Genomic DNA, 56551 nt, shown 5'->3' on the forward strand with positions numbered 1-56551 from the left:
CATAGCGAGAGCAAAACACCCGGCTCCATTCCGAACCCGGCCGTTAAGTGCCTCCGCGCCGATGGTACTGCGTCTCAAGACGTGGGAGAGTAGGTCGCCGCCAAACCTAGTAAAAACCAAAACTCTCTATACAAAAAACACCAGAACGCCCCGACTGATCCTATCAGCCGGGTCGTTCTTGCATCCAAAATCCAAAAAATTCCCGAAAAAAACTGCCAGGCCAGGGCAACCCGGCCCCGACGCCTGCCCCAACGCCGTCAGCCACAGCGCTGAAAATGAACGCCCGGGACATGCGTCGTGACCTGCTCCCGTAGCGTCCGCGTTTATCGGTCGGCTCTGTTCGCTTTGTGTTCTTCTTTCAGCCATGGCTGAGAGGCCCACGAAGACACGCGCCCGAGGCCCCCGTGCGGGCACTGGCGGGGGCGCTTTCTCCGAGGCGGTCCTTCCGACTGGGATACGGGCCAAGCCTGTCGCGCCGGATATTCTTTGCTTGGCGTCGCGGGGGGGCGGAGGTAGGCTTTGGCCATATCCACGGTCAGGGGAATATTGTCATGCGTCTGCTTTTCGCAGCCCTTGTGCTGTCCGCAGGTGTCACCCTGTGGGCGGGCGGCGCCGTGGCCCAGGCTCCGGCGGAATTCGATCCGGCCGATTTCGGCAAGATCATCATCCAGCCGCGCCAGAGCGCGGGCAGCACCGGTCTGGTGTTCGAGCAGGCCATCGGGGACTATCAGAACGAACCGATCATCACCTACGGCGAGAACAGCCCCATTGTGCGGCTGGGCAAGCCCATCGGGCGGCTCGACATGCTGTTCGAGGGCGACAAGACCGGCTTTTGCACCGCCTTCATCGTCGATGACCAGCACATCGTGACCAACCACCACTGCATTCCCGGCATGGGTGGCGATCCCTCGGGTGCCGTCTCCGGCGTGCTGGCGGCGCAGTTCGTCGCCGGTTTCATCAAGCCCGGGAATTCCCAGGGCGTGGACCGTTTCACGGTCAGCCCGCAGATCGTCGAGACCAGCCGCGAGCTGGATTACACCGTGCTGCGGGTCTTCGGGAACCCCTCGACCAAATACGGCAAGCTGGAACTGGCCGCCGCCGACCCCGAGGACAGCGAGTTCCTGTGGATCATCGGCCATCCGCAGGGCCAGTCGCAGCACATCAGCCGCGAGGGCTGTGCCGCCGCGATCCCGGCGATCAGCGCCGAGGGCAAGCTTATGCACTCCTGCGACACGTTGGGCGGCAACTCGGGCTCTCCGGTGATCCGGCTCAGCGACAAGCGGGTGATCGGGCTGCACCATGCGGGTGACAGCCGCACCGGTTTCAACATGGCGATCCCGATGACGCGGATTCTTGCGCAAAGCCGGGTGCTGCGCGATGCCTCGGGCGATCAGCCCGCCGCGCGTCCGGTGGCGCAACAGCAGGCATCGCGTGCGGTCGGGCAGGCGCCGGGACCGGCGGCGGTTGCGCCCGCGACCGGCGACAGCTGCTTGGCGCTGTGGACCGAGGCCAAGATCATCGGCTGCGCGGGTTACGAGACCTATGTCGCGGAATGCGGCGATCACACCTTCGCCTCCATGGCGCAGCGGGTGATCCAGCGCGAATGCTCTGTCCCGAGCCGCGCGCCGGTCGAATCCGACATGCGGGCGCTGACGGTCAAGGCCGGGAGCGGCGGCGATTACAGCTCTGTCCAGGCGGCCATTGCCGCGGCCCAGCCGGGCATGCGGATCGAGGTCTACCCGGGCACCTATACCGAGGGCCTCGACGTGACCAAGCCGGTCGAGATCGTCGGAATCGGCAACCGCGCCGACATCGTGATCAAGGCGGCAGAAGACAACGCCGTGCGCTGGACCGCCGAATCCGGGCGGATCGCCAATATGACGATGATCCAGGACGGCGGGACGTATTTCGGCTTTCACATCGCGGCCGGGTCGGTGATCGTCGAGGACAACGACATCACCTCGAAAGGCCTGGCGGTCATGGCGGTGCGTGCCAACGAGGGCGCCACGATCCGGCGCAACGTGATCCATGACGGCGCGCAGGGCGGCATCTTCCTGTTCGAAGAGGGCAAGGCCCTGATCGAGGACAACGCGCTGTTCGGCCATTCTCTCGGCGCCATAGAGGTCAAGGAAGGCGCGGATCCCATCGTGCGCGGAAACACCATGCGGGACGGCGGCGGCTCGGGCCTTTTCGTGAACCTGGGCGGCAAGGGCCGGTACGAAGGCAACACCATCTTCAACAATGCGCTTGCCAATATCGAGGTGAAGGCCGCGAACGATCCTTTGATCACCGGCAACATCGTGCGCAACAGCCAGCAGGGCGGCATCATGGTATCCGATGGCGCCACCGCGCGGATCGAGAACAACACCGTCTACGCCAATACCTTCAGCGGGCTCGAGATCACAACCGGGGCCAACCCGACGGTTCGGAACAACGAGTTCCGTGACGGCGCGCAGTCGGCGATCTACATCCACTCCGGGGGCAAGGGGGTCATCGAGAACAACGATATCCACCACAACGCCTTTTACGGCATTTCGGTGAAGGGCGACTCGGCGCCCATCGTGCGCGCCAACAGGATCCACGGCAATTCCTACGAGGCGATCCGGGTGCGCGAAGGCGGGGGCGGCACCTACGAGGACAACGACCTGTCAGCCAATGCCGCCGGTGCCTTCCGGATCGAAGAGGGGGCGGGCAGCGTGATCCGCCGCGGCAACAAGGAGTAAGGGCCGCCCGATGGGCTGGCAGGGGGCCGCGCCGGGCGACTGGGGCGGTTCATTTCTGTCTGGGGGCTTGCATTTCCCGCGCCGATCGGGTTCCAAGCGCCCAATGCCAGCCAGAGGGAAAGGGACGGCCATGAAGGTACGCGTGCATGTGATGCTGAAGGACGGCGTTCTCGACCCCCAGGGCGAGGCGGTGCGCCATGCGCTTGGATCGCTGGGCTTTTCCGGGGTCGACGCGGTGCGTCAGGGCAAGGTGATCGAACTGGATCTGGAGGACGGAACCAGCGACGCGACGATTGCCGAGATGTGCGAGAAGCTGCTCGCCAACACGGTGATCGAAAGCTACCGATTCGAGACGATCTGACCGGACTTTCTTCAAATCTCGGCGAAAAGGCGGGGCCGCGTTAATCGGTCCTTTGCTGAAATTCGCGATCACCGGCCCCAAGGTTCTGCAGCTTGGGGCGCGCGTGATGAAACGGTTCGGAAATTCCTTGAAAGCGGTGCTGGGACTTGGGTTCTCGGCGCTGCTTTTCTGTGTCTGCCTTGGACTGGCGGCCATGTTCCTCTTGGAGGCAGTCGCGGCGGCACGGGAGACGGCGCAGCAGCGCCAGAACCAGTCGCTGCGGATCCTGATCGACCGCTTCGAACGGGCGTTTCCCGGGATCGCGTTCGAGACGGACACCGCCGGGACCGTTGCAGGGCTGCGCTGGGACGCTGTGCCGGATTTCGCCGGGCATGACCTGATCGATTCGGTCGGGCGCATCTCGGGCGAAACGGCGACGCTATTCGGCTGGGTGCCGGAAGAGGGCGATTTCCTCCGCCTGACCACCAATATCGTCAAGCCCGACGGCAGCCGCGCGGTGGGTACATGGCTTGGCCGCGAGAGCCCCGTGCATGCCACGATGATGGCGGGACAGGCCTTCCGGGGCGAGGCGGTGATCCTCGGCAGGCCCTACTATACGCTGTATCAGCCGATCATGGGCGCCGACGGGCGGCCCGTCGGGATCTTTTACGTCGGCGTTGATCGCACGGTGGTTGATGCGCAGGTCTCAGGCCTGATGCGCAAGACGATCCTCGTCACGGTGACGGCGGCGGTACTGGGGGTGGGCCTCGTGCTGGCGCTGCTGTCCGTGGCGCTGCGCCCGATGACGCGTATTTCGGACCGGTTGCAGGCGATGAGCATGGGCGATCTGGACAGCCCGGTGCCGGAAACCGATCGCCCGGACGCCCTGGGCCAGACGGCGCGCGTGGTCGACGGCTTCCGCAGTCAGCTGATCGAGGCGCAAACGGTGGAGGCACAGACCGCGCTGCGCAGGCAGGAACAGGAGCGGGTTGTCGCAGCCCTGCGCGGGGGGCTGGCGCGGCTGGCCGAGCGCGATCTCTCTGCCCGGATCGAGGGCGCGGCCTTCCCGGCAGAGTATCAGGGCCTGCGCGACGATTTCGATCACGGCGTCGAAAGCCTTGCACGGGCCCTCGACGAAGCCGACGGCGTTGCCCTGACGGTGCGCAACAGCGCTGCCGAGATCAGCGCGACCACCGATGAGATCGCCCGCCGCGTCGAGGGGCAGGCCGCGACCCTGATCGAAAGCGCCGAGGCCCTGAACCGGCTGGCAGGTTCTTCCCGGGAGATTGCCGGAAACGTCGATGACGCCGACACGCTGGCGGGTGCCAGCCGCACCCTTGCCAACGAAAGCGGCGCGGTGGTGCGCAGTGCCATCGAGGCGATCAACCGGGTCGAGGCAAGCTCGGAGAAGATCGGCCAGATCATTACGGCCATCGACGACATCGCCTTCCAGACCAACCTGCTGGCCCTGAACGCTGGGGTCGAGGCGGCGCGGGCCGGGGCGGCGGGCAAGGGCTTTGCCGTCGTCGCCTCGGAGGTGCGCAGCCTTGCGCAGACCGCGGCCCTGTCGGCGCAGGAGATCAAGACGTTGATCACCTCGTCGGGTGAAGAGGTCCGGCAGGGCAGCGAACTGGTGCAGCGCACCGGCAGCTCGCTGACGGAGGTTCAGGAACAGATCGAGAAGCTGGGCACGCTGATGAGCGGTGTCGCCGCGGCGGTCCGGCAGCAGACCACCAGCATGGGCGAGATCAACGACAGCGTGCAGACCCTCGAAGGCACGACCCAGCAGAACGCCGCCATTGTCGAAGAGATGAGCGCGGCGGGGCAGGGGCTGAACATCGAGGCAGAGCGCCTTGCCCTGACGCTGGGCCGGTTCCAGACCGGCAGCGCCCGGGGGGAACCGGCGCAGTCCGGCGGCTGGCGCGAGGCCGTGGTGGCCGCCAGCCCCAGCCGCAGGGACAGCCCGCAGGACATGCCGGGGACCGTCGCGGCGGCGGGGCGTGCATCGGCCCGGCCTGCGGTGCCTGCCGAGGTCGCGCCGGGCGACTGGGACGAATTCTGAGCAGAAAGCCCCACCGTGGGCCACAACGCCCCCTGTTGCGACGCGGGCGACGCTTCCCTTGCGCGCCTCTTGTGCTAGAAGCCGCGACAGAGCGCCGAATCCGGCGATCCCTTCCGTCCTGCCGTTCCAGCCGAGGAGCCTGCCCATGAAAGCCGCCGTCATCGTCTTCCCCGGGTCCAATTGCGACCGCGACATGGCCACGGCCTTTCGCAACGCCGGACTGGATGTGCAGATGGTCTGGCACAAGGATACGGCGCTGCCCTCGGGTGTGGACATCGTCGGCGTTCCGGGTGGCTTCTCTTTCGGGGATTACCTGCGCTGCGGCGCCATCGCCGCCAATGCGCCCATCGTCGGCGCCGTCAAGGCGCATGCGGAGCGCGGCGGCTTTGTCCTTGGCATCTGCAACGGCTTCCAGGTGCTGACCGAAACCGGGCTTCTGCCGGGGGCGCTGCTGCGCAATGCCGGGCTGAAATACATCTGCCGCACGGTGGGCCTGCGCTCCGAGGGCAACAGCGTCTATACCGATGGCTACGGCGCCGGGGCAGAGATCGCCCTGCCGATCGCGCATCACGACGGCAACTATTTCGCGGACGGGGCGACACTGGACCGGCTGGAGGGCGAGGGGCTGGTGGCCTTCCGCTACACCGACAACCCCAATGGCTCGGCGCGTGACATCGCGGGCGTCCTGTCAGAGAACCGCCGCGTGCTGGGGATGATGCCGCATCCCGAACGGGCGGCGGAAAGCGCCCATGGCAACGAGGATGGTGCGCGCCTTTTCGCCCATCTGACAGAGGCGCTGGCGGGCGCCTGACTTGAGAGTGGGGCCGGTCAAGCCTATTCTGCCCGGCATGTCTGACCCCACGCCAGCCCCCCAGACCCGCCGCCCGCGCCGGTCCGGCCCTTTTTCGGGCCGGGCGCAGACCGCGCTGGTCGCGCTGTTGCTGACGGCGGTCGCGACGATCTGGGTCACCAACTGGATGCTGACCGAGCGTTTCACCGAGACGACGCGCAATCGCGCGGAACTGCGGCTGGCGCTCTATTCCGGCAACCTGATCTCTGAATTGCGCCGCAACGCCATCGTGCCGCAGCTTCTGGCGCGCGACGCGGCCCTGATCGCGGCCCTGAACGCGCAGGACTACAGCCAGTCCTCGCAGCGGCTGATCTCTTTCGTGGACGAGATCGGCGCGGCCTCGCTGATGCTGCTGGACAAGGATGGCCGCACCGTGGCCGCCACCGACCGCAACCGGCTGGGCGAGAACCACCGCGAGACGCCCTATTTCGTCGACGCCCTGCGCGCCAATACCACCGTCTTCACCGCCATCGCGCGCGAGACCGGCAACTACAGCTTCACCTATGCGCGCCGGATGGAAAGCACCGGCGAGACGGTCGGCGTGATCGTGGTCGAGGTCGACCTGGCCAAGTTCGAACGCGCCTGGGCGGGGATCTCGGACGCGGTCATGGTCACCGACAGCGCCGGCACCATCATCCTTGCGACGGAACCGCGCTGGCGCGGGCTGACCCCGCAGGAGGCGCTGGAACGCCAGCCCGCCGACGGCGCCATCGAACGCGCCATCCGCGCCACCGCCGACTGGACCGCGCAGGAGGCCGACGCCTACCTGCGGGGCGAGGCGGTGATGCGCATCGACGGGCGCATTCCCTTCCGCGGCTGGACGCTGACGACCTTCACCACCTATGCCTCGGTGCGCGAGCGGGTGAACGCCGTGCTGGCGCTGGAAATCATGGGCTTCGCCATCCTGACCGCGCTGGTCTTCTACGCGCTGTCGCGCAAGACCGCGCTGCGGATGGCGTTGTTCCAGCGCGAATCCACCGAATTGCGCGCCCTGAACGCCCGGCTTCAGCGCGAGATCGCAGAGCGCGAGCGCGTGCAGAAGAACCTGACCGTGGCCGAGCAGAGCCTCGAGCAATCCTCGAAGCTGGCGGCCCTGGGCGAGATGTCGGCGGCGGTCAGCCACGAGCTCAACCAGCCGCTGGCGGCGATGAAGACCTATCTTGCGGGCGCGCGCCTTCTGGTGAACCGCAACCGCCCCGACGAGGCGCTGAGCGCCTTCCACCGCATCGACGACCTGATCGAACGCATGGGCGCCATCACCCGGCAGCTGAAGTCCTACGCCCGCAAGGGGCAGGCGGTCTTCACCCCCGTCGACATGGCGGGCGCGCTGGCCTCTGCCCTGTCGATGATGGAACCACAGCTGAAGTCCCGCCGGGTCCGGATCTCGAAAATCCTTCCGGACCAACCTGTTATGGTCATGGGTGACAGCATGCGCATCGAGCAGGTTCTGGTGAACCTCTTGCGCAATGCGCTGGATGCCACCAAGTCTGTGGATGACCCGGAGGTGGAAATCATCCTCGCGGCGGGGGAAACCGCCACGCTCAGCGTGCGCGACAACGGGCACGGGATCGCCGATCTCGAGTCGCTGTTCGAGCCATTCTACACGACCAAGCAGCCCGGCGACGGGGTGGGTCTGGGACTGGCGATTTCCTCGGGCATCGTGTCCGAACTGGGCGGTCGCCTGACCGCGCGCAATGGCGAGGACGGGGGCGCTGTGTTCGAAATGCAGCTGCCCGTTCTGAATGAAAAGACGGAAGCTGCGGAGTAAAGACAGCAGTATGGCAAATGCAATGAAAATCGCCATCGTGGACGATGAGACGGATATGCGGCAGTCGATCAGCCAGTGGCTGGCGCTGTCGGGCTATGACACCGAGACCTTCGCCAGTGCCGAAGAGGCGCTTGGCGCGCTGGGACCGGATTACCCGGGGATCGTGATCTCGGACATCAAGATGCCGGGCATGGACGGCATCCAGTTCCTGAAGAAGCTGATGGGCTCGGACAGTTCGCTGCCGGTGATCATGATCACCGGGCACGGCGATGTGCCGATGGCGGTCGAGGCGATGCGCATCGGCGCGTTCGACTTCCTCGAGAAGCCCTTCAACCCCGACCGCATGTCCGAGCTGGCGAAGAAGGCCACCAACGCGCGGCGCCTGACGCTGGACACCCGGCAGCTGCGGCGTGAGCTGGGCGAGGGCGGCCAGATCATGAAGAAGCTGATCGGCGCCAGCCCGGCGATGGAGCGGCTGCGCGAGGATATCCTCGACCTTGGGCAGGCGGACGGCCACGTCCTGATCGAGGGCGAGACCGGCACCGGCAAGACCCTTGTGGCGCATGCGCTGCACGCGGTCGGCACAAGGGCCGGCAAGAAATTCACCCTGATCGCCTGCAGCGCCATGGACGAAGACGCGCTGATGCAGCGGCTCTTCGGCCCGATGCAGCCGGACGACACCCGCCTGCCCGCCATCGAAGAGGCGCGCGGCGGCACGCTGGTGCTGGAGGATATCGAGGTTCTCTCCGATGCGGCGCAGGCGCGGCTGCTGTCGGTGATCAACGATCAGGGCACGCCGCCCGAGACGCGCATCGTTGCGATTTCCAACCTTCAGGAAGAGGGTCGCACCTGCGAGCAGGCCCTGCGCCCGGACCTGTATTACCGGCTGGCCTCGCTGAAGATCACCGTGCCGCCGCTGCGCGCGCGCGGCGAGGATATCCTGACGCTGTTCACGCGCCTGTCCGAGCAGTTCGCCGACGAATACGGCTGCGAGTCGCCCAAGGTTTCCGCACAGGAGGCGGCGCAGCTCTTGCAGGCGCCCTGGCCCGGGAACGTGCGGCAGCTGATCAACCTCGCGGAACGCGCGGTGCTGCAATCGCGGCGCGGGCAGGGGACCATCGCGTCTCTGCTGATGAGCGATCACGACCAGATGCAGCCGGTGATGACCACCGAGGGCAAACCGCTGAAAGAATATGTCGAGGCCTTCGAACGCATGCTGATCGACAACACCATGCGGCGCCACAAGGGGTCGATCTCCGCGGTCATGGACGAGCTGTGCCTGCCGCGCCGGACCCTGAACGAGAAGATGGCGAAATACAGCCTCGTGCGCGCCGACTACCTCTAGAGCCCACGACCTATGGACCGGGCTACAGGGCCCGGTCCCAGACCGCGAAATCCTCGGCGCATTTGCGGCGCAGCTTTTCCTCGGTCTCCGGGGAAAGCTCTGTCGCGCGCCGGGGAGAGACGTTTTCGCGCGGCAGGTCGACCTTCATCGACAGCCGGTCTTCGAGGAAATCCAGCAGGCCGGACTGGTTCTCGTATTTGTACAGATGCGTGATGGCGACGCCGTTGGGGCGCGGCTCGACGAACTTCGCCTGACTGCCGACATTGGCAAAGGGCGGCCGGTCGCCCCTGGCATAGGCCTGGCAGAATTCGTCGAATGTCATGCCCCTGGTCGAGGTCTTGCGCCCGTCGAGGAAATCGCGCTGGCGGTATCTGTACCACGACCCCAGCCAGGAAATCGGCTCGCGCACCACGGCAAGCAGTTCCAGATCCGCGCCGCCGACCCGTTCGAACATCGGGCGGAAGAAGCGGTTGTAGCGGTAGACGGGCGCGTGCTTCAGTTCCGGCGGATCGTTGACCACCATCGAGGCATGGTGCCCAAGCGCCGCCTCATAGGCGGAGGTGCCCGTCTTGGGCACCATCAGCATCACCAGCCGCTGCTTCCAGAACACCAGCATCCAACAATCTCCACAGCCGTCAACATTCCTTTAACCATCGTGGCGCAGTCTGGGGAAGGGAAGTTTCGACTTGAAGTGTTCTCATTTTGTCCACATATTGCTTTGGAACAAGTGGCGAACAAAGCAGCGATTGCCGCGCCCGGGTGCGTGTGAAATAAGGAGCCAAACATGGCAACGGCAGATCTTCTGAGCATGGACAACAAGCGCAACGCGGACAAGAAAAAGGCACTGGACAGCGCCCTGGCCCAGATCGAACGGCAGTTCGGCAAGGGCTCCATCATGAAGATGGGCGGCGACAATGCCATGAAGGACATCGAGGCGACCTCGACCGGGTCGCTGGGTCTGGATATCGCACTGGGGATCGGCGGCCTGCCCAAGGGCCGGATCATCGAGATCTACGGACCGGAAAGCTCTGGCAAGACGACCCTGACCCTGCATGCCATTGCAGAGGAACAGAAGAAGGGCGGCGTCTGCGCCTTTGTCGACGCCGAACACGCGCTGGACCCGCAATATGCCAAGAAGCTGGGCGTCGATCTGGACGAGCTGCTGATCTCGCAGCCCGACACCGGCGAACAGGCGCTGGAGATCACCGATACGCTGGTGCGGTCCGGCGCCGTCAGCCTGGTCGTGGTCGACTCGGTTGCCGCACTGACGCCGAAAAGCGAGCTTGAAGGCGACATGGGCGATTCCTCGGTCGGCGTGCATGCCCGCCTGATGAGTCAGGCCATGCGCAAGCTGACCGGCTCGATCAACCGCTCGGGCTGCATGGTGATCTTCATCAACCAGATCCGCATGAAGATCGGCGTCATGTTCGGCTCGCCCGAGACGACGACCGGCGGCAACGCGCTGAAGTTCTACTCCTCGGTGCGTCTGGACATCCGCCGCATCGGCTCGATCAAGGATCGGGACGAGGTGGTCGGCAACGCGACCCGCGTGAAGGTGGTGAAGAACAAGGTGGCGCCGCCGTTCAAGCAGGTCGAGTTCGACATCATGTATGGCGAAGGCATCTCGAAGATGGGCGAGTTGCTGGATCTGGGCGTGAAGGCCGGTGTCGTGGACAAGTCGGGCTCTTGGTACAGCTATGGCGACGAGCGGATCGGGCAGGGGCGCGAGAACGCCAAGAACTACCTGCGCGAGAATTCCCGCGTGGCGCTGGAGGTCGAGGACAAGATCCGCGCCGCCCATGGGTTGGATTTCAACATGCGCGACGACGACTCGGACATGGTCGACGACGAGGATTGATCCTCGGCGGATCGGATGACGGGGGGCGCCTTTGCGGGCGCCCTTTTGCTTTCGCGGTTTCGGGCGCTGGCGCGCCCGACCGTCCGGGGAGGCTTTGTGTCCCGCTCGCCCTTCTAGGTATTTGAAGACCAGAGAAGCAGGGGGAGGCGCGCTTGGGCAGGGTGGCGTGCCGTATGGATATGGAACGGCGTGGACAGTCCCTGCGGTGGCGGATACATCTGGCCAGACCCGAGACACGCCCGAGAAGAGGCCCCCGACCATGGCAAGCCTGAACGACATCCGTTCGACCTTTCTGACCTATTTCGAGAAGCAGGGGCATCAGATCGTGCCGTCGAGCCCGCTGGTGCCGCGCAACGACCCGACGCTGATGTTCGTCAACTCGGGCATGGTGCAGTTCAAGAACCGCTTCACCGGCGTCGAGAAGGGCGATTACCAGCGCGCGACCACGGCGCAGAAATGTGTGCGCGCGGGCGGCAAGCACAACGATCTGGACAATGTCGGCTATACGGCGCGGCATCATACCTTCTTCGAGATGCTGGGGAATTTCTCCTTCGGCGATTACTTCAAGCCCGAGGCCATCCCCTTCGCCTACGAGCTGATCACCAAGGGTTTCGACATTCCGTCGGAGCGGCTTTACACCACGGTCTACCACACCGACGACGAGGCCTTCGAGCTTTGGAAGAAGGTGGGCATTCCCGAAAGCCGGATCATCCGGATCGCGACATCGGACAACTTCTGGCAGATGGGGCCGACTGGTCCCTGCGGCCCCTGCACCGAGATCTTCTTCGACCACGGGCCCGAGGTCTGGGGCGGCCCCCCGGGATCGCCCGAGGAGGACGGCGACCGCTTCATCGAGATCTGGAACGTCGTCTTCATGCAGAACGAGCAGTTCGAGGACGGCTCGATGAAGGCGCTGGACATGCAGTCGATCGACACCGGCATGGGGCTGGAGCGGATCGGCGCGTTGTTGCAGGGCAAGCATGACAACTATGACACCGACCTGATGCGCTCGTTGATCGAGGCCTCGGCGGATGCCACCAGCAGCGACCCGGACGGGCCGGGCAAGATGCACCACCGGGTGATTGCGGACCACCTGCGGTCGACCTCTTTCCTGATCGCCGACGGGGTGATGCCCTCGAACGACGGGCGCGGCTACGTGCTGCGGCGGATCATGCGGCGCGCCATGCGCCATGCGCATCTGCTGGGTGCGCAGGATCCGGTGATGCACCGGCTGGTGCCCGCGCTGGTGCGCCAGATGGGCGCTGCCTATCCCGAGCTGGGGCAGGCCAAGGCGCTGATCGAAGAGACGCTTCTGGGCGAAGAGACCCGCTTCAAGCAGACGCTGGACCGGGGTCTGAAGCTGCTGGATGACGAGCTGGCGGGGCTGGCGGAGGATGCCGCGCTGCCCGGCGCGGCCGCCTTCAAGCTGTACGACACCTATGGTTTCCCGCTCGACCTGACGCAGGACGCCCTGCGCGAGAAGGGCCGCAGCGTCGACACCGAGGGTTTCGATGCCGCCATGGCCGAGCAGAAGGCCAAGGCGCGCGCCGCCTGGTCCGGCTCGGGCGAGGCGGCGGATGGCGCGGTCTGGTTCGACCTTGCCGAGACCCATGGCGCAACCGAGTTCCTGGGCTATGACACCGAAGCCGCCGAGGGGCAGGTTCTGGCGCTTGTCCGCGACGGCGCCGTGGTGGACGCGCTGAAGGCCGGCGAGACCGGCTGGGTGGTGACCAACCAGACGCCCTTCTACGGCGAGAGCGGCGGGCAGGTCGGCGATACCGGCTGGCTGCGGCGGCTTGAAAACGAGGATGAGCGGGCGACGGTGACCGACACCCAGAAGATGGGCGGCGGGCGCGTCTTCGCGCATCACGTCACGGTCGACAAGGGTACCCTGTCGCGCGGCGATGCGGTCGGACTGGAGGTCGATCACGCGCGGCGCGGGACCATCCGCGCCAACCACTCGGCCACGCACCTGCTTCACGAGGCCCTGCGCGAGGCGCTTGGCGATCACGTGGCGCAGCGCGGGTCGTTGAACGCGCCCGACCGTCTGCGGTTCGACTTCAGCCACGGCAAGGCGCTGACGGCGGAGGAGATCGCGCAGGTCGAACGGGACGTGAATGCCTACATCCGCCAGAACGCCCCGGTCTCGACGCGGATCATGACTCCGGACGATGCGCGCGAGATCGGCGCGCAGGCGCTCTTTGGCGAGAAATACGGCGACGAGGTGCGTGTGGTCTCCATGGGCCGCAAGAGCGGTTCGGGCAAGGGCACGGACGGCGCGACCTATTCGCTGGAGCTCTGCGGCGGCACGCATGTGAAGCAGACCGGCGACATTGGCGTCTTTGCCCTGACCTCGGAAAGCGCCTCGTCCTCCGGTGTGCGCCGGATCGAGGCGGTGACCGGGCAGGCGGCGATGGACCTGCTGCGCGGGCGCGACAGGGTTCTGTCGGGCATCGAAGGTCTGCTGAAAGCCAGCGGCGCGTCGACGGTCGAGCGCGTTCAGGCGCTGATGGACGAGCGGCGCAAGCTGGAAAACGAGGTCGCCAGCCTGCGGCGCGAGCTTGCCATGGGCGGCGGTGGTGCGCAGTCTGGCGAAGACGCGCGTGAAATCAACGGTGTGCGCTTCGTTGCTCAGGTGCTCACCGGGGTGACCGGAAAGGACCTGCCGCCGCTGATCGACGAGCACAAGGCGCGGATCGGGTCCGGCGCGGTGCTGCTGATCGCCGATGCGGGCGGCAAGGCGGCGGTGGCCGCCGGGGTGACCGAGGACCGCACCGGCGCCGTTTCCGCCGTCGATCTCGTCAGGGCCGCGGTGGCGGAACTGGGCGGCAAGGGCGGCGGCGGCCGTCCCGACATGGCGCAGGGCGGCGGCAAGGATGTGACAAATGCCGAGGCGGCCATCAAGGCAGCCGAGGCCGTGATCGGAGGATAGGATATGCCAGCATTGTGGATTGCCCACGTCACCGTGACGGATGCGGAGGCCTACGGGAAGTATGCCGAGCTCGCCGGACCGGCGATCGCCGCCCATGGCGGCACCTTCATCGCGCGGGGTGGCAAGTTCGTGCAACTGGAGGGCAAGGAACGGCCGCGCAACGTCGTGGCGCGCTTTCCCTCGGTCGAGGCGGCGGTCGAGTGCTACAATTCCGACGCCTACCAGGAGGCGCTGAACCATGCGCGCGGCGCCTCTGAGCGCGAGCTGATGGTGGTCGAGACCTCCGAGTGATGCGGGGGCTGGCGCTGCTGCGCCAGTCCTTTCCGGGCCGGGGTCTGGCGGTATCGATGACGCCGGGCATTCCGGCCGATTGATCGGCCAGTTTCCGCGCGTCGCGCGTCAAGGCATCGGCGGGCGCTTGCGCAGCCGCTGCGCGCCCCTTGGGCGCATCACTGATTCGTGTCTTAATGGGATGAGTGACGCGCGCGCGCCGCAAATTTTTCGATGTCAGGAATTGTTCCCGCTATCGAAAACCTGATGGCCCGGACCCGGTCCCCGATGCGCTGCAAATCTATGGCACCCGGGGCACGGAAACCACATTTTCTGGTGAAAATGCGGAGTTAGGCGACGTTTTGCGCGGACAAGTCCGGAATTCCTGTCGCGCTCTCACGAAATTGTTGGCTACAGTTTGAGGACCATCAATTTTTCTTGGGAGAAAGATCATGAAAAAAGTCCTTGCCGGTGCGGCACTTGCCATTGCTTCCTTCGCAGCGCCCGCCTTCGCCTGGGAGGGCCAGGTCGTGGCCTGCTACGACAAGGTCTGGGTCCCGGCGACCTACACCTACTCCAAAAAGCTGATCATGGCGGCGCACACCGAGTGGGAGTACAAGCACGGTCAGATGATCAAGGTGCATTACCCGGCGGTTTACAAAGAGATGAAGCATCTCTCGAAGGCCGGTCACTACGTGGCCCGCAAGGCGGCCTGCAAGAGCTAGGCTGCGGCTTCCGCAAAAGAGAAAGGCGCAGGGACTGCCACCCTGCGCCTTTTTTCATGGGGTTACGGGCCGTGGCTGAGGCACGGCCCGAAGACCGTCGCGACCCGTGTCAGGCGCCGCGCGCGGCGCGCTTGCGCTCGTGCGGGTCAAGGTGGCGCTTGCGCAGGCGGATCGCATTCGGCGTGACCTCGACCAGCTCGTCGTCGTTGATATAGGCAATCGCCTCTTCAAGGCTCAGGGTCATCGGCGTGGTCAGGCGCACCGCATCGTCGGTGCCCGAGGCCCGCACGTTGGTCAGCTTCTTGCCCTTCAGTGGGTTCACTTCCAGGTCGTTGTCGCGCGAGTGCTCGCCGATGATCATGCCTTGATAAACCGGGGCTTGCGCGCCGATCATCATCTTGCCGCGATCCTCGAGGTTCCACAGCGCATAGGCCACGGCCTCACCCGATTCCATCGAGATCAGCACACCCTGACGACGGCCCGGGATCTCGCCCTTGTGCGGGGTCCAGCCGTGGAACACGCGGTTCAGCACGCCGGTGCCGCGCGTGTCGGTCAGGAATTCGCCGTGATAGCCGATCAGCCCGCGCGAGGGCACATGCGCGATGATCCGGGTCTTGCCGGCGCCGGCGGGGCGCATCTCGACCAGCTCGCCCTTGCGGGTGCCGGTGATCTTCTCGATGACCGCGCCCGAGTATTCGTCGTCGACGTCGATGGTGGCTTCTTCGACGGGTTCCTGCATGATGCCGTCGATTTCCTTCATGATCACCTGCGGGCGCGAAATCGACAGCTCGAAGCCTTCGCGGCGCATGTTCTCGATCAGGACGCCCATCTGCAGTTCGCCACGGCCCGAAACCTCGAAGGCCTCGCCGCCGGGGGTGTCCTTGATGCGAATGGCGACGTTGGTCTCGGCCTCTTTGTAAAGGCGGTCGCGGATCACGCGGGACTGCACCTTCTTGCCGTCACGACCGGCCAGCGGGCTGTCGTTGATGCCGAAGGTCACCGTGATGGTCGGCGGGTCGATGGGCTGCGCTTCCAGCGGCTCGTCCACCGCCAGCGCGCAAAGCGTGTCGGCCACGGTGGTCTTGGTCATGCCCGCGATGGACACGATGTCGCCGGCAAAGGCCTCGTCGATGTCCTGCTGCTGCAGGCCGCGGAAGGCCTGGATCTTGGTGACGCGGAACTGCTCGATCTTCTGGCCGATGCGGCTGATCGACTGGATGGTCTGACCGACCTTGAGGTGGCCGGATTCGATACGGCCGGTCAGCAGGCGCCCGACGAAGGGGTCGGCGCCCAGCGTCACCGCCAGCATGCGGAAATCGTCGTCGACCTTCTTGACCTGCTTGGGGGCGGGGACGTGATCGACGATCAGGCGGAACAGCGCGTCGAGGTTCTTGCGCGGGCCGTCCAGTTCCGCATCGCACCAGCCCGAACGTCCCGAGGCATAGAGATGCGGGAAATCCAGCTGGTCCTCGTCGGCGTCGAGGTTCGAGAACAGGTCAAAAACCTCGTCCAGCGCGCGATCCGGTTCGCCGTCGGGCTTGTCGACCTTGTTGACCACAACGATGGGGCGCAGACCCAGCGCCAGCGCCTTGGAGGTCACGAACTTGGTTTGCGGCATCGGGCCTTCGGCAGCGTCGACCAGCAGCACCACGCCATCGACCATGCTCAGGATGCGTTCCACCTCGGCGCCGAAATCGGCGTGCCCGGGGGTGTCGACGATATTGATGCGCGTGCCCTTCCACTCGACGCTTGTCGCCTTGGCAAGGATGGTGATGCCGCGTTCTCGTTCGAGGTCGTTGCTGTCCATGACCCGCTCGGCGACGGACTGGTTGGCGCGGAAGGCGCCGGATTGCTTGAGAAGTTCGTCCACAAGCGTCGTTTTGCCGTGGTCAACGTGGGCGATGATCGCGACGTTGCGCAAATCCATTGATCGATCCTTTGTTCGGAGTTGGCGTCCGCCTAGCGGCCTTCTGCGAAAAAATCCAGACCCAATGCGCGCTCCGCGTCATTGTTGCGTCGATGTGACGGTCGCGCGCATCCGGAAAAGCAGGCGGAACAAGCGGGGAGTTGCGCGTGAACCCGCAGGTTTCGGCATCTTTTGGCCGGTTCCGGCGGGGCTGCAAATCCGCGTGGAACACAGAGCGGTGAGCGCCGTTGAAGCGGGCAGAAGGGTCGTTAAATGCGCCCTACACACGCCGCCACAGCAGAACGCAGGCGGCACTCACGGAAAGGACAATGACATGAAATCGAGCATTCTTGCACTCGCCGCCCTCGCCACCGGTCTGGGTTCCACCGCCGCTTTCGCGGGCAGCCTTGACCAAGGGTATGTCGAGCCGGTTCCGGTGGCTCCGGCCCCGGCACCTGTCGCGGTCGTTCCGGACAGCGACTGGACCGGCGGTTACGTGGGTCTGAGCTATGGCAACCTCGACTCGCAGATTGGCGGATCCTCGGACAACGGCGGCATCTACGGCATCCACGGCGGTTACGACTATGACTTCGGCAATGTCGTGCTGGGTGGTGAACTGGAATACCTCGGCACCGGTGACGACTACAGCGTCGGCGGCGTCGACGTGGACAGCATGACCCGCGCCAAGGCGCGCCTGGGCTACGACTTCGGCAACACGCTGGTCTACGCAACCGCCGGTGCGGCCAATATCGACACCTCGGCGGGCAGCGATACCGGTGCCGTGGGCGGTGTCGGTCTGGACTACAAGGTGACCGACAACTTCACCATCGGCGGCGAAGCCCTTGCGCATAGCTTCAACGATGTGGGCGGTTCGGATCTGGACGCGCAGACCTTCTCGCTGCGCGGTGCCTTCCGCTTCTGATCGGCCTTGCCGGACAAGAAACGGCCCCCGGGTTTCGCGACCCGGGGGCTTTTTTGTTTTCAGCGATCTTGGGGCAGCGGCGACCGGGCCGGGGCGCCGCGTGCTCTCGGAGCGGCGTTTTCAGTGCGGCGTTGCCGTCGAAAACAGGTGAATCACGAAGATGCCGCCAAGGATCATCGCCATGCCGAGGACGGCGGGCCAGTCGAGCTTCTGACCGAAGACCGCAAAGCCGATCACGGCGATGAAGACGATGCCCAGCCCGGACCACATGGCATAGGCGATGCCCACCGGAAAGAACCGCAGCACCCAGGCCAGCAGGTAGAAGGCGGCCGCATAGGCGACGACGGTCAGAAGACTTGGCCAGAGCCGGGTGAATTGCTGGCTGGCCTGCAGGGCGGTCGTGCCGATGGTTTCGGCAAAAACGGCAAGGGCAAGAACGAGGTAGGGCATGGCATCTCCGGGGCTGCCGGACCTGTCTGCCCCCGGTCGCGGGAACATGCAAGACGGGCGTGCCTCCTGCGCCAGGGGGGAGGGCCGCCGACAATCGAGGCGGGTCTTCTGGGGTTGGACGGCGGCAAGAGCCTTTTCAGCGGCACGGGACAAACAGTACCGGAGGCCGCGTCCATGCACCCGCGGCCCCTGCGCGCGGTCCTTGCGCCGATGTCCGCTGCCGCCGTCGCCGCAGAGCGGCTGCAGGCCGGCCCGCAAGGCCATATCGGGGAGGGGCCATGGCGACCCCGCCGACCCCGCCGCGCCGTCAGCCGCGTCTGCGGCGCCTGCGTCCGCCGTCCTCTCCGCTGCCGGTGTTGAAGCTGACCTGCGGCAGGGTCACCTCCTTCGACAGTTCGGGGAAGGGATCGGTGGCATGCGGGATCGCGTTGGCGGCGACGAAATGCTCCTGAAAGCGCGGCTCGATGGCGGTTTCGACCTTGGTGATCTCGCGCACCGTGCGCTCGATCTCGCGCCGGGCGGCAAGGTTGCACAGCGCGATGCGCGCGCCGGTGCCCGCGGCATTGCCCGCCGAGGTGACCCGGTCCAGCGGCACATCGGGGATCATGCCGAGGATCATCGCGTGTTTCGGGCTGATGTGTGCGCCGAAGGCCCCGGCAAGGACAACCCGGGCCACGCGGTCGACGCCGCGCTCGTCCATCAGCAGGCGCGCGCCTGCGTAAAGCGCCGACTTGGCCAGCTGGATCGCCCGGATATCGCCCTGGGTTACGGTGATGCGCGGACCGCCCTCGGCGCCGCCGTCGTGGATCAGGTAGGCGTGGGTCCGGCCCTCGGGCACAGAGCGGTCGGTGCCCGTCTGCGCGGCAGAGCCGATCAGCCCCGAGGCATCCAGCAGGCCCGCCGCGCGCATCTCGGCGACCGCCTCGATGATGCCGGATCCGCAGATGCCGGTGACGCCGGTGGTGGCCGTGGCCTCGGCAAAGCCCGGCTCGTCCGACCAGAGATCGCAGCCGATCACCCGAAAGCGGGGCGCCTTCGTCTCGGGGTCGATGCGGATCGCCTCGATGGCGCCGGGCGCGGCGCGCTGGCCGCTGGAAATCTGCGCCCCCTCGAAGGCCGGGCCGGTGGGCGAGGAACAGGCCAGCGTGCGGGTGGTGTCTCCCAGCAGGATCTCGGCATTGGTGCCGACGTCGACGATCAGCGTCAGCTCTTCGGCCTTGCCGGGCTGTTCCGACAGCGCCACGGCGGCGGCATCGGCGCCGACATGCCCGGCGATGCAGGGCAGGATGTAGACCCGGGCCGAGGCAGGCTGCACCCGCAGCCCAAGCTCTGCCGCCGAGAGGTTCAGCGCGTCCGAGGTGGCCAGCGCGAAGGGCGCCTGACCCAGTTCCACCGGGTCGATGCCCAGAAGCAGGTGATGCATCACCGGGTTGCAGACAAAGACCGTCTCGAGGATCAGGGCGGGGTCGATCCCGGCCTCGGCGGCGATTTCCGTAGTCAGCCGGTCCAGCGCCTCGCGCACCACGCGGGTCATTTCTGCCGCGCCGCCCGGATTCATCATGGCGTAAGAGACGCGCGACATGAGGTCTTCGCCAAAGCGGATCTGCGGGTTCATGATGCCGGACGAGGCGACGACCGCTCCGGTGTCGAGGTCGGTCAGATGCGCCGCGATGGTGGTCGAGCCGAGATCCACGGCCAGCCCGTAGATCCCGCCCTCGTACAGGCCCGGCCATGCGGCGATCAGCCGGGGCGGGGCGTCCATGTCGGTTTTGTGCAGGGCGACGGTGACGGTCCAGCCGCCCTTGCGCAGGACCGGTTGCAAGCCGGACAGGGTGGAGAAGTCTGTGGATATCTTCGGGATATCCCATTGCGCCGCCAGCGCGCGCTGCAGCCGTTCGAGATCGCCAGTGGGCTCGTGCATGTCAGTGGGCTCGTGCATGTCAGGCTCTGCGACCTCGACGTAGTAAAGCCGCGTGGCGGGGTCCATCTCGATCACCCGGGCAGAGGCCGCCTTGCGCACCACCTGCCGGTGCACCTGGCTTTCGGGCGGGACATCGATGACCACATCGCCCTGCACGGTGGCCTGACAGCCAAGGCGGCGACCCGCGGGCAGCCCGCGCTTGTCGTCGTAGCGCTGTTCGACCGCGTTCCATTTGGACAGGGCGGTTTCGGCCACATGCACGCCGTGCTTGGGGAAGTCGCCGTAGGAGGGCGTGATCTGGCACTTCGAGCAGATGCCGCGCCCGCCACAGACGGAATCGAGGTCGACCCCCAGCTGCCGCGCGGCGGTCAGCACGGGGGTGCCCCGGGCAAAGCGCCCGCGCTTGCCGGAGGGGGTGAAGATCACGAGAGAGTCCTGGGTCATGTCCTGCCTGCCACGTCGCCTGCTGGCGACCTTAGCGCCTGCATGGCCGGGCGAAAGGCCGGAAGACGGCATAAGGCGGTCCCTTTGCGGCGGGGCCGCGCCGGTTTCTTCCAAAGAAACCGGTCCGAAGTCTTTGCAAGACTTCGGCGCCTCAGCCCTGTTCCAGCCAGCGCAGGATCTCGCCGCGGTTGCCGTCGAGATCGGGCGCGGGCCCGCGCGAGGTCGGGTCCGGCGCGTCGCTCATCTTGATCGGGTTGCCCGCCGCCTTGAAGGCCTGCCGCCCGTTCTTGTCGAGCACGTCGACCAGCATGTTGCGGGCCAGGATCTGCGGGTCGCGCATGACCTGATCGACGCTCTGGATCGGCCCGGTCGGGATGCCCGCCGCGGTCAGCCGGGCGATCCAGTAGGCGCGGGTATTGTCCAGTGTCACCGCCTCGATCAGCCGCTTCAGCAGGCGGGCGTGTTTGCAGCGCTCTGCGTTGCTGGCAAAGCGGGCGTCATCCGCCAGCGGCAGGTTCAGCGCGATGCAGAGCTTCTCGAACAGCCGGTCGTTCCCGGCGGCGATCACGAAGAGCCCGTCCGAGGCGTGGAAGGTCTCGAAAGGGGTGATCGAGGGATGGCGCGCGCCCGAGGGCCCCGGCGCCTGCCCGGTGACGGATGTGATGGCGATGGCGTGTTCGAGAATGGCAAGCTGGCTGTCCAGCATCGCCACGTCGATCTTGCGGCCCTTGCCGGTGCGCTCGCGGTCCAGAAGCGCGGCCAGGATGCCCTGGCACAGGAACATGCCCGCCACGATATCCCCGATCGAGGCGCCGGCGCGCACCGGCTCGCGGTCCTTCTCGCCGGTGATCGACATGACGCCGCCGCGCGCCTGCACCACCATGTCGTAGGCCGGGCGTTTCGAATCCGGCCCGCTGTGGCCAAAGCCCGAGACGGCGCCGTAGACCAGATGCGGAAAGGCGGCGTGCAGGTCGTCCCAGCCGTAGCCCAGCCGCTCCATCACGCCGGGGCGGTAGTTCTCGACGATGACATCGGCGCGGGCCAGCAGTTTCTCGAAGGTCTGGCGGTCGCCGTCTTCCTTGAGGTTCAGCGCGATGGATTTCTTGCCGTGGTTGATCGCGGCGAAATAGGCGGACTTGCCGTCCTTGAAGGGCGGGAAGGTCCGGGTGTCGTCGCCGGTCCCGGGCGGTTCGACCTTGATCACCTGCGCGCCCATGTCCGACAGGGTCATGGTGCAGAAGGGGCCGGCCAGAACATGGGTCAGGTCGAGAATGGTATAGCCGTAGAGGGGCGCGGTCATCGGGGCCTCCGGTTCGTCATGCTGCTCTTGCACAACAAGACCGTGACAGGGGCGTGACGGCAAGGGGGCGCTGGCCCCTTGTGCGGGCTGTTGCCGGGATGCCCGCGCGGATCGGGCCGCCGGGCGGCCGGGGCGGGCCGCTGGGGCGGTTACAGGTTGGCGCCGGTTCCCTGCAGCACGCCGTGCTCCATCGCGTAGCGCGTCAGCCCGGCGGTCGACGAGATCCCCAGCTTGCGCTTGATGTTCTTGCGGTGCGTTTCCACCGTGCGGACGGAGATATCCAGCGTCAGCGCCACCTCCTTGTTGGAGCGGCCCTGCGCCAGTTGCAGCAGCACCATCTGCTCGCGGTTCGTCAGCTGTTCGCGCGATTGCACGGCAGGCGACAGCGCGCCCTCGGCGCCGGTACACAGGTAGCGCTCGCCGCGCATCACCGTATCGATGGCGCGCTTGATCTCTTCGGTCGGCACGTCTTTCAGGATGTAGCCCCGGGCGCCGTGGCTCAGCGCGGTCTGGATGTATTCCGGGGTGTCATGCATCGACAGGATCAGGATGCGGGTTTCGGGCGCGCGTTCGAGGATCATCTCGGTCGCCGACAGCCCGCCGAGGCCGGGCATGTTGAGGTCCATCAGGATCACGTCCGGCGCCAGCTCTTCCAGCCGGTCGATCATGGTCTGGCCGTCCGACAGGGTCGCGGCGACAGAGATGTCGTCATAGCTTTCGAGAATGGCCTCGATGCCCTCGGCCACCATGGGGTGATCGTCCACGACGACGACGCGGGTGCAAGTCATGCCTGGGCCTTCGGTTGTTTCAGGGCGGGGGCGTCCTGCGGCGGCAGCAGGTGGCTGAGCGGAACCTGCGCCTCGATAACGGTGCCGCTGCGCGAGGACAACACCCGCAGCGTGCCGCCAAGCTGGTCCATGCGTTCCTGCATGTTGCGCAGGCCGATGCCGTTCGAGGGGGCGCGCTGTTCGCCCAGCCCGATGCCGTTGTCGGAGATGCGCAGGGTTGCCCCGGCGGGGTGGCCGCGCAGGTCGAGGTCGACGCGTGTCGCGCCCGAGTGGCGCTCGACATTGGTCAGCGCCTCCTGCGCGATGCGGTAGAGCGCGATCTTGGCGTCCTGATCCAGCCGGTTGCGGAAGACCACGGTGTCAAAGCGCGCGTCGATCCCGGTGCGGGCGCGGAAATCGTCGGTCAGGGATTTGATCGCCGGGCCAAGTCCCAGATCGTCCAGCACGCCGGGCCTGAGGTCGCGGCTGATGCGGCGCACCTCCTGAATGGCCTGGCCGAGGTTCTCGGCGCCCTTGGCCAGCGTCTTTTCGGCACGGGGATCGCCCTGGGCCACACGGCGGCGGGCGATTTCCAGCGCGTATTTCACTCCGACAAGGATCTGGCTGATGCTGTCGTGCAGCTCGCGGGCCACGCGGCCGCGTTCCTCTTCCTGTGCGTCGAAGACCCGCTGCGTCAGTTGCTTCAGCTTGGCATCCGCCAGCCGCCTTTCGCGGATATTGATGACGAGGCCCGAGACGAAGACCATGAGCAATGCGCTCAGCGTGATCGCCCCGATCTGCCAGAAGGTGCGGTCGACGCGGGCTTTCACCTCGGCGCGGCTGGCGGCGACGGTTTCCAGCACGTCGTCGATGAAGACCCCGGTGCCCACCGCCCACCGCCACGAGGGGAAGGAGGTCGCGTAGGTGATCATCCGGGCCTCTTCCCCGGTCGAGGGCTTGGGCCAGAGGTGTTCCACATAGCCCGCGCCCATGCGCCCGGTCTGAATGAACTCCTGCACGACCTTGGTGCCTTCGCTGTCGGTCAGGTCCCAGAGATTGTGGTTGATCAGTTCGGTTTGGCGCGGCGAGACGAGGTTGGTGCCGTCGTAGTCGTAGACGAAGAAGAACCCTTCCTCGCCGTAGATCATCGCGGCGAGGATCTGCAGGACCTGCCGCTTGGCGTCCTCGTCGTCGGGCGCGGCGGAACCGTAGACGAAGTAGAAGCCGTTGCGGGCCTGTTCGACGTAGTTGCGCAGTTCGCGCTTCTTGGCCTCGATCAGCTCATGCTCCAGCGCGGCGATCTCGCGTTCGGCGGCGCCACGGGATTCCACCGCGACCAGCACCGAGATGGCCGTCGCTGCCAGGATCAGCGGAACGGAGGCGAGCAGAAAGAGCTTCTGCCGGTAGGAAAGGCGCGGGCGGGCGAACAGGGGCATTGCGCACAGAAAAGCACGGGTCGGGGCAGAGGGAAAGAGGAGGCGTCAGCCGGTGGAAACGCCGTCTCGGGTGCCATGCGCCCCATCGCCGGGCTGCGGCGCGGCGATCCGCCGAAATCGGACCGGCGTCCACCCGATCCGGAACCGCAAGACCCTGCTCAGGTCGCGCCGGTTGCCGCCAAATCGCTTGCGCCCCGGGACGGTCCGGCGACGGCGCCGTGGCTGCGTCGCGAGACCGCGAGCGATTGGCGGATCGCGCTACCCCGACGGCGGTGGCGTCACGCCACAGCCTTGGACGGACCGCCCCCCTGCACGGCGATACAGCGCCAGGCGAAGGAGGTCTTTGCGGGAAAATCTTCACGCAAATGCACGTTATGCGTGTTTTCGACGCTGCGTCAGGGCGCAAAAACCCGGGGCCGCTCCGTATCTGTGGGTATTTCTTTGAGCGGAAACCCGCCCTAACCTGCGATCACTTCTTAAAGGCGCCCCACAGGGGAGGGAGGCGCCAAAATTTGATCTGGGAGGATCACAATGGATCGTCGTTCATTTCTTCGGGCATCGACCGTCGGTGCCGGCGCCGCCGCCGCGTCCGGGCTTGCCGCTCCGGCCTACGCACAGGGCGCCCGCACCCTGACCATGGTCACCTCGGTGCCGCATGGCTTTGCCGTCTTCGATGACGCCGCCGTCTATTTCAACGAGGTCGTCAGCGCGATGACCGATGGCCAGATCACCATCGACAAGAAGGCCGCGGGCGAACTGGTCGGCGGCTTCGAGGTCTTCGATGCCGTGTCCTCGGGGCAGGCCGACATGTACCATTCCGCCGATTACTACTTCGGCAACCAGCACCCCGGTTACTACTATTACACCGCCGTGCCTTTCGGTGCCACGGCGGAGGAGCTGTCGACCTGGATGTACCACGGCGGCGGTCAGGAGCTGTACGACGGTCTGGGCCAGATCTTCGGTCTGAAGTCCTTCCACGCGGGCTCGACCGGCATGCAGCCCGGCGGCTGGTTCCGCAAGGAAATCAACTCTGCCGACGACCTCAAGGGCCTGAAGTTCCGCATGCCCGGCATCGGCGGCAAGGCGCTGGGCCTGACCGGCGCCTCGGTGCAGGCGATCCCCGGCGGCGAGATCTACCAGGCGCTGTCCTCGGGTGCCATCGACGGCGCCGAGTGGATCGGCCCCTTCGCGGACGAGCGCCTGGGCTTCCAGGAAGTCTGCGACTACTACTACACCTCGGGCTTCCACGAGCCGGGCTCGGCCCTGTCCGTGGCCTTCAACCTGGATATCTGGGAAAGCCTGACGCCCGCGCAGCAGGCGATCATGGAACAGGCGGCCAAGGCGGCCACCACGCACTCGCTGACGCAGGGCATCGCCAACAACGCCGCCGCGCTGCGCCGCATCCAGAGCCAGGGCATCAAGCTGATGGAATTCGACGACACGGTCTGGGATGCCTTCGGCACCGCCTCGCTGACCGCGATGGACGAGTTCATGGGCGACGACATGTATGCCGAGATCCGCACCAGCTTCGAGGAAAGCATGAGGGCCTCGTCCGACTGGCTGCAGCGCGCTGACCGGGCCTACGTCCAGCAGCGGGATCGCGTCCTGAACCGCGGCTGACCCGCCGGACAACCTGACACGGAATAGGGGGCCTCGCATCCGCGTGGCCCCCGTTCGGCCCGGTCCGGACGGGCGGGCCCAAACCTGGGGGCAGAATGGAAACTACCGAAGCGGCCAGCTTTGGCGACATCATGGGGGCCTTGGGGCAGGGGATCGTCTGGGTCCTTCAGAACCTCGCCCTGTCGTTCTACAATTTCGGATATGCGGTGACCCATCCCGCCAGTTGGCTGGACTGGACCGACAAGACCGCGATCATGCGGGTCGTCTATTACGGCGCCTCGGTCGAGTTCTTCTTCGTCTGCATCATGATCTTCCTGGTGATCTTCGCGATCGGCCTTTGGAAACGCAGGTTCCTCTGGGGCACCGTCGCGGTGCTGGAAGGCTTTGCCAATACCATCGGGCGCGTCTTTGCCTGGGCGGGCCTTCTGATGGTGCTGCAACAGGTGATCATCGTCTTCCTGCAACGGATCTTCGCCCGGCCCGACATCGTGCTGGGCTTTGGCATTCCCATGCAGTTCGACATCTCGTGGTGGTCCGAAGAGCTGAAGCTGTACAACGCCATGGTCGTCTGCCTGTGCCTGACCTACACCTTCGTGCAGCGCGGCCACGTGCGCGTCGACCTTGTCTATGCCGCCGTGTCCTTCCGGACCAAGCGCATCATCGACATGTTCGGGTCGCTGTTCTTCATGATCCCCATGGCGGTCGTGATCTGGATGTATTCGTGGTACTTCATGTGGCGCTCGCTGATCGTGCCGCCGGTGGCGCCGACCGATGCGCTCGACCGGCTGGAGATGAAGGCCCGCGCGCTGCGCTGGAACGTCGAGACCGTGGGCTTCTCGGCCAATGGCTTCACCGGGTATTTCCTGTTCAAGATGCTCATGGTCATCATGGTCGGTCTGATTTTCGTGCAGGCCTGGGCCTTCTTCTACCGCTCGTATCTCGAGTTCGTCGAAGGCCCCGAGGCAGAGGGCAAGCTGCTGGACCTGGACAAGGTCGAAACGGGCGAAGAGCCCTACGACCACGCAGAATTCTGAGGGTAGATCACCATGCTATTCGGACTAGACGGCGTCGAGATCGGCCTGATCATCGTCTTTCTCACGCTCTTCGCCTCGATCCTGTCGGGCTTCCCGGTGGCCTTTGCCATCGGCGGCGCCGGGGTCATCTCCTTCGGGATCATCGCCGCGCTCGACAGCGCGGGCTACCTTATTCACCAGGCCATCGACACCAGTTCAGAGGCCTATGCCGCGCTGCGCGCCTCGGGCGTGCCGGACAGCGCGATCTCGATCTTCCGCTACCCGGACCTGCCGCGCATGGCGACCGAGTCGATCTTTCCGGCGGGCGACTGGGAAACCGCGCTGACCCGCAACGTGGGCTTCATCACCAACCGCATCAATGAACGTGTCATCGCGGGCCAGTCCATCGAGACGCTGTTGGCGGTGCTGATGTTCGTGCTGATGGGCATCGTGCTGGAACGCTCGAAGATCGCCAACGACCTTCTGACCACCATGGCGCGGGTCTTCGGCCCGCTTCCGGGCGGTCTGGCGGTGTCCATCGTGGTTGTCGGCGCCTTCCTCGCCGCCTCGACCGGCATCGTGGGCGCGACGGTGGTGACCATGGGGCTTCTGGCCCTGCCGACCATGCTGCGCAACAACTACTCGCCGGAACTGGCGACCGGGGTGATCGCGGCCTCGGGCACGCTGGGGCAGATCATCCCGCCCTCCATCGTCATCGTCCTGCTGGGCACGCTGGCGGGCGACCTCTATTCCACCGCGCAAGAGACCCGCGCCACCGAGGCGGGCTGCAGCGACGCGCTGACCTTCCTTGGAGAGCCTGCGGTGGTTTCCGTGGGCACGCTGTTCCAGGCGGCGCTGGTGCCGGGCATCCTGCTGGCGGGGCTATATGCGGCCTATGCCTTTGGCTACGCGATGCTCAACCCGTCCAAGGCGCCCGCCGTGGAAATGGGCGCGGCAAACGGTGAACCGGTCACCCGGGGCGAAGCCTTCACCTGGCTCCTGGGCGTGCCGGTGCTGCTGATCGTCGGCACCATGATCCTGAGCCAGATGAACGTCGTCGGCAGCCAGTCGACGCAGGTCGACAGCTTCTCGGACGCCGGTCAGGTCGCTTCGCTGCGCACCAATGTCGGGCCGGAATGCCAGGCCTCGATGATCGCGCTGCACGGGCAAGAGGCCTGGGACGCGGCGGTCGAGGAACAGCGGGTCATCGACGAGGCCGGCGGCGTGCAGGCCAGCGAACGCCTGACACCCGAACAGATGGAGGCCGCCCGCACCAGCCTGATCGCCAATGCCGCGCCCATCGGCACCGGCATCGCGATCCTCGCCGTCATGGCGGGGCTGGTGCTGGCCATGGCGCGGGGCGTTTCGCCCTCGGCCGAGCCGCGTCCGCTGCTGATCGGCATGGGGGGGATCCTGCTGGGCCTCGTCGTGGACTGGCTGCTGATCAAGCCCACCACCTCGGCGGGATTGACAGTGATCCTGATGCTGCTGCCATGGGCGATCACGCTTTACGGCTGCGCCATCGCGATGAAACGCCTTGCGGGTAACGAACTGTTGCGCGTGGTTTTCCCGCCGCTGGTGCTGATCGTCGCGGTTCTGGGGTCGATCCTTGGCGGCATCACCAACCCGACGCCCGCCGCGGCGCTGGGCGCGGCCGGTGCCATCATGCTGGCCGCCTACCGCAAGCTGGGGGACGAGAACCGTTCTCCGCGGATCATCCTGCTGTCGACGCTGGCAGTGATCGTGATGATCCTGATCGGCATCAACTTCGATCTGCGCATCAACACGGAATCCGTATCGGTCGAAAGCTGGATCGCCTTCGTCTTTGCCTATGCGGCCTATCTCTATGCGCTCTTCGGGCTGTTGTTCTCGTGCTGGGTGCTGTTCCGCTCGGGCGTGCTGACCCCGGCGGTGCGGGAGACGGCGAAGGTGACCTCGATGGTCTTTACCATCCTGATCGCCTCGCAACTGCTGAACCTCGTGGTGATCTCCTTTGGCGGCGAACACTACATCCAGCAGTTCCTGAAAAGCTTCGACGACGTGCGGACGGTCTTCCTGATCGTGATGCTGGTGCTCTTCGTGCTGGGCTTCGTGCTCGACTTCCTCGAGATCATCTACATCGTCGTGCCGATCGTCGGGCCGGTGATCTACGGCGCGCATTTCGATCCGAAGTGGGTGACGATCATGATCGCGGTGAACCTGCAGACCTCCTTCCTGACGCCGCCCTTCGGTTTTGCGCTGTTCTACCTGCGCGGCGTGGCCCCCAAGGAGGTCACGACGGGCCACATCTATCGCGGCGTGATCCCCTTCGTGCTGATCCAGGTGGTCGGGCTGGCGCTGCTGGCGAGCTTCCCGAGCATCGTGACCTTCGTGCCGGCCCTGCTGAACTGAGGCAGGCCAGCCATTGAATGCGACGACGCGCGCCGGAGAGATCCGGCGCGCGTTTCGCGTTTCGGCAGAGGGGGCAGGGGTGGTTCAGGGGCGGCGACGCTCTCGTGCAGCCGCGCCGAACGGCACCAGCGCGGACGGGCGGTTCTCCAGGAACCATGCCGGGAGGAAGGCCGAAGGGGGCAGCATGGCCGCCGGGTTGGCGGCCCGGCCCATCGCCAACAGCACCGGGCGGCGGCATCGCCCGCTTGCGGGGGTGGACCGCTGCGGCAGGGCTGGAGACTGTCGGGAATGGGGGGGGCGGGCGGTCAGCCGTGGCCGTCGGGAAAGGTGATATTGGCGACCTGTTCGGCAATCGGGTCCGTCGACAGCGGATGCGTCCCGGTCGAGAAGGCCTCGGGGTTCTGCAGGCTTTCCCAGACGCCCTTGCGGTAGATTTCCAGCCCCGAGAACTGCGCCTTGTAGCCCATCTTGTCGCTGCCCGGCACCCAGTAGCCCAGGTAGACATAGGGCAGACCGGCCTCGCGCGCGATCTGCACGTGGTCGAGGATCATCCATGTCCCAAGCGACCGCGAGGCGAGCTCGGGCTCGTAGAAGGAATAGACCATCGACAGCCCGTCATCGAGCATGTCGGTCAGGCAGACCGCGATCAGGTCGTCGCTTTCGCGGTCGAGGTATTCGATGACCCGGCTGCGGATCGGGGTTTCCTCGATCATGGCCGCGAATTCGAAGACATCCATATCCGCCATGCCGCCATCCGCGTGGCGCCTGTCGAGGTAGCGGCGGAACAGGCTGTATTGTTCCTCCGTGGCCCATGGGCTGGTGGCGCGCCGCTCGAACCGGGCGTTGCGCTTCATGGCGCGGCGCTGCGAGCGTGTGGGGTCGAACCGCGACACGTCGATCCGGGCGGACAGGCAGGCGGCGCAATCGGCGCAGGAGGGCCGGTAAAGCACGTTCTGCGACCGGCGGAAGCCCTGCTTGGAAAGCGAGTCGTTCAGCCTTTGCGCGCCGTCGCCCTGCAGGGCGGTGAAGAGCTTCCGTTCCATCCGGCCCTCGAGGTAGGGACAGGGCTGTGGGGCCGTCACGTAGAACTGCGGGGCAAGAGGCAGCGAATGGCGCATGGGGGAGGGTACTCGCGGGCGATTTAACGAAAAGGTAACAACCTTGCCGCCACCCGCCAAGCCCTCGAATCATGACACCGGCGCCTTGGCGCCGGTTTTCATGGGCTGTGGTGAAGGGATGCCCCGGGTCGGGCGGTCTTGGGTCGGGCGGTCAGGAGGTCGACCTGCGGTTGAGCATCACGGTGCCCAGCACCATGTCCGTCAGGCCCTGACCGCGCTCTGACAGGGCCATGAAGCCCATGGAGACGACCTGCAGGATGAAGACCGACATCGAGAGGTAGTAGCCCAGCACATGCAGGGCCGCCTGGCCGCCGTCCAGTTTCTGGCCCCATGCGTCGCGCAGCTCGATCGACATCAGGCGCATGCCCCATGTGGCAGAGCCCCGCGAGATGGTCAGCCAGCGATACAGGAACCCCACGGCGAGGAGGATCATCGGCATGAAGAAGACGCCGACAATCGAGATCAGCGTGAGGAAGGTGCCGATGGTCCAGACGACCGCGATATCGATGACCCAAGCAACGGCGCGCTTGACGGTCACGCCCGAGTAGAAATCCGCCTGCCGGTCGGGGCAGGGCAGGTGGTCGATGGCGGGGTCGCTGAACATGCGTCGGGTCCTTCGGGTTCGCGGCGGGGGCCGCGGCAATCGGTCTGGCGGTGAATGGCGGGATTTTAGCATCCCGGAGCCTGTCCGGGAAAGCCCCGGCCCTGGCGCCGGCGGGCGCGCGGGCCGGGGACCGCCGCCCCGAGGGGCGGCGGCAGCGGGGTGTCAGGCCTCGGCGGGTTCCGAGACGTCCTTCATCCGCTTTTCGCGGTCGTCCATGAACTGGTCGAACTCGGCCTTGTCCTTGGCTTCGCGCAGGCGCCTGAGGAAGTCCTCGAAGGCGCCCTGTTCTTCCTCGAGGCGGCGCAGGGTTTCGGCCTTGTAGGCGTCGAAGGCCATGTTGCCCGAGGGCTTCATCGCCGCCCAGGCGGCATGGGTGTTGTGGCGCGTTTGGCTGCGGCAGGATTTTCCGAACATGCGTTTGCTCCAGATCATGTAGGCCAGAAGGCCAAGGCCGATCGGCCAGAAGAGGATGAACCCGAGGACCGTGGCCGCGATCCAGGCACCCTTGCCCTTGTGATCCAGCCAAGCCTCGGCCCGGGTCAGCCAGCCGGCATTGGCGGGCAGGTGGGACGTGTAAGCGGCGGTGGTCATGTGTCTCTCTCTCCGTTGAGGCTGGTATGTGAATGCTCTTCACATTACAGGAGATCGGGATTGCCCGGGTGCCTTTCAAGGGTCGATGTGAAGGTTTTTCACATTTTCCGGAAAGGGCGTTTTGCGTCAGGCGTTTGCGCGTCTTTTGGCGGCCTGTGCAGAGGTATTTTTACCAAGAAGAAGCCGCAGGAAGGCGCATGTCGGCGTGGCCTAGAGGGTGAAATCGGCCGGTTTGGCGCCGGTCAGGGCGGGCAGGACGGCGGGATCCAGCGGGAAGACGTGGCGGGGGGTGCCCGCGGCGGCCCAGACCCGGTCGAACTCCAGCAGGCGCGGGTCGAGCCATGCGCGGATCGGGTTCAGGTGGCCGACCGGAGAGACCCCGCCGATGGCAAAGCCGGTCTGGGCGCGGATCAGGTCGGCGTCGGCCTTGCCCAGCGGCTCGCCCGCGAGCGCCGTGGCCTTGTCGGCGCAGACCCTGTTGCCGCCCGCGGTCAGGAAGAGCACCGCGTCGCCGGTGTTCTCGGCGCGGAAGATGATCGACTTGGCGATCTGGTCGAGCTGACAGCCGACGCTGTCGGCGGCCTCCTGCGCGGTGCGGGCCTGGCCGACTTCGCGGATCTCGGCGGGCAGGCTGGCGGTTTCGAGGGCGGCGCGCACGCGCTTGAGGCTTTTGGACATCGGGTCTTTCCTAGCTGAAGTGACGGGTGAGGCGCCGTGAAAGGCGGCTCTCGAAACCTGCGATGCGGGGCTCGGTCGCGGTCTCGGCCCGGTGGAACGCGGCCATGGCAAAGCGGGCGCGTGGGGCGACGGGGCGGATCACGCCCCATTTCAGCGCCTTGTGTACCGGCTGGCGGGCAATGAGGCGGTCGTACCACCAGGGCGCGCCCAGGGTGGTGATCGCCATGACGCGGGTCAGGTTGGTCAGGCGCGGCACCATGGCACCGCCCCCGGGCGCGTGGTCATAGGCCACGCCGGGCAGAAAGCTGCGGTCGATCCAGCCCTTGAGGATCGCGGGCAGGCCGAACCACCATGTCGGGAAGACCAGCACGAGGCCCTCGACCCCGGCCAGCCCGGCGCGATCCTCGAACGGCGCGCCGTAATAGCGCGCGCGCTCACCGGCGGTCAGCACCGGCGCGAAGCCCTCGGCATAGAGGTCCGTCACGGCGAGGTCGTGGCCCATCGCCCTCAGCCGCGCGCCGACATGGCCTGCGAGGCGGGCGTTCAGGCTGTCTTGCAGCGGATGCGCAAGGATCAGGCGGATCTTCATGCCGCTTTGTGGCAGAGCCCTGCGGGCTTGCCAAGCGGGCGGTCGCATGGCCATCTGCGCGCCATGAAACTGACCGATCACATCACCCGCACGCCCTTTGCCTTCGACACCGACCGGGGGGCAGAGGCGCGGGCCGCCGCGCCCTTCGCCTCTGGCCCGCTGGCCGACCTGCTGGAGGGGACGGGCGGCTCCAGCCCCTATCTGCTTGGGTTGATCCAGCGCGAGGCGGATTGGCTGGAAGGCGCGGTCGAGGACATGGACGGCGCGCTTGCGGCGCTGTTCGAGGGGCTGGAGGGTGCCGGCGATCTGCCCGTGGCGCTGCGGCAGGCCAAGCGGCGGGTGGCGCTGCTGACCGCGCTTGGCGACCTTGGCGGCGCCTGGCCGCTGGAGCGGGTGACCGCCACGCTGACGGAGTTCGCCGACGTAGCCGTGGGCCTGGCGCTGCGCGCTGCCGTCGCGCAGGAGGTGAAGCGCGGCAAGCTGCCGGGCGCCGACGACAGCGCAGTGGAGCAGGCCGGGGGCATCGCCGTCTTCGCCATGGGCAAGATGGGCGCGCATGAGCTGAACTACAGCAGCGACATCGACCTGATCTGCCTTTTCGACGAAACCCGCTACGACCGCGACGATTATCACGATGCGCGCGCCAGTCTTGTCCGGGCGACGCGCCGGATGGCCGCCACGCTGAACGACCTGACCGGGGAGGGCTATGTCTTCCGCACCGACCTGCGGCTGCGCCCCGATCCCGCCGTCACGCCGGTCTGCATGGCGATGGAGGCGGCGGAACGCTACTACGAAAGCCTTGGCCGGACCTGGGAGCGGGCGGCCTACATCAAGGCCCGGGTCTGCGCCGGGGATTTCGCCGCCGGAGACCGCTTCCTGCAGGCGCTGCGCCCCTTCGTCTGGCGGCGGCATCTGGACTTCGCCGCCATCCAGGACGCCCATGACATGCGGCTGAAGATCCGCGAGCACAAGGGGCGCCACGGGCGCATCGCCCTGCCGGGCCACAACATGAAGCTGGGCCGCGGCGGCATCCGCGAAATCGAGTTCTTCACCCAGACCCGCCAGCTGATTGCGGGTGGACGCGACCCGGACCTGCGGGCGCGTGGCACCGTCGAGGGGCTGGCGCGGCTGACCGAGAAGGGCTGGCTGCCCGCCGGGGTCTCGGATAAGCTGGCCGAGCATTACCGGGCGCACCGCGAGGTGGAGCACCGGGTGCAGATGGTCAACGACGCGCAGACCCATACGCTGCCCGAGGCGCTCGAGGGCATGGCGCGGCTGGCCTGCCTGATGGGGGTGGAACTGGACCCCTGGCAGAAGGAGCTGCGCGCGCGGCTGACCGAGGTGCATGAGCTGACCGAGGGCTTCTTCGCTCCCGATGCGCGCGGCAGCGTCGAGACGCCCGAGGTCTTCGAGAACAGCGAGTTGCCCTCGCGCTGGCCGACCTATCCCTGTCTGCGTTCGTCGCGCGCGGTGGAGATCTTCAAGCGGCTGAAGCCCGAGATCCTGCGCCGTCTGGCAGAGGCGGCGCGGCCCGAAGAGGCGCTGACCGCCTTCGACGGCTTCCTGTCGCGGCTGCCCGCCGGGGTGCAGGTCTTTTCGCTGCTGGACTCGAACGCGCAGTTGCTGGACCTGCTGGCGGATATCGCCGGGACGTCGCCGGATCTGGCGCATTACCTTGCGCGCAATGCCTCGGTCTTCGATGCGGTGATCGCGGGGGATTTCTTCGCGCCCTGGCCGGGCCGGGTGGCGCTGACGGAGGCGCTGCGCGACAGGCTGGCGCAGGAGACCGATTACGAGACCCGGCTGGACCAGGCGCGGCGCTGGCAGAAGGACTGGCACTTCCGCATCGGCGTGCACCTGCTGCGCGGCCTGATGGAGACCGAGGAGGCGGGCGCCGCCTATGCCGATCTGGCCGAGGCGGTTCTGGCGGCGCTCTGGCCCGTGGTGCAGGAGGAATTCGCGACCAAGCACGGTGCGGCGCCGGGGCGCGGGGCGGTGGTGCTGGGGATGGGGTCGCTGGGCTCTGCCCGGCTGCACGCCCGGTCGGACCTCGACCTGATCGTGATCTACGATCCCGACGGGGTCGAGGCCTCGGAGGGGCGGCGTCCCTTGCCCGCGCGCACCTATTATGCGCGGCTGACGCAGGCGTTGATCACCGCGATGACGGCGCCCATGGCCGAGGGGCGGCTTTACGAGGTCGATATGCGGCTGCGGCCCTCGGGCAACCAGGGGCCGGTCGCGACCTCGCTGGAGGCCTTCACCAGCTACCAGCGCACCGAGGCCTGGGTCTGGGAGCATCTGGCCCTGACGCGGGCCCGGGTACTGGCGGGACCGCCGGCGCTTGGCGAGGAGGTCGAGGCCTTCCGGCGCGAGATCCTGGGCCAGCCTCGGGACCGGATCGAGATCTTGACGGCGCTGGCCGGGATGCGGCGGCGGATCGCCGCGGCGAAGGGCAAGGGCGATCCCTGGGATGCCAAGATCGGACGCGGACGGATGCAGGAGATCGAGTTGCTGGCGCAAAGCGCATCCCTGCTGTCGGGCAAGGCGGTGCGGCAGGTGCCGCGCGCGCTGCGCGGGGCGGCTTGGATCGAGGCGGAGGACCGCGAAACGCTGGTCGCGGCCTATGCGTTGTGCACCTCCGTGCAGACCGGGGCGCAGCTTCTGAGCGATGCGGCGCTGGACCCGGAGCGGCTGGGCGCCGGGGGGCGGGCCCTGATGGAGCGGCTGGGCGGCGTGTCGCGCTTCGACGGCCTTCTGCCGGAACTGGAGCAGCGCACGGCGGCGGCGGCGGCGATCCTCGACAGGATTTTGCCGGAGGAACGGGGGGCGGACGCGCATGAAGGGTGATGGCTTCGATGCCAAGGGGCTGATCGCAGAGGCCTACCGGATCGAGGGGATCGGGCCGGGGGAATGCCGGTCGATCTTCCTCGACTGGGCGCTGTCGCTGCCCGCCGATGTCGATCAGGCCGCGGCGCTGCGCGCGCTTTTGGACCGCCACGGGGTCGAGGGGCACCCGATGACGGCGGTGCTGCGCGAGGCGGGGCAGCCGATACAGGGCGGGCGCCGCGGCGGCTGGCGCGGGCGCCGACCGCCGGAGCACTGAGGTCGCATCCGGCGGGGGCGGAAATTTCCAAAATTTCCGGGCCGTTTTCCGGGTCGGAAAACGCGCGGGCCTCAGGGGCGGGGCAGGGCGGCGGCCTCGGCGGCCAGTCTCTCGATGGCACCCCAGTCGCCGGCGGCCACCCGGTCCTTGGGGGCGACCCAGCTGCCGCCGCAGCACAGCACGTTGGACAGCGACAGGTAGTCGGCCACGTTGGCCATGCTGACGCCGCCGGTGGGGCAGAATGTCACCTGCGGAATCGGCGCGCCGATGGCCTTGAGCGCGGGCGCGCCGCCGTTGGCCTCGGCGGGAAAGAATTTCTGCACGGTATAGCCGCGTTCGAGCAGACGCATGACCTCGGAGGAGGTGGCGGCGCCGGGCAGCAGCGGCAGGCCTGCCTCTTCGCAGGCCGAGAGGACGGTGTCGGTGGCGCCCGGCGAGACGCCGAACTGCGCGCCCGCGTCGACGGCGTTCTGCACGTCCTTCGGCGTCAGCAGCGTCCCCGCGCCGACGACGCCGCCCGCGACCCTGGCCATCTCGCGGATCACGTCGAGCGCGGCGGGGGTGCGTAGCGTCACCTCGAGCACCGGCAGGCCGCCCCTGACCAGCGCCCCGGCCAGGCCTTTGGCCTGCGCGGCGTCATCGACGACGAGGACGGGGATCACCGGGGCGAGGCGGCAGAGTTTCTCGGCCTCGGCGGAGGCGGCTTCGGGGGTGATCATGGGCGGGCCTTTGCGTTGCTTGGCCGGGGGCGGGAGCCTCCGGCGGGGATATTTAGGGACAGAAGAAACCGGGCGGGGTGCCTGGGATTCGGGGTCACACCACCACGGCGGCGCCATTGGAGGCAAGGCCCACGTTCTGGCGGAAGGCGGCAAAGAGCTCGCGCCCGACGCCATGGCCATTGCCGGAGAGGTCGGCGGTGGCGGGGTCGCGGCTGTCGAAGTCCGGCGCGAGGCAGTCGATTGCGCCCGTCGTGGCGTCGACGCGGATCACGTCGCCGTCGCGGACCCGGGCGAGCGGGCCGCCATGCGCCGCCTCGGGCGAGACGTGGATGGCGGCGGGGACCTTGCCCGAGGCACCGGACATGCGGCCATCGGTGACCAGCGCGACCTTCAGCCCCCGGTCCTGCAGCACGGCGAGGGTGGGGGTCAGGCCGTGCAGTTCCGGCATGCCGTTGGAGCTTGGCCCCTGGAAGCGGACGACAACCACCGTGTCCTCGGTGAATTCGCCGGCCTTGAAGGCGGTCTTGACGGCCTCCTGGTCCTGGAAGACGCGGGCCTTTGCCTCGATCACGTGGCGTTCGGGGGCGACGGCTGAGACCTTGATAATGCCCTGGCCGAGGTTGCCGGAGAGCTGCTTGAGCCCGCCGGTCTTCTGGAAGGGATCGCAGGCGGGGCGCAGGATGCGGTCGTTCTGGGTGTTGCGGTCGGCCTCGACCCAGGTCAGGCGGCCGTCCAGCACCTTGGGTTCCTGCGTGTAGCGGCTGAGGCCGTCGCCCGCCACGGTGCTGACGTCGTCGTGCAGCAGGCCCGCGTCCAGCAGGTGGGCCATCATGTATTGCAGTCCGCCCGCCGCGTGGAAGTGGTTCACGTCCGCCAGCCCGTTCGGGTAGACCTTGGCCATCAGCGGCGTCACCGAGGAGATCTCGTCGAAATCCTCCAGTTCCAGCGCGATCCCGGCGGCGCGGGCCATGGCGGGCATGTGCAGCACGAGGTTGGTCGAGCCGCCCGTCGCCATCAGCCCGACCATGCCGTTCACGAAGGCCCTGGCGTCGAGGATCTCGGAGACCGGGCGGTAGTCGTTGCCGAGGTTGGTGATCTGCAGCGCGCGTTCGGTGCCCGCCACGGTCAGCGCATCGCGCAGGGGTGTGTTGGGGTTCACGAAGGAGGCGCCGGGCAGGTGCAGGCCCATGAATTCCATCAGCATCTGGTTGGAATTCGCGGTGCCGTAGAAGGTGCAGGTGCCGGGCGCGTGGTACGAGGCCATCTCGGCCTTCATCAGCTCATCGCGGCCCACGTCTCCGGTGGCGAACTGCTGGCGGACCTTGGCCTTTTCGTCGTTGGGCAGGCCCGAGGGCATGGGGCCAGCGGGCAGGAAGATGCCCGGAATGTAGCCGAAGGTGGCCGCCGCGATCACCAGCCCCGGCACGATCTTGTCGCAGACGCCAAGGTAGAGGGCTGCGTCGAAGGTGTTGTGGGACAGCGAGACCCCGGCGGCCAGCGCGATCACGTCGCGGGAGAAGAGCGACAGCTCCATCCCGACCTGACCCTGCGTGACGCCGTCGCACATGGCCGGCACGCCGCCCGCCACCTGAGCCGTGCCGCCTGCGGCGCGCGCCGCGTCGCGGATCAGCTGCGGGAACCGCTCGAAGGGCTGGTGGGCCGAGAGCATGTCGTTGTAGGCTGTGACGATGCCGATGTTGGGCGCCTGCCCGGTGGCGAGCGCGTCCTGATCGGCACCCATGGCGGCATAGGCATGGGCCTGGTTGCCGCAGGTCAGATGGGCGCGGCGCGGGCCTTCCTCGGCGGCGCGGCGCATCCGGTCGAGGTAGGTGTCGCGCATCTGGCGCGACCGCTCTTCGATGCGGTCCGTCACGCGGGCGATGGTGTCGTTCAGCGCCATGGGGGCCTCCGATCCTGCAAGCTGGCTTGGCGGCACCCTAGTCCTGTTAGCGTTAACAGTAAAGAGGCCGACCGGTCGCACTGGGCGGAAAAGCCCCGCCGCCCGGATGTCCTGCGCGGAAAGCGGGCCGGGCGCGCGTGGGTGCTTTCCGCCGCGCGCGTTTGCGGCTATGGCGGGGCCATGAGCACCCTGACCGACCGCCCCGTCCTGCGACTCCTTCCCAAGGCCAATGCCCGCGCGATCCGCCGCGGCGCGCCATGGGTCTTCGACAACGAACTGGTGATGGACCGCCGCACGCGCGGCATCGCCCCCGGCACCATCGCCACGCTGGTGGACCACGAGCGCGCCGAGCTGGCGACCGTGGCCGTGAACCCGGCGTCCAAGATCGTGGCGCGGGTGCTGGACCGCGCGCAGGTCGAGATCGACACCGACTGGATGAGCGCCCGGGTCGAGAAGGCGCTGTCCCTGCGCGAGCGGGTCTACGGCGCGCCCTTCTACCGGCTGATCCACGCCGAGGCCGACGGCTTCCCGGGGCTGATCGTGGACCGCTTCGGCGACACTCTGGTGGTGCAGCCCAACGCGGCGTGGATCGACGCGCTGCTGGATCCGCTGACCGCCGTTCTGGCGGCGGTGACGCGCTGCACGGTGGTGCTGAAGAACGCCTCGGGCCGAGGCCGCACGCTGGAAGGGCTGGACGATGCCGATGCCGTGCTGCTGGGGCAGGCGCCCACCGCGCCGGTGCCGGTCGAGATGAACGGCGCGACCTACATGGCCGACGTCGTGGGCGGCCAGAAGACCGGGCTGTTCTACGATCAGCGCGAGAACCAGGCCTTTGCGGCGCGGCTGGCGCAGGGGGCCTCGGTCGTCGACATCTTTAGCCATGTCGGCGGCTTCGGCCTTGCGGCGGTGGCGGGCGGCGCGAAAAGCGTGCTTTGCGTCGACAGCTCCGCCCCGGCGCTGGAGCTTGCGACCAAGGGCGCCGGGGCCATGGCGCTGGGGGATCGCTTCGCCACGCGGCAGGGCGACGCCTTCGCCACGATGGAGGCGCTGGCGCAAGAGGGCAAGCGCTTCGACCTCGTGGTCTGCGACCCGCCCGCCTTCGCCCCGGCAAAACCGGCGCTGGAGAAGGGGCTGCGCGCCTATGAACGGGTCGCACGGCTGGGCGCGGCGCTGGTCAAGGAGGACGGCTACCTCGTGCTGTGCTCCTGTTCGCATGCCGCCGATCTGGCCAGCTTCACCGGCGCCTGCCTGCGCGGCATGGGGCGCGCGGGGCGGCGGGCGACGCTGATCCACACGGGCTTTGCCGGCGCCGATCACCCGCAGCTGCCGCAACTGGCGGAATCGGGCTACCTGAAGGCGCTGTTCTTCCGCCTGTGAAGGTCCTGCTGGACACCTGCGTCCTGTACCCGACGGTGATGCGCGAGATGCTGCTGGGCGCGGCGGGGCAGGGGCTGTTCACGCCGCTCTGGTCCGCCCGCATCCTCGAGGAATGGGCGCTGGCGGCCCGCAAGATCGGCCCGGGCGGCGAGGCGCAGGCCCGGGCCGAGATCGCCATGACCGGCGTCAACTGGCCCAAGGCGCAGGTGACATGGCCGCCCTCGCTAGAATCGCGGCTCTGGCTGCCGGATGCCAATGACGTGCATGTGCTGGCGGCGGCGGTGGCGGGCTCGGCGGATGTGATCGTGACGATGAACGCCAAGGATTTCCCGCGCAACCTGCTTGCCGAGGAAGGCCTGTCGCGCGTCGATCCCGACGCCTTCCTGCAGGGCCTGTTCGAGGCCAACCCCGAGGCCCTGGCCCATGTCGCCACCCGCGTGCTGGGCGAGGCCCGGCGCCTGTCGGGCGAGGACTGGACCCTGCGCGCGCTGATGAAGAAGGCCCGGCTGCCACGCCTCGGCAAGGCGCTGGACCGGTAGCGGCGGGGCGCCAACCGTCCAGCGAAATGCCTGCCCAGGGACAGTTCGCGCTGCCCGCGGCGCGGCAGCGGGTTGTCGGCGCCGCCCGGGACGTCTATCACGAAGAAAATCTGATGAATTCGGTCGGACTCCGTGACTGCAGCAAAGACCTCACCGCGCCTGGAAATCCGCGACATCACCCGCAGCTTCGACGGCAAGCGGGTGGTGGATCGCGTCTCGCTGAGCATCGCGCCCGGCCAGGTCACCTGCCTGCTGGGGCCCTCGGGCTGCGGCAAATCCACGACGCTGCGCATGATCGCGGGCGTCGAGATGCAGGACAGCGGCACCATCCATGTCGACGGCCAGCTGGTCTGCGACACGGTCTTCCGGGTGCCGCCGGAACGGCGCTCGATCGGGCTGATGTTTCAGGACTTCGCCCTCTTCCCGCACCTCAGCGTGGGCGAGAACGTGGCCTTCGGGCTGAAGGGGGGCGGTGCCGACCGCAAGGCGCGGGCGCACAGGCTGCTCGACCGCGTCGGTCTGGCACATTTCATCGACGAGTTCCCGCACCAGCTTTCGGGCGGCGAGCAGCAGCGCGTGGCGCTGGCCCGCGCGCTGGCGCCCAGCCCGCGAATCATGCTGATGGACGAGCCCTTCTCGGGCCTCGACAACCGGTTGCGCGACGGCATCCGGGACGAGACGCTGGACCTGCTGAAGGAAGAGGGCGCGGGCGTCCTGCTGGTCACCCACGAACCCGAAGAGGCCATGCGCATGGCCGACGAGATCGCGCTGATGCGCGCGGGCCGGATCGTGCAGCGCGGCGCGCCCTATACGATCTACAACGCCCCCGCCGACCGCGACGCCATGGCCTTCTTCAGCGATATCAACATCGTGCGGGCCACGGCGCGGGGCGCGCTGGCGGATACGCCCTTCGGCCCCTTCCTCGCGCCCGGCGTGGCCGACGGCGCCGAGGTCGAGATCGTCTTTCGCCCGCAGCATGTGGGCATCGACTTCGACCGCGGCGGCAGCGGTCCGCTGCCCACGGAACGGGCCGGCACGCCGGCGCGCGGCATCGTCGAACGCGCCCGCTTCATGGGGTCGGAAAGCCTGATCGAGTTCCGCATGGACCACGACGGCCAGATGCTGCGGGCCACGGTGCCCAATGTCTTCCTGCCCGAAAAGGGCCGTCCGCTTTGGCTGACCGTGCGGCGGGACCGCTGCTTCATCTTTCCGACGGACGGCGATAATCCTTCCAGAACAGTGTCCTAAGGCGCGTTCTTCACCTTATTCGACTGCGCGCGCTCCAGCACGAAGACCCGGATCGCAGAGGCCAGCCCGACCCCGGGATCGCGGCCCGCGTCGATCTCGGCTGCCAGCGCGTTCAGCGGCTTGCCGTCCTCGGCGGCGATGCGCCGGAAGGCCCGCCAGAAGGCATCTTCCAGAGAGACCGAGGTCCGGTGCCCCTGCAGCGTCAGCGAGTGCTTGACCGGCCGCCCGGTCATTCCTGCCGCTGCCCGTCGAGATCGCGCCGCGCCTTCTCGGCCCGCGCCGCGTCCAGCGCGCGCTCGGCCTTGCTGCGCCCATGCTTCGCGGCATTCTCGTCGCCCGCGCGGCGCTTCTCGGCGCGGGCCTTCTCCTTGCGGAATCGGTTCAGGTTCACGGGCTGGGTCATGGGCTGAAATCTAGCCGAGGCCCGGTGGCAATTGCCATCCCCAAGAGACCCGCCGCCCCATTCATCAATGGAAAAGGGGCGCCCCCTCTGCCGGCAGGGCGCCCCTTTCCTCTTCTCTGGTCTGAAAATACCTCGGGGGCGCGCGCAGCGCGTGGGGGCAGAGCCCCCTCCCGCCTCAGTCCCGGGCCTTGGGTCCGATCATCTCCTCGGGCCGCACCACGCGGTCGAAGGTCTCGGCGTCGACGAAGCCAAGCGCGATGGCCTCTTCCTTCAGCGTCGTGCCGTTCTTGTGCGCGGTCTTGGCGACCTTGGTGGCATTGTCATAGCCGATGGTCGGCGCCAGCGCCGTGACCAGCATCAGGCTTTCTTCCATCAGCTTCTGGATGCGCGGGCGATTGGCCTCGATGCCGTTCAGCATCCGCTGGGTGAAGCTGTCGGCCACGTCGCCCAGCAGCTGCATCGACTGCAGCAGGTTGTAGGCCATCATCGGGTTGTAGACGTTCAGCTCGAAATGGCCCTGCGAACCGGCGAACTTGATTGCCGCGTCATTGCCCATGACATGGGCCGCGACCTGGGTCATCGCCTCGGCCTGCGTCGGGTTGACCTTGCCCGGCATGATCGACGAACCCGGCTCGTTCTCCGGCAGGATCAGCTCGCCAAGGCCCGAGCGCGGGCCCGATCCGAGGAAGCGGATGTCGTTGGCGATCTTGTACATGGCCCCCGCCACGGTCGCCAGCGCGCCGGACATGAAGACCATGGCGTCATGCGCCGCCAGCGCCTCGAACTTGTTCGGCGCGGTGACGAAGGGCAGGCCGGTGATCTCGGCCATATGCGCGGCCACGGCCTCGCCCCAGCCCTCGACCGTGTTCAGACCGGTGCCGACGGCGGTGCCGCCCTGTGCCAGCTCGTAGATGCCCGGCAGGGCCTGCTCGATGCGCTTGATGCCGTTGCGGATCTGGCAGGCGTAGCCCGAGAACTCCTGCCCCAGCGTCAGCGGGGTGGCGTCCTGCGTGTGGGTGCGGCCGATCTTGATGATGTCCTTGAACTCGGCGGCCTTAGCCTCCAGCCCCTCGGCCAGTACGGTCAGTCCCGGCAGAAGCACGTCGCGCGCCATCATGGCGGCGGCGATATGCATGGCGGTGGGGAAGGTGTCGTTGGACGACTGGCCCATGTTGCAGTGGTCGTTCGGGTGCACCGGGTCCTTCGATCCGATGGTGCCGCCCAGCATCTCGATCGCCCGGTTGGCGATGACCTCGTTGGCGTTCATGTTCGACTGGGTGCCCGAGCCGGTTTGCCAGACCACCAGCGGGAAATTGTCGTCGAACTTGCCCGCGATCACCTCTCCGGCGGCGGCGATGATCGCATCGGCCAGCCTGGCATCCAGCGCGCCGGTGGCCTTGTTCTCCATCGCGCAGGCCTGCTTGATCACACCCAGCGCGCGGACGACGGCCACGGGCTGCTTTTCCCAGCCGATGGGGAAGTTCATGATCGAGCGCTGCGTCTGCGCGCCCCAATACTTGTCAGAGGGAACCTCGAGCGGGCCGAAGCTGTCGGTTTCGGTGCGGGTGTCGGTCATGCCTGTCTCCTCGGATGCGTTTGGATCCCGTCATACCCACCCGCCCGGAAAAGGCAATGTGTATGCGGTGGTATACGGGCGCTAACAGGCCCTCGCGGGGCCGGTTTCAGAAGCCATCCTGGGCAGGGCGCAACGTCTTGAAGCCGGGGATCTGGTGCAGGTCGTGCGGACCAAGGGCGCCCCGTCGCGCCGCAGGTCCGCCGCCGGGGGCGGCGGCAGGGGCGCCTTTACCTTGCACCGAAGCGGGTGTCCCCGCCGCCGGTGGCTACTTGCGGAAGCGGTCGAGACTGACCACCTCGGCGTCGCGGTGCTGCGGCTCGGGCTTGCCGCCCTCGGGACCGTCCGGCGGCTCGGGGCCGTCGTCATCCTCGTCCTCGTCCTCATCCTCCTGCGATTCGAAGCGCAGGCCGAATTCGACAGAGGGGTCCACGAAGGTCTTGATGGCGTCGTAGGGGATATACAGACGCTCGGGCGCGTCGCCGAAATTCAGCGTGATGCCAAAGCCTTCGTCCGTTACCTCGAGCCCGTCGAACCAGTGCTGCATGACCACCGTCATCTCGCCGGGATAGCGATCCGACAGCCAGTCCGCCAGTTCGCTGTCCGGGTGGGCGGTGTCGAAGGTGATGAAGAAATGGTGATCGCCGGGAAGGCCATTGTCCTGAACGCCTGTCAGGACCTCCTGAATAAGGCCGCGCATGGCACGATGCATCAGTTTGCCATAGTCGATCCCGTCGGACATCTCGTCTTTCCTTGTTTCTCGGCGCCAGCATATTGGTTTTGGCGGCGAGGAAAAGGGCGGATTGTCAGAGGCTACCGATTGCCCAGCCCGCCGCCGCGCAAAGCGGCAGCACCAGGGGCACGCCGCGCTTCAGCGGCCCCAGAAGCCCCCAGGCAAGCGCGATCAGCGGCAGGGCCTGCCAGCGCAGGCTGTCGAGGACGGGCCAGTCCGGGCCAAGGGGCTGTGCGCGTGTTTCGGCAAAAAGCGTGTGCAGCGCGAACCACAGCGACAGGTTGGCGATGACCCCCACGACGGCGGCGGTGATCGCCGCCAGCGCGGCGCGCAGGCGCGGACGGGCGGTCAGGGCCTCGACATGGGGCGCGCCCGCGAAGATCCACAGGAAGCAGGGCACGAAGGTCATCCAGAGCGTCAGCGCCCCGGCGGCCAGCCCGAACCACAGCCCGCCGGCCTGGTGCCCCGCCAGCTGGCCGACGAATTGCGTCACGAGGATCAGCGGCCCGGGCGTCGTCTCGGCCAGACCCAGCGCGTCGATCATCTGGGCCGCGTCCAGCCAGTGGCGTGTCTCGACCACCTCCTGCGCCATCCAGGCCAGCACCGCGTAGGCGCCGCCGAAGGTCAGAACCGCCAGCTTGGCAAAGAAAGCGGCAAGGTCGAACAGCAGCGCCTGCCCGGTCAGATGCAGGATCGGCAGGGGGGCCAGCCACAGCGCGGCCCAAAAGAGCAGCGTGGTGGGTTTCGTGGGGGTGCCGTGATGCGGCTCTGGCGCCACGTCCTGCGCGGGCGGTGGACGCAGGGCACCCCAGAGCGCCGCAAACCCGATGATCAGCGGAAAGGGCAGCCCGGCCAGGAAAAGCGCGGCGAAGGACAGCGCCGCAAGGGCAAGGTCGGCCGGACCCTTCAGGGCCTTTGCGGAGAGCCGCAGCAGCGCCTGCGCGACGATGACGATGACCGCCGCCTTGACCCCCAGAAGAAGCGATGCGGTCTCGGGCCGCGTGCCATGCGCGGCATAAAGCGCCGCAAGGACGGCAATGACCAGCGCGCCGGGCAGGGTGAAGAGCGTGCCGGCGATCAGCCCGCCGGGGATGCCGCGCAGGCGCCAGCCGATATAGGTGGCCAGCTGCATGGCCTCTGGCCCGGGCAGCAGCATGCAGAAGCTGAGGCCGCGCAGGAACTGCTCTTCACTCAGCCAGCCGCGGCGTTCCACCGTCTCGCGGTGCATCAGGGCGATCTGCGCCGCCGGGCCGCCGAAGGACAGAAGGCCGGTGCGCAGGAAGACGCGGACGAGGAGGGTGCGGTCGGTCATCCTGCCGGATTAGGGGGGCTTTGTGACGGCGGCAAGACGGTCGGGGCCGGGCGGCGGGGGCTGTCAGCGGTCCGGCCAATGGTTGAGGATCAGCCAGGCGGCGGGCAGCGCCTCGAGCAGGAACCAGACGGCGGCCTTGGGTTGCGGCGGTTTGTCCAGGATCATCGAGATCCCGCGCCCGGTTGCGGCCCCGGCATAGGCCACGCCCAGCATGGCATAGGCGAAGCCCGCGCCGCTGATCAGGCAGGTCAGCGCCATGGCGACAAAGAGCCCGCCGGCAGAGGCGCGCAGTTCGGACAGGCCCATGGTCGATTGCGTCGGCGCCAGATCCAGCGCCTTGGCGGCATAGCGGGGCGCGACAAAGCCGATGGCGCCGAAGGCCAGGGTGAGCAGGGCGATGAGGATGTCGATCATGGGGGCTCCGGGCCGGTTTCCGCAGAGCTAGCAGGCGGTCGGACCGGGTCAACGACGGCGGGGCGCGGCGGGGCAGGCCGGTTGTGGCCCATGGCGCGGCATGGGCACCCTCTGCGCGGCTTGGCGGGAGGGGTCAAGGCAAGGGGCGCGGCGGCCCTGATCTCGCGCAGGGATATGTCTCGCGGGATGGTTGAGCGGGGAGGCCTGACAGGGGGGGGAGAGTAGTAGTGCAGGCTTCTGTTGCCAGGTGCCTGCGAACCCCGCCTTACGCTGCTAGGCGCAAGGACTTAGATTTCGGTATTCCCAACTGCTTACGCAGCGAGGGCAACCGGAGCACGATTGTTGTTGGCAATTGTACTTTGTGAACCGATAACGGTGGTATCTCACCGGGACAAAGCCACGTCTTTACACGTTCGTCGATCCTGTTTCGGCCCCATGATCCCCCAACAAGAGATATATGGTGGAGCCGCCGGGTACCGCCCCCGGGTCCGATCCGCTTATTTCACGCACGTTTATGCCCATAGTCCCTTGCGGGACATTTCCAATATAGGGGCGCGGCGGCGGCTTGCAAAGGGGCGAAGTGCTCCCGGCGGGTCCGAAATCTTTCAAAGATTTCGGACCGGTTTCTTTCAAAGAAACCGGCGCCCCCTCAGCCGATGCGGCGGATCGGGGCGGCGTTGCAGAAGATCACCACCTGACCGGCGTTCTCATAGGCGCGATAGCCGCGCCACTTCCTGCCGGAAGGCCTCGATCCCGACGAAACGCTCGATATCGCGCAGCTTGCGGCGGATCACCGCGCCGTCGCGCGCGGCCTTCGATGCAAAGAGATCGTTCAGCCAGTGTTCCGGCGTCAGGGGCGACAGGGGGGGGCATGCCGCAATCCTGCCTCATCACGGTTAAGCCCGGGTTAAGGGGCGCCGAGGCCCAGCCCTTGCAGGTGGCTTTCCACGGCGCTTTGCCACCGCTGCCGCAGGTCCGCGTTCGGGTGGTGCCGCAGACCCATGGCGCGCAGGCGGTCGTAGCGCTCCGAGGTCTCGGGGCCGAAGGTCTGCGACACTTTCGGATCCCAGTAGGCGAGCGCCGCCCCGACCGCGCCCCGCGCGGTCCCGACCAGCCGCTCCAGCCCTTCGAGCCCAAGTTCCAGGTGGCGCCTTTCGCGCGGCAGCAGCTCGCGCAGGACCTCTGCCAGCGGCGAATAGGACGCAAGGGCCATCTCTTCGAGGTGGATCACCGAGGCCGTGCCCATCAGCACGTTCATGGTCACCGCGTCGGCCCAGCCCTGCAGCGGGTAGTGGAAGACCGAGAGCCGCATGTCGCCGCCGTGGCGCCGCGCGCCGATATCCTCGTCCCGCCCCACGCGGGCGGCCCAGTCATGCGCCGCGTTGTAGCGGCTGACGTCGGTGCCGAACTCAGCCATCAGCGCCAGCACGCGCTCGGCATGGTCGGCCTTTTCCAGCGTGATGCGGCTGGCGGCGATGCGCTCCTTGATGCCGGGGGCCTTGTTGATCGCATCCGCGAAACCCGCCGACCCGGCCAGCGCACTGTCCACGAAAGAGGACATCAGCCGCATCAGCTCGGCCCGGTAGCGCGGCGGGACGTTCTCGGGCGAGGTCAGCTTGCCGCCCTGCGCGAGGTAGTCGGCCAGCGCCATGGTGTCGGTCTCCGTCGTCATGGCGTGATCGCCCTGACTGCGGGGTGGGCAGGTCGGCAACCGCGTTCCGCCCGCCTCGCGCCCGTGGCACGGTCCTGCGTCGGCATACCCTGATGTGTCGTCATGCCCGTGGCGACGTCATTCGTCATAGCTGAGCACCACCCTGTCCGAGACCGGCACCGCCTGACAGGAGAGCACGTAGCCCGCGCGCACCTCGTAGTCTTCCAGCGCGTGGTTGGTTTCCATCTCCATCTCGCCCTCCAGCACCTTGGCGCGGCAGGTCGAGCAGACCCCGGCCTTGCAGGAAAAGGGCGCGTCCATATGGGCGGCGATGGCGGCATCCAGCACCGCGGTGCCGTCCTTGGCCATGCGGAAGTTGCGGGTCGTGCCGTCCAGCGTGACCGAGACCGCGCAGCTGTTCGCCCCCGCCGCCTCTTGCCGCGACACCGCTTTCTTCTTCGCGCGGCCCGGCTGGGACGAGGCGAAAAGCTCGAACTTGATCTGACCGTCTTGCAGCCCCTGCTTGCGCAGGCCCTCGGCGATGGTCAGCATCATCGGTTCCGGCCCGCAGATGAAGACCGTGTCGACGCTGTCGGCGTCGATCCAGTGGCGAAACAGCGCGTCCATCTTTTCGGCGTCGATGCGCCCGGTGAAGAGGTCGATGTCCTGCGCCTCTGTCTCCAGCACATGGATGACCGAGAAACGGCCCAGATGCTCGTTCTTCAGATCCTCCAGCGCCTCGCGGAACATGATCGAGCCGGTCTGCCGGTTGGCATAGACCAGCGTGAAGCGGCTGTGCGGCTCGCGCGACAGCGTGGTCTTGATGATCGACAGAAGTGGCGTGATGCCCGAGCCGCCCGCGAAGCCCAGGTAGCCGCGCGCGGTGGAAGCATCCAGCGGCGTATGGAACTTGCCCATGGGCGGCATGGCGTCCAGCACGGCGCCGGGGGCCAGCGCCTCGTTGGCCCATGTGCTGAAGGCGCCGCCGTCGACGCGCTTGATCCCGACCTTCAGACAGCCCTCGTCGAGGCCCGCGCAGATCGAATAGCTGCGCCGCAACTCCTCGCCGTCGAAGGCGCGGCGGAAGGTCAGGTACTGTCCCTGGGTGAAGGAAAAGGCGTCGCGGTCCTCGTCCCGGGGGCGCAGGGTCACCACGACGGCGTCGCGGGTCTCGCGCTGGACATCGGTGACGTCGAGGGTGTGGAAACGAGGCATTGGCGGTCTTCCCTCAGTGGCACTTGAAGTAGTCGAAGGGTTCAAGGCAATCCGTGCAACGGTAGGCCGCCTTGCAGGGGGTCGAGCCGTGCTGGCTGATCTTCTCGGTCGCGCCCGATCCGCAGCGCGGGCAGGGGGCCGTCAGGTTGGACTGCCCCGACAGCCTGCGGGCGCGGGCGGCCATCGGACCGTCCGGCGCAGTGCCGTCGATGGGCGGGGCGATGCCATAGGCGCGCAGTTTCTCGCGCCCCTCGGGGGTGATCCAGTCCGAGGTCCAGGGCGGCGAAAGGCGGCGTTCGAGGCGCAGCGCCCCGACCCCTTCGGCGCGCAGCTTGTCCGCGATCATCAGGTCGATCACGGCGGTCGCCGGACAGCCCGAGTAGGTCGGCGTGACGGCGACCACCAGCGTCTCGCCCTGATAGGCCACGGCGCGCACGATGCCGAGGTCGGTGATCGCGATCACCGGAATCTCGGGGTCCGGGACCTCTGCCAGCCAGTCCCAGACCTGTCGCAGGGGGGCACGGGCCGTCACCATGTGGCGTCCGGATAGGCGCGCTGCAGGAACTGCATCTCGGCCAGCAGGAAGCCCAGATGTTCCGTGTGCCGCCCGGTCTTGCCGCCGGTGTGGACGTCCATGCGGGTCTCGGGCGGGGTCAGTGTCGCCTCGTCCAGCACGTCGCCCACCAGCGCCTGCCACTCGGGCAGGATGGCCACGGGCAGGGGTGCGATGCCCGCCTCGGCCACGGCCTTGTCGATGCCGTCGGTGACGAAGAGCTCGCCCGCGTAGGGCCAGAGCGTGTCCAGCGCCGCCTGCATCCGGGCCTGGCTTTCACCGGTCCCGTCGCCCAGCCGCACGACAAGGTCCGAGGTCCGCTCGACCTGATACGACACCTCCTTCAGCGCCTTGGCCGCGATCTCTGCCACGCGCGGGCTGCTGGATCCGGTCAGCGCCTTCAGCACCAGCCAGTGCCAGGCGTCGAAGAGAAAGGCGCGCATCAGCGTGTGGCCGATGTCGCCATTGGGCAGTTCCACCAGCTTGGGGTTGCGGTACTTCAGCGCGTCGCGGCGGAAGGCCAGCCTGTCGGCATCGCGGCCCGCATCCTCGACCTCGGCGGCCAGCGCCAGCCACATCTGCGCATGGCCGATCAGGTCCAGCGCGGTATTGGCGACGGCGATGTCCTCTTCGAGGATCGGCGCATGGCCGCACCATTCCGACAGCCGGTGGCCCTGGATCAGCGTGGCGTCGCCCATCCGGCAGAGCCAGTCGAAGAAGGCGGGCTTCAGGTCCACGTCCGTCAGATGCGGGTCCGAGGGGCGGGCCTGCTCGGCGGCGAGGCGCTGGGCCTCGGGGGTCATGACATCGGGCAGCGAGGGCATCACATGTGGCCCACTTCGTCGGGGATGTCGTAGAAGGTCGGATGGCGGTAGACCTTGCTTTCCGCCGGATCGAAGAGCGGCCCCTTGTCCGAGGGTTTCGAGGCGGTGATCTGCGCCGAGGGCACCACCCAGATCGAGACGCCTTCCTTGCGGCGGGTATAGACGTCGCGGGCATTCATGATCGCCATCTCGGCGTCGGGCGCATGCAGCGAGCCGACGTGGCGATGGTTCAGCCCGTGGCTGCCCCGGATGAAGACCTCCCAGAGGGGCCATTCCTTGGACATGTGATCCTCCCTGACGGGGCCTCTGCCCCCATGTGCGTGCGTCCAGCCGGCGTGTGCCCCTGTGCCCTGGGGCGTCCCGGCGGGAAGGGTGGTGATCCGGGGCGGGCCGCCGCCCCGACCCGTCAATGCCTCATTCTGCGGCCTGGCCGACCCCGGCCCGGCGCCTGGCGGATTTCTCCGCATAGGCGGTGAGGCCGTCGCGGAACCATGCCCCGTCGTTCCACGCCTTCTGGCGCGCGGCGATGCGTTCGGCGTTGCAGGGCCCGTTGCCTCTGAGCACCTCGAAGAACTCATTCCAGTCGGGCTCGGCGAAGTCCCAGCCTTCCTTGTCCTCGTTCCACTTCAGCGTCTCGTCTGGCACCGTCAGCCCGAGGTACTGCGCCTGCGGCACGGTCTCGTTGACGAAGCGCTGGCGCAGCTCGTCATTGGTGTTGATCTTGATCTTCCACGCCATGGACTGGGCCGAATGCACGGATTCCTTGTCCGAGGGGCCGAACATCATCAGCGCGGGCCCCCAGAAGCGGTTGAGCGCGTCCTGCGCCATTTCCTTCTGCTCGGGCGTGCCCTGCGCCATCTTCATCATGATGTGGTAACCCTGCCGCTGGTGGAAGCTCTCTTCCTTGCAGATGCGCACCATGGCGCGGGCATAGGGGCCGTAAGAGGTGCGCTGCAGCGGCACCTGGTTCATGATCGCGGCACCGTCGACCAGCCATCCCACGGCGCCGATGTCGGCCCATGTCAGGGTGGGGTAGTTGAAGATCGAGGAATACTTCATCCGCCCGTCCAGCAGCATCCGGGTCAGCTCGTCGCGGCTGACGCCCAGGGTCTCGGCGGCACTGTAGAGATAAAGGCCATGGCCCGCCTCGTCCTGCACCTTGGCCAGCAGGATCTGCTTGCGCTCCAGCGTGGGGGCGCGGGTGATCCAGTTGCCCTCGGGCAGCTGGCCGACGATCTCGGAATGGGCGTGCTGGCCGATCTGGCGGATCAGGGTCTTGCGGTAGCCCTCGGGCATCCACTCCTTGGGCTCGATGCGCTCGCCCGCGTCGATGCGCTGCTGAAAGGCGCGCTCTTCGGGGGACATCTCGTCGAGGCTCTGGACGGCCTTGCCGGTGGACTGGACGTTCTGGGCGTACATGCGCGTGCTCCCTGGGTTGGGGCCTTGGGTCCGTAACGCGGGAGGCAGGCCCCCTCCGCCCATTGGGGCGCGCGGGGCGGGCATCGGTCAAGTCTTTCCTCCCGGTCCGGCGACTCGGGTGGTCAGCCAACCGGACGGTCGATTAATAGCACGGAACGTGTCACGAGAAAAGAAATTCTGAACCCAATTTGTAACACGTCAGTCCGGGGCGGCGGAAGGATCGTCGACGATCCTTGCAAATTCCATCCATGGAATTTCGCCGCCCGGGGCTAGCCACCGACCCGTGGCATGCCGCCCAGCAGCAGGTCGCAGATCGTCTCTGCATAGCCCGCGCGCCCGGCTTCGTCCGCCTGACCGTCCCACTGGAAGTGCCAGTTGACCATGGCGAAATAGGACATGGTCAGCGCCCGCATCGCGCTGCGGTCGGCGGCCAGCGCCGGCGGGGCAAGGCGGGCCAGCCGGTTGCGGACCTGGGCCACCAGGTCGCGCTGGTAGGCTTTCAGCAGGGCCTGCTGGGTATCGGGCAGGGCACGGATGGCGTTCAGCTGCACCCCGTGCTCGGCATCGCGCCCCTTGTAGGCGACGAGGATCTCGCGCGTGATGGTCCGCAACTGCGTCTCAGGGTCCGGGCTGGCGTGCTCCAGCCCCGCGATGTGGTCGCGCAGGCCCGAGAGATGCACGTCGAGGATGTCGAAAAGCAGCGCCTCCTTGCTGTTGTAGTAGTGGTAGATATTGGCCTTGGAGATGCCGCAGGCCTGTGCCACCTGCGCCATCGAGGCACGCCCGTACCCCTCGTCCGCAAAGAGGCGGGCGGCGCCTTTCAGGATCGCTTCACGCTTGTCGTCGTGGTCCTTGGCGATGGTGCGCGCCACGGCTCTTCCTTCTGCTGCTCGCCGCAATCCTTGCGCAAAACCAACCGGTCGGTCAATAATAAACCCGGACCAGAGGGAGGGGACGCCATGCAGAAGATTGCCAGCCACGTCGCCGGGGCGTGGATCCCGGCAGGCGGGGGCGCCCGGCCCATCGCCGATGCCGTGACCGGCGCGGTCTATGCCGAGGCCGGGGATGGCGCGATCGACGTCGGCGCCATGCTGGACTACGCGCGGGAGCGGGGCGGCGCGGCCCTGCGGGCCATGACCTTCCACCAGCGCGCGAAGATGCTCAAGGCGCTGGCGGGCCACCTGCACGAACGGCGCGACGCGCTTTACGAGATTTCGTACCGCACCGGCGGCACGCTCGCCGACCACAGGATCGACGTCGACGGAGGCATCGGCACGGTCTTCGTCTATGCCGCGAAGGGGCGGCGCGAGATGCCCGACGACGTGATCCTGCTGGATGGCCCGGTCGAGCAGCTGGGCCGCAGCGGCGCCTTTCTGGGCCAGCACGTCTATACATCCAGACGGGGCGTGGCGGTGCATATCAACGCCTTCAACTTCCCGGTCTGGGGCATGCTGGAAAAGCTGGCGCCCGCGCTGCTGGCGGGGGTGCCCTCGGTGGTCAAGCCCGCGACCGTCACCTGCCCGGTGACCGAGCTTTGCGTGCGCATGATGCTCGACAGCGGCCTCCTGCCCGAGGGCGCGCTGCAACTGGTGACCGGCGGTCTGGGCGACACGCTGGAGCAGCTGGACTGTCAGGACGGCGTCACCTTCACCGGCTCCGCCGAGACCGCCCTGATGCTGAAGCAGACGCCCGCGCTGGTGCGCAACGGGGTGCCCTTCACCGCCGAGCAGGACAGCCTGAACGCCTCGATCCTCGGGCCGGACGCGGGGCCGGACAGTCCCGAGTTCGAGGCCTTCGTCAAGGAGGTCTGCCGCGAGATGACCGCCAAGGCGGGGCAGAAATGCACCGCCATCCGCCGCATCATGGCCCCCGAGGGCCGCGTCGATGCGCTGATCGCGGCGCTCTCGGCGCGGCTGGGCAAGACGGTGGTCGGCGATCCGCGCCTTGATGGTGTGCGCATGGGGGCGCTGGTGTCACTGGACCAGCGCGCCGACGTGTTGGAGAAGGCCGCGCGCATCGGTGCCGAGGCAGAGCTGGTCCATGGCGGGCCGGAGGGCTTCGCCCCGCAGGGGGCGGACGCGGCCAAAGGCGCCTTCATGGCCCCCATGCTGTTCCACTGCGCCGACCCCGACGGCGCGACGGCGGTGCATGAGACAGAGGCCTTTGGTCCCGTCTCCACCGTCATGCCCTATCGCGACCTCGCGCACGCGCTGGCACTGGCGAACCGGGGGCAGGGCAGCCTCGTCGCCTCTGTCGTCACCCATGACCCGCAGGTCGCGCGCGAGGCGGTGCTGGCGGCGGGGGCTTTCCACGGCAGGCTTTACTTCACCGACCGCGACGCCACGGGCGAGGCCACCGGCCACGGCGCGCCCATGCCGCATATGGTCCACGGCGGGCCGGGCCGGGCGGGCGGCGGCGAGGAGCTGGGCGGCATCCGGGGCGTGAAGCACTTCATGCAGCGTACTGCCGTGCAGGGCAGCCCGGCGCATCTGGCCGCCGTGACCGGGCGCTACATCCCCGGCGCGCCGCAGCGCGAGACGCAGACGCATCCCTTCACCCGCCGCTTCGGCGACCTTGCCCCCGGCGACGTGTTGCACAGCGCCGCCCGCGCGGTCACGTTGGAGGATATCGAGCACTTCGCCCGCTTCACCGGCGACACCTTCTATGCCCACATGGACGAGGCCGCGGCGCAGCGGAACCCCTTCTTCCCGGGGCGTGTGGCGCATGGCTACCTGCTGCTGTCCTTCGCCGCCGGGCTGTTCGTGGAGCCGAACGAGGGGCCGGTTCTGGCCAATACCGGGCTGGACGGGCTGCGCTTCATGAAGCCTGTCAGCCCCGGCGACAGCATCAAGGTGGCGCTGACCGTCCTGCACAAGACGCCGCGCACGGCCGATTATGGCGAGGTGCGCTGGCATGTGCGCATGACCAACCAGGACGACGCGCAGGTGGCGGAATACGAGCTGCTGACCATGGTGGCAATTTGATGCACTAAACTGCACTGATGAAGTGGTGTCGCAAAATCTTGCGTGCAGCAGGTGCAATATCTTGCACAAGCTTCTGTCCGGTGCTACGGATCGATCAGCCAGAGCCCGGGCTGCGCCGGGGTCCAGCCGGAAGAGGAGCCGGTTGGACCGATCCGCGCTTTCGGGGATGGACGGGAAGGGAGGCCCATCCGGATGAACGCTGACGCCGCCAGCCAGATCACCGCCGCCGAGGGCGCGGCCGCAAACGCCAATGCCGCGCTCTACTTCGTCGACCGCCACATCGCCGAAGGACGCGCCGACAAGCCCGCCTTCGTCGAGGCGGACGGCGCGAAACGCATCCTGACCTACGGCCAGCTTGCCACGGACTCCGGCCGGTTTGCCGGGGCGCTGATCCGCAGCGCCGTGCGTCGCGAAGAGCGCATCGCCATGGTCATCCGCGACCAGATCGAGTTCCCGGTGGTCTTCTGGGGCGCGATGAAGGCGGGCGCGATCCCGGTGCCGATCAACACGCTGCTGTCCTCGGCGGTCTACGAGCAGATCATCGCCGACAGCCGCGCGACGGTGCTGGTCGTCTCGGAAGAGCTTTGGGAGGTGGTCGAACCGGCGATCCGCGACAACACCGCGCTGCGGGCGGTTGTCGTGATCGGCGCGGCGCCCGGTGGCACGAAAAGCTTCCGTGCCTTCACCGAGGGCGCCCCGGTGCAGGAGGCGGTGACCTGCCACGAGGACGAGCTGGCCTTCTGGCTGTATTCCTCCGGTTCGACCGGGCAGCCCAAGGGGGTGCGCCACGTGCATTCCGCCCTGAAGGCGACCTCGGACACCTTTGGCGCGCAGGTGCTGGGCATCCGCGAAGAGGATACCGTCTATTCCGTGGCCAAGATGTTCTTCGCCTACGGGCTGGGGAACGCCATGTCCTTTCCCATGGCGGTGGGCGCGACCACGGTGATCTTCGGCGGCAGGCCCACGCCGGACGCGGCCTTCGGCATCCTGAAGGACCACCGCCCGACGATCTTCTGCGGGGTGCCGACGCTCTTCGCTGCCCTGCTGGCGGCGGCTGAACAGGGCGGCGCGCCCGAACATGGCCTGCGCCTGTGCACCTCGGCGGGCGAGGCCCTGCCGCGCGAGGTCGGCGAGCGTTGGTCGCGCCTGATCGGGGCCGAGATCGTCGACGGCGTGGGCTCGACCGAGATGCTGCACATCTTCCTGTCGAACGCGCCCGGCGACATCGTCTATGGCACCTCCGGCAGGCCGGTGCCGGGCTACGAGGTGCGCCTTGTGGACGAGCACGACGAGGATGTCGGGCCGGGCGAGGTGGGCGAATTGCTGGTGCGCGGGCCCTCTGCCGCCGAGGGCTACTGGAACCGCCGCGACAAGTCGCGCTCGACCTTCGAGGGGCACTGGACGCGCACCGGCGACAAATACGAGCGCACCGCCGAGGGGCGTTTCGTCTACTGCGGGCGCACCGACGACATGTTCAAGGTTTCGGGCATCTGGGTCTCGCCCTTCGAGGTCGAGCAGGCGCTGGTGGATCACCCGGCGGTGCTGGAGGCGGCGGTGGTGCCGCAGCGCGACGATCAGGATCTGGACAAGCCCAAGGCCTTCGTGGTGCTGAAAGAGGGCCAGTCGCTGGACCCCGACGCCCTGAAGGACTTCGTGAAAGAGAAGATCGGGATGTGGAAGTACCCGCGCTGGGTCGAGGTGGTGGAGGAGCTGCCGAAGACCGCGACGGGCAAGATCCAGCGGTTCAAGCTGCGCGAGGGGCGGTGCTGATCCGGGTTAGCTTTGTGCCGTATCTGGCTGAAAAGGTTTTAAATTCACTGGCTCAGGAGTGGTGCTTCGGCGCTGGGAGTGCCGCGCAGGGCAATCCGCCCCGCGCCGACACTCTGCGGGCGACGGGATTGCTCCGGGCGTGGCGTGAACGGGAGGGTATGACATGTGGGTTGGATGTGGCACGTTAAATG

49 protein-coding genes, 1 rRNA gene and 1 other RNA gene (1 of these 51 cut by a window edge) are annotated in these 56551 nt (G+C 67.4%); 23 read left to right on the forward strand and 28 right to left on the reverse strand.

All coding sequences use genetic code 11. The annotated features are described in order from the left end of the window. From rrf to ACN5KJ_RS10945, 7 genes are all read left to right on the forward strand, one after another. Positions 1-106 (forward strand): 5S ribosomal RNA (gene rrf, locus ACN5KJ_RS10915); the annotation flags it as partial. Positions 107-551: 445 nt separating this feature from the next. Continuing rightward, positions 552-2723, forward strand: a complete 2172-nt coding sequence (locus ACN5KJ_RS10920) for a right-handed parallel beta-helix repeat-containing protein (RefSeq protein WP_418593937.1) — start codon at positions 552-554, stop codon at positions 2721-2723. A gap of 130 nt (positions 2724-2853) precedes the next feature. Then, positions 2854-3084 (forward strand): phosphoribosylformylglycinamidine synthase subunit PurS, encoded by a 231-nt coding sequence (purS, locus tag ACN5KJ_RS10925; RefSeq protein ID WP_418593939.1) that lies wholly within the window; start codon positions 2854-2856, stop codon positions 3082-3084. Positions 3085-3190: 106 nt separating this feature from the next. Beyond that, positions 3191-5125 carry a methyl-accepting chemotaxis protein gene (locus tag ACN5KJ_RS10930; RefSeq protein WP_418593941.1) on the forward strand — a complete coding sequence of 645 codons (1935 nt, stop codon included), beginning with the start codon at positions 3191-3193 and terminating at the stop codon, positions 5123-5125. 145 nt (positions 5126-5270) lie between these two features. Then, complete coding sequence (gene purQ, locus ACN5KJ_RS10935) at positions 5271-5936, forward strand: phosphoribosylformylglycinamidine synthase subunit PurQ (RefSeq protein WP_418593942.1); 666 nt, start codon at positions 5271-5273, stop codon at positions 5934-5936. A gap of 37 nt (positions 5937-5973) precedes the next feature. Continuing rightward, the gene (locus ACN5KJ_RS10940; protein ID WP_418593944.1) at positions 5974-7743 is read left to right on the forward strand and encodes a sensor histidine kinase; all 1770 of its coding nucleotides are present in this window, start codon (positions 5974-5976) and stop codon (positions 7741-7743) included. A gap of 10 nt (positions 7744-7753) precedes the next feature. Next, positions 7754-9088: a sigma-54 dependent transcriptional regulator gene (locus ACN5KJ_RS10945; protein ID WP_347167898.1), complete on the forward strand. Its 1335-nt coding sequence runs from the start codon at positions 7754-7756 to the stop codon at positions 9086-9088. A 22-nt stretch (positions 9089-9110) separates the two neighbouring features. On the opposite strand, the gene ACN5KJ_RS10950 is transcribed toward ACN5KJ_RS10945, so the two are convergent. Continuing rightward, positions 9111-9704 carry a gamma-glutamyl kinase gene (locus ACN5KJ_RS10950; protein ID WP_418593946.1) on the reverse strand — a complete coding sequence of 198 codons (594 nt, stop codon included), beginning with the start codon at positions 9702-9704 and terminating at the stop codon, positions 9111-9113. A 168-nt stretch (positions 9705-9872) separates the two neighbouring features. Here ACN5KJ_RS10950 and recA point away from each other — a divergent pair, with 168 nt between their 5' ends. From recA to ACN5KJ_RS10970, 4 genes are all read left to right on the forward strand, one after another. Further along, positions 9873-10946 carry a recombinase RecA gene (gene recA / locus ACN5KJ_RS10955; protein WP_347167897.1) on the forward strand — a complete coding sequence of 358 codons (1074 nt, stop codon included), beginning with the start codon at positions 9873-9875 and terminating at the stop codon, positions 10944-10946. A 259-nt stretch (positions 10947-11205) separates the two neighbouring features. Continuing rightward, positions 11206-13878 (forward strand): alanine--tRNA ligase, encoded by a 2673-nt coding sequence (gene alaS / locus ACN5KJ_RS10960; RefSeq protein WP_418593948.1) that lies wholly within the window; start codon positions 11206-11208, stop codon positions 13876-13878. A gap of 3 nt (positions 13879-13881) precedes the next feature. After that, entirely contained in the window at positions 13882-14169 is a 288-nt protein-coding gene (locus ACN5KJ_RS10965) for a DUF1330 domain-containing protein (RefSeq protein WP_418593950.1), read from the forward strand. A 431-nt stretch (positions 14170-14600) separates the two neighbouring features. Next, on the forward strand, positions 14601-14873 hold the full coding sequence (locus tag ACN5KJ_RS10970; protein WP_347167895.1) for a hypothetical protein: 273 nt from the start codon (positions 14601-14603) through the stop codon (positions 14871-14873). A gap of 109 nt (positions 14874-14982) precedes the next feature. Here the strand turns inward: ACN5KJ_RS10970 and typA are convergent, their stop codons facing one another. Then, positions 14983-16800, reverse strand: coding sequence for a translational GTPase TypA (typA, locus tag ACN5KJ_RS10975; RefSeq protein WP_418593951.1), 1818 nt, complete (start codon positions 16798-16800; stop codon positions 14983-14985). A 313-nt stretch (positions 16801-17113) separates the two neighbouring features. Here typA and ACN5KJ_RS10980 point away from each other — a divergent pair, with 313 nt between their 5' ends. Next, positions 17114-17701, forward strand: coding sequence for an outer membrane protein (locus ACN5KJ_RS10980; RefSeq protein ID WP_418593952.1), 588 nt, complete (start codon positions 17114-17116; stop codon positions 17699-17701). 120 nt (positions 17702-17821) lie between these two features. Here the strand turns inward: ACN5KJ_RS10980 and ACN5KJ_RS10985 are convergent, their stop codons facing one another. From ACN5KJ_RS10985 to ACN5KJ_RS11005, 5 genes are all read right to left on the reverse strand, one after another. Further along, the gene (locus tag ACN5KJ_RS10985) at positions 17822-18151 is read right to left on the reverse strand and encodes an SMR family transporter (RefSeq protein WP_418593954.1); all 330 of its coding nucleotides are present in this window, start codon (positions 18149-18151) and stop codon (positions 17822-17824) included. A 307-nt stretch (positions 18152-18458) separates the two neighbouring features. Then, positions 18459-20516, reverse strand: coding sequence for an ASKHA domain-containing protein (locus tag ACN5KJ_RS10990; RefSeq protein ID WP_418593956.1), 2058 nt, complete (start codon positions 20514-20516; stop codon positions 18459-18461). Positions 20517-20667: 151 nt separating this feature from the next. Next, on the reverse strand, positions 20668-21816 hold the full coding sequence (locus ACN5KJ_RS10995; protein ID WP_418593958.1) for a CaiB/BaiF CoA transferase family protein: 1149 nt from the start codon (positions 21814-21816) through the stop codon (positions 20668-20670). Positions 21817-21965: 149 nt separating this feature from the next. Further along, entirely contained in the window at positions 21966-22604 is a 639-nt protein-coding gene (locus ACN5KJ_RS11000; RefSeq protein WP_418593960.1) for a response regulator transcription factor, read from the reverse strand. Then, positions 22601-24019: a cache domain-containing protein gene (locus tag ACN5KJ_RS11005; RefSeq protein ID WP_418593962.1), complete on the reverse strand. Its 1419-nt coding sequence runs from the start codon at positions 24017-24019 to the stop codon at positions 22601-22603. The genes ACN5KJ_RS11000 and ACN5KJ_RS11005 overlap by 4 nt, the downstream gene beginning before the upstream one ends. Before the next feature lie 531 nt (positions 24020-24550). Between ACN5KJ_RS11005 and ACN5KJ_RS11010 the strand changes: the two genes are divergently transcribed. The 3 genes from ACN5KJ_RS11010 to ACN5KJ_RS11020 all read left to right on the forward strand — a co-directional run bounded on the left by ACN5KJ_RS11010 (position 24551) and on the right by ACN5KJ_RS11020 (position 29043). Next, a complete protein-coding gene (locus tag ACN5KJ_RS11010; protein WP_347167891.1) occupies positions 24551-25639 on the forward strand; it encodes a TRAP transporter substrate-binding protein DctP in 1089 nt (362 codons plus the stop codon). Between the two features lie 95 nt (positions 25640-25734). Continuing rightward, positions 25735-26673: a TRAP transporter small permease subunit gene (locus tag ACN5KJ_RS11015; RefSeq protein ID WP_418593964.1), complete on the forward strand. Its 939-nt coding sequence runs from the start codon at positions 25735-25737 to the stop codon at positions 26671-26673. A 12-nt stretch (positions 26674-26685) separates the two neighbouring features. Further along, entirely contained in the window at positions 26686-29043 is a 2358-nt protein-coding gene (locus ACN5KJ_RS11020) for a TRAP transporter large permease (protein ID WP_418593966.1), read from the forward strand. Between the two features lie 305 nt (positions 29044-29348). On the opposite strand, the gene ACN5KJ_RS11025 is transcribed toward ACN5KJ_RS11020, so the two are convergent. From ACN5KJ_RS11025 to ACN5KJ_RS11045, 5 genes are all read right to left on the reverse strand, one after another. Beyond that, positions 29349-30161: an arginyltransferase gene (locus tag ACN5KJ_RS11025; protein ID WP_347167889.1), complete on the reverse strand. Its 813-nt coding sequence runs from the start codon at positions 30159-30161 to the stop codon at positions 29349-29351. A 151-nt stretch (positions 30162-30312) separates the two neighbouring features. Then, positions 30313-30765 carry an RDD family protein gene (locus ACN5KJ_RS11030; protein WP_347167888.1) on the reverse strand — a complete coding sequence of 151 codons (453 nt, stop codon included), beginning with the start codon at positions 30763-30765 and terminating at the stop codon, positions 30313-30315. 162 nt (positions 30766-30927) lie between these two features. Further along, on the reverse strand, positions 30928-31356 hold the full coding sequence (locus ACN5KJ_RS11035; RefSeq protein ID WP_418593968.1) for a DUF2852 domain-containing protein: 429 nt from the start codon (positions 31354-31356) through the stop codon (positions 30928-30930). Between the two features lie 210 nt (positions 31357-31566). Next, a complete protein-coding gene (locus tag ACN5KJ_RS11040; RefSeq protein ID WP_418593969.1) occupies positions 31567-32034 on the reverse strand; it encodes a YbaK/EbsC family protein in 468 nt (155 codons plus the stop codon). Between the two features lie 10 nt (positions 32035-32044). Then, entirely contained in the window at positions 32045-32623 is a 579-nt protein-coding gene (locus ACN5KJ_RS11045; protein ID WP_418593970.1) for an NAD(P)H-dependent oxidoreductase, read from the reverse strand. 63 nt (positions 32624-32686) lie between these two features. Here ACN5KJ_RS11045 and ACN5KJ_RS11050 point away from each other — a divergent pair, with 63 nt between their 5' ends. Continuing rightward, positions 32687-35470, forward strand: coding sequence for a glutamine-synthetase adenylyltransferase (locus ACN5KJ_RS11050; protein ID WP_418593971.1), 2784 nt, complete (start codon positions 32687-32689; stop codon positions 35468-35470). Continuing rightward, positions 35460-35726 carry a hypothetical protein gene (locus ACN5KJ_RS11055; RefSeq protein ID WP_347167884.1) on the forward strand — a complete coding sequence of 89 codons (267 nt, stop codon included), beginning with the start codon at positions 35460-35462 and terminating at the stop codon, positions 35724-35726. The genes ACN5KJ_RS11050 and ACN5KJ_RS11055 overlap by 11 nt, the downstream gene beginning before the upstream one ends. Before the next feature lie 71 nt (positions 35727-35797). Here the strand turns inward: ACN5KJ_RS11055 and eda are convergent, their stop codons facing one another. Beyond that, entirely contained in the window at positions 35798-36442 is a 645-nt protein-coding gene (gene eda / locus ACN5KJ_RS11060; RefSeq protein ID WP_418594199.1) for a bifunctional 4-hydroxy-2-oxoglutarate aldolase/2-dehydro-3-deoxy-phosphogluconate aldolase, read from the reverse strand. A 97-nt stretch (positions 36443-36539) separates the two neighbouring features. Then, on the reverse strand, positions 36540-38345 hold the full coding sequence (gene edd, locus ACN5KJ_RS11065) for a phosphogluconate dehydratase (RefSeq protein WP_418593972.1): 1806 nt from the start codon (positions 38343-38345) through the stop codon (positions 36540-36542). Positions 38346-38525: 180 nt separating this feature from the next. Between edd and ACN5KJ_RS11070 the strand changes: the two genes are divergently transcribed. From ACN5KJ_RS11070 to ACN5KJ_RS11080, 3 genes are all read left to right on the forward strand, one after another. Continuing rightward, positions 38526-39722 carry an RSP_2647 family RNA methyltransferase gene (locus ACN5KJ_RS11070; RefSeq protein ID WP_418593973.1) on the forward strand — a complete coding sequence of 399 codons (1197 nt, stop codon included), beginning with the start codon at positions 38526-38528 and terminating at the stop codon, positions 39720-39722. Then, on the forward strand, positions 39719-40261 hold the full coding sequence (locus tag ACN5KJ_RS11075) for an RSP_2648 family PIN domain-containing protein (protein WP_418593975.1): 543 nt from the start codon (positions 39719-39721) through the stop codon (positions 40259-40261). Before ACN5KJ_RS11070 ends, ACN5KJ_RS11075 begins: the two co-directional genes overlap by 4 nt. 132 nt (positions 40262-40393) lie before the next feature. Continuing rightward, a complete protein-coding gene (locus tag ACN5KJ_RS11080) occupies positions 40394-41509 on the forward strand; it encodes an ABC transporter ATP-binding protein (RefSeq protein WP_418593977.1) in 1116 nt (371 codons plus the stop codon). Here ACN5KJ_RS11080 and ACN5KJ_RS11085 read toward each other — a convergent pair. The 14 genes from ACN5KJ_RS11085 to ACN5KJ_RS11150 all read right to left on the reverse strand — a co-directional run bounded on the left by ACN5KJ_RS11085 (position 41506) and on the right by ACN5KJ_RS11150 (position 52478). Beyond that, positions 41506-41742, reverse strand: coding sequence for a ribbon-helix-helix domain-containing protein (locus ACN5KJ_RS11085; RefSeq protein WP_418593978.1), 237 nt, complete (start codon positions 41740-41742; stop codon positions 41506-41508). The genes ACN5KJ_RS11080 and ACN5KJ_RS11085 overlap by 4 nt on opposite strands. Beyond that, the gene (locus ACN5KJ_RS11090) at positions 41739-41912 is read right to left on the reverse strand and encodes a DUF4169 family protein (protein ID WP_418593979.1); all 174 of its coding nucleotides are present in this window, start codon (positions 41910-41912) and stop codon (positions 41739-41741) included. The genes ACN5KJ_RS11085 and ACN5KJ_RS11090 overlap by 4 nt, the downstream gene beginning before the upstream one ends. A 175-nt stretch (positions 41913-42087) precedes the next feature. Further along, positions 42088-43488, reverse strand: coding sequence for a class II fumarate hydratase (gene fumC, locus ACN5KJ_RS11095; protein WP_418593981.1), 1401 nt, complete (start codon positions 43486-43488; stop codon positions 42088-42090). A gap of 265 nt (positions 43489-43753) precedes the next feature. Next, positions 43754-44227, reverse strand: a complete 474-nt coding sequence (locus ACN5KJ_RS11100; RefSeq protein ID WP_347167879.1) for an SspB family protein — start codon at positions 44225-44227, stop codon at positions 43754-43756. A gap of 64 nt (positions 44228-44291) precedes the next feature. After that, complete coding sequence (gene chrA, locus ACN5KJ_RS11105; RefSeq protein WP_418593984.1) at positions 44292-45530, reverse strand: chromate efflux transporter; 1239 nt, start codon at positions 45528-45530, stop codon at positions 44292-44294. A gap of 63 nt (positions 45531-45593) precedes the next feature. Next, the gene (locus ACN5KJ_RS11110; protein WP_206564812.1) at positions 45594-45944 is read right to left on the reverse strand and encodes a DUF4345 family protein; all 351 of its coding nucleotides are present in this window, start codon (positions 45942-45944) and stop codon (positions 45594-45596) included. Between the two features lie 226 nt (positions 45945-46170). Beyond that, positions 46171-46520, reverse strand: a transfer-messenger RNA (tmRNA) gene (ssrA, locus tag ACN5KJ_RS11115). A gap of 331 nt (positions 46521-46851) precedes the next feature. Further along, positions 46852-47616 carry a Phenylacetic acid catabolic protein gene (locus tag ACN5KJ_RS11120; RefSeq protein WP_418593986.1) on the reverse strand — a complete coding sequence of 255 codons (765 nt, stop codon included), beginning with the start codon at positions 47614-47616 and terminating at the stop codon, positions 46852-46854. Between the two features lie 117 nt (positions 47617-47733). Then, positions 47734-48810 carry a 1,2-phenylacetyl-CoA epoxidase subunit PaaE gene (gene paaE, locus ACN5KJ_RS11125; protein ID WP_418593988.1) on the reverse strand — a complete coding sequence of 359 codons (1077 nt, stop codon included), beginning with the start codon at positions 48808-48810 and terminating at the stop codon, positions 47734-47736. A gap of 13 nt (positions 48811-48823) precedes the next feature. Beyond that, positions 48824-49345, reverse strand: a complete 522-nt coding sequence (gene paaD, locus ACN5KJ_RS11130; protein ID WP_418593990.1) for a 1,2-phenylacetyl-CoA epoxidase subunit PaaD — start codon at positions 49343-49345, stop codon at positions 48824-48826. Continuing rightward, on the reverse strand, positions 49339-50187 hold the full coding sequence (gene paaC, locus ACN5KJ_RS11135) for a 1,2-phenylacetyl-CoA epoxidase subunit PaaC (protein WP_418594201.1): 849 nt from the start codon (positions 50185-50187) through the stop codon (positions 49339-49341). Before paaC ends, paaD begins: the two co-directional genes overlap by 7 nt. Then, positions 50187-50471 (reverse strand): 1,2-phenylacetyl-CoA epoxidase subunit PaaB, encoded by a 285-nt coding sequence (paaB, locus tag ACN5KJ_RS11140; protein ID WP_206564817.1) that lies wholly within the window; start codon positions 50469-50471, stop codon positions 50187-50189. Before paaB ends, paaC begins: the two co-directional genes overlap by 1 nt. 130 nt (positions 50472-50601) lie before the next feature. Then, positions 50602-51606 (reverse strand): 1,2-phenylacetyl-CoA epoxidase subunit PaaA, encoded by a 1005-nt coding sequence (gene paaA / locus ACN5KJ_RS11145; protein WP_418593992.1) that lies wholly within the window; start codon positions 51604-51606, stop codon positions 50602-50604. Positions 51607-51875: 269 nt separating this feature from the next. After that, positions 51876-52478, reverse strand: a complete 603-nt coding sequence (locus ACN5KJ_RS11150) for a TetR/AcrR family transcriptional regulator (RefSeq protein ID WP_418593994.1) — start codon at positions 52476-52478, stop codon at positions 51876-51878. An 87-nt stretch (positions 52479-52565) separates the two neighbouring features. On the opposite strand from ACN5KJ_RS11150, the gene paaZ reads away from it, so the two are divergent. The 3 genes from paaZ to ACN5KJ_RS11165 form a co-directional block, all read left to right on the forward strand. After that, a complete protein-coding gene (paaZ, locus tag ACN5KJ_RS11155) occupies positions 52566-54590 on the forward strand; it encodes a phenylacetic acid degradation bifunctional protein PaaZ (protein WP_418593996.1) in 2025 nt (674 codons plus the stop codon). Positions 54591-54782: 192 nt separating this feature from the next. Beyond that, complete coding sequence (locus ACN5KJ_RS11160; protein WP_418593998.1) at positions 54783-56360, forward strand: benzoate-CoA ligase family protein; 1578 nt, start codon at positions 54783-54785, stop codon at positions 56358-56360. Positions 56361-56550: 190 nt separating this feature from the next. Further along, position 56551 carries a 1-nt sliver of an alpha/beta fold hydrolase gene (locus tag ACN5KJ_RS11165; RefSeq protein ID WP_418594000.1) on the forward strand. It continues 779 nt past the right edge of the window, so just 1 of its 780 coding nucleotides falls inside the window; only part of the start codon is in view: it crosses the right edge, with 1 base visible at position 56551; its stop codon lies off the right edge, out of view.

Source organism: Ponticoccus sp. (in: a-proteobacteria), from assembly GCF_048381735.1.

Bases quoted from the DNA above. Each gene is read 5' to 3' on its own strand.
- paaB (WP_206564817.1), bottom strand. From the start codon at position 50,471: ATGTCCAAGGAATGGCCCCTCTGGGAGGTCTTCATCCGGGGCAGCCAC.
- ACN5KJ_RS11050 (WP_418593971.1), top strand. From the start codon at position 32,687: ATGAAACTGACCGATCACATCACCCGCACGCCCTTTGCCTTCGACACC.
- ACN5KJ_RS11035 (WP_418593968.1), bottom strand. From the start codon at position 31,356: ATGACCACCGCCGCTTACACGTCCCACCTGCCCGCCAATGCCGGCTGG.
- fumC (WP_418593981.1), bottom strand. From the start codon at position 43,488: ATGACCGACACCCGCACCGAAACCGACAGCTTCGGCCCGCTCGAGGTT.
- ACN5KJ_RS10950 (WP_418593946.1), bottom strand. From the start codon at position 9,704: ATGCTGGTGTTCTGGAAGCAGCGGCTGGTGATGCTGATGGTGCCCAAG.
- ACN5KJ_RS11025 (WP_347167889.1), bottom strand. From the start codon at position 30,161: ATGCGCCATTCGCTGCCTCTTGCCCCGCAGTTCTACGTGACGGCCCCA.
- ACN5KJ_RS11015 (WP_418593964.1), top strand. From the start codon at position 25,735: ATGGAAACTACCGAAGCGGCCAGCTTTGGCGACATCATGGGGGCCTTG.
- paaD (WP_418593990.1), bottom strand. From the start codon at position 49,345: ATGGTGACGGCCCGTGCCCCCCTGCGACAGGTCTGGGACTGGCTGGCA.
- chrA (WP_418593984.1), bottom strand. From the start codon at position 45,530: ATGACCGACCGCACCCTCCTCGTCCGCGTCTTCCTGCGCACCGGCCTT.
- ACN5KJ_RS11000 (WP_418593960.1), bottom strand. From the start codon at position 22,604: ATGACTTGCACCCGCGTCGTCGTCGTGGACGATCACCCCATGGTGGCC.
- ACN5KJ_RS10990 (WP_418593956.1), bottom strand. From the start codon at position 20,516: ATGACCCAGGACTCTCTCGTGATCTTCACCCCCTCCGGCAAGCGCGGG.
- ACN5KJ_RS10945 (WP_347167898.1), top strand. From the start codon at position 7,754: ATGGCAAATGCAATGAAAATCGCCATCGTGGACGATGAGACGGATATG.
- ACN5KJ_RS11100 (WP_347167879.1), bottom strand. From the start codon at position 44,227: ATGTCCGACGGGATCGACTATGGCAAACTGATGCATCGTGCCATGCGC.
- typA (WP_418593951.1), bottom strand. From the start codon at position 16,800: ATGGATTTGCGCAACGTCGCGATCATCGCCCACGTTGACCACGGCAAA.
- ACN5KJ_RS11030 (WP_347167888.1), bottom strand. From the start codon at position 30,765: ATGTTCAGCGACCCCGCCATCGACCACCTGCCCTGCCCCGACCGGCAG.
- ACN5KJ_RS11010 (WP_347167891.1), top strand. From the start codon at position 24,551: ATGGATCGTCGTTCATTTCTTCGGGCATCGACCGTCGGTGCCGGCGCC.
- ACN5KJ_RS11085 (WP_418593978.1), bottom strand. From the start codon at position 41,742: ATGACCGGGCGGCCGGTCAAGCACTCGCTGACGCTGCAGGGGCACCGG.
- ACN5KJ_RS11055 (WP_347167884.1), top strand. From the start codon at position 35,460: ATGAAGGGTGATGGCTTCGATGCCAAGGGGCTGATCGCAGAGGCCTAC.
- paaC (WP_418594201.1), bottom strand. From the start codon at position 50,187: ATGCCCTCGCTGCCCGATGTCATGACCCCCGAGGCCCAGCGCCTCGCC.
- purS (WP_418593939.1), top strand. From the start codon at position 2,854: ATGAAGGTACGCGTGCATGTGATGCTGAAGGACGGCGTTCTCGACCCC.
- recA (WP_347167897.1), top strand. From the start codon at position 9,873: ATGGCAACGGCAGATCTTCTGAGCATGGACAACAAGCGCAACGCGGAC.
- ACN5KJ_RS10965 (WP_418593950.1), top strand. From the start codon at position 13,882: ATGCCAGCATTGTGGATTGCCCACGTCACCGTGACGGATGCGGAGGCC.
- ACN5KJ_RS10970 (WP_347167895.1), top strand. From the start codon at position 14,601: ATGAAAAAAGTCCTTGCCGGTGCGGCACTTGCCATTGCTTCCTTCGCA.
- ACN5KJ_RS11160 (WP_418593998.1), top strand. From the start codon at position 54,783: ATGAACGCTGACGCCGCCAGCCAGATCACCGCCGCCGAGGGCGCGGCC.
- edd (WP_418593972.1), bottom strand. From the start codon at position 38,345: ATGGCGCTGAACGACACCATCGCCCGCGTGACGGACCGCATCGAAGAG.
- alaS (WP_418593948.1), top strand. From the start codon at position 11,206: ATGGCAAGCCTGAACGACATCCGTTCGACCTTTCTGACCTATTTCGAG.
- ACN5KJ_RS11090 (WP_418593979.1), bottom strand. From the start codon at position 41,912: ATGACCCAGCCCGTGAACCTGAACCGATTCCGCAAGGAGAAGGCCCGC.
- purQ (WP_418593942.1), top strand. From the start codon at position 5,271: ATGAAAGCCGCCGTCATCGTCTTCCCCGGGTCCAATTGCGACCGCGAC.
- ACN5KJ_RS11020 (WP_418593966.1), top strand. From the start codon at position 26,686: ATGCTATTCGGACTAGACGGCGTCGAGATCGGCCTGATCATCGTCTTT.
- ACN5KJ_RS11045 (WP_418593970.1), bottom strand. From the start codon at position 32,623: ATGAAGATCCGCCTGATCCTTGCGCATCCGCTGCAAGACAGCCTGAAC.
- ACN5KJ_RS10985 (WP_418593954.1), bottom strand. From the start codon at position 18,151: ATGCCCTACCTCGTTCTTGCCCTTGCCGTTTTTGCCGAAACCATCGGC.
- ACN5KJ_RS10940 (WP_418593944.1), top strand. From the start codon at position 5,974: ATGTCTGACCCCACGCCAGCCCCCCAGACCCGCCGCCCGCGCCGGTCC.
- paaA (WP_418593992.1), bottom strand. From the start codon at position 51,606: ATGTACGCCCAGAACGTCCAGTCCACCGGCAAGGCCGTCCAGAGCCTC.
- paaE (WP_418593988.1), bottom strand. From the start codon at position 48,810: ATGCCTCGTTTCCACACCCTCGACGTCACCGATGTCCAGCGCGAGACC.
- ACN5KJ_RS10930 (WP_418593941.1), top strand. From the start codon at position 3,191: ATGAAACGGTTCGGAAATTCCTTGAAAGCGGTGCTGGGACTTGGGTTC.
- ACN5KJ_RS10920 (WP_418593937.1), top strand. From the start codon at position 552: ATGCGTCTGCTTTTCGCAGCCCTTGTGCTGTCCGCAGGTGTCACCCTG.
- ACN5KJ_RS11005 (WP_418593962.1), bottom strand. From the start codon at position 24,019: ATGCCCCTGTTCGCCCGCCCGCGCCTTTCCTACCGGCAGAAGCTCTTT.
- ACN5KJ_RS11070 (WP_418593973.1), top strand. From the start codon at position 38,526: ATGAGCACCCTGACCGACCGCCCCGTCCTGCGACTCCTTCCCAAGGCC.
- ACN5KJ_RS11120 (WP_418593986.1), bottom strand. From the start codon at position 47,616: ATGACGACGGAGACCGACACCATGGCGCTGGCCGACTACCTCGCGCAG.
- ACN5KJ_RS11110 (WP_206564812.1), bottom strand. From the start codon at position 45,944: ATGATCGACATCCTCATCGCCCTGCTCACCCTGGCCTTCGGCGCCATC.
- ACN5KJ_RS10980 (WP_418593952.1), top strand. From the start codon at position 17,114: ATGAAATCGAGCATTCTTGCACTCGCCGCCCTCGCCACCGGTCTGGGT.
- ACN5KJ_RS11040 (WP_418593969.1), bottom strand. From the start codon at position 32,034: ATGTCCAAAAGCCTCAAGCGCGTGCGCGCCGCCCTCGAAACCGCCAGC.
- ACN5KJ_RS10995 (WP_418593958.1), bottom strand. From the start codon at position 21,816: ATGACCGCGCCCCTCTACGGCTATACCATTCTCGACCTGACCCATGTT.
- paaZ (WP_418593996.1), top strand. From the start codon at position 52,566: ATGCAGAAGATTGCCAGCCACGTCGCCGGGGCGTGGATCCCGGCAGGC.